Origin of the sequence: Enterobacter sp. N18-03635, assembly GCF_004006055.1 — a bacterium.
In the GTDB taxonomy this organism is placed as follows: Bacteria; Pseudomonadota; Gammaproteobacteria; order Enterobacterales; family Enterobacteriaceae; genus Enterobacter; species Enterobacter vonholyi.
Window position 1 is genome coordinate 1,889,685 of sequence record NZ_CP034769.1, and the last position, 55,208, is coordinate 1,944,892.

General features: G+C 55.4%; 60 protein-coding genes and 2 tRNA genes (2 of these 62 cut by a window edge). 21 read left to right on the forward strand and 41 right to left on the reverse strand.

Annotation, left to right across the window (positions count from 1 at the left end; genetic code table 11):
* Window positions 1-140, forward strand: partial view of a fumarate hydratase FumD gene (gene fumD / locus ELK40_RS09765; protein ID WP_023343959.1) — the 3' portion only. Its footprint begins 70 nt before the window's first position; only the last 140 of its 210 coding nucleotides appear in the window; its start codon lies off the left edge, out of view; its stop codon occupies window positions 138-140.
* On the opposite strand, the gene ELK40_RS09770 is transcribed toward fumD, so the two are convergent.
* From ELK40_RS09770 to ELK40_RS09785, 4 genes are read right to left on the reverse strand one after another with little or no spacing between them, the layout of a single operon-like run.
* On the reverse strand, window positions 121-807 hold the full coding sequence (locus ELK40_RS09770) for an amino acid ABC transporter permease (protein ID WP_127730515.1): 687 nt from the start codon (window positions 805-807) through the stop codon (window positions 121-123). The two genes, fumD and ELK40_RS09770, sit on opposite strands and share 20 nt — an antisense overlap.
* Entirely contained in the window at window positions 791-1,567 is a 777-nt protein-coding gene (locus tag ELK40_RS09775; protein ID WP_127730517.1) for an amino acid ABC transporter permease, read from the reverse strand. The genes ELK40_RS09770 and ELK40_RS09775 overlap by 17 nt, the downstream gene beginning before the upstream one ends.
* A complete protein-coding gene (locus ELK40_RS09780) occupies window positions 1,567-2,382 on the reverse strand; it encodes an amino acid ABC transporter ATP-binding protein (protein ID WP_127730519.1) in 816 nt (271 codons plus the stop codon). The genes ELK40_RS09775 and ELK40_RS09780 overlap by 1 nt, the downstream gene beginning before the upstream one ends.
* A gap of 2 nt (window positions 2,383-2,384) precedes the next feature.
* The gene (locus ELK40_RS09785) at window positions 2,385-3,215 is read right to left on the reverse strand and encodes an ABC transporter substrate-binding protein (RefSeq protein WP_164850653.1); all 831 of its coding nucleotides are present in this window, start codon (window positions 3,213-3,215) and stop codon (window positions 2,385-2,387) included.
* A 245-nt stretch (window positions 3,216-3,460) separates the two neighbouring features.
* Here ELK40_RS09785 and ELK40_RS22685 point away from each other — a divergent pair, with 245 nt between their 5' ends.
* Window positions 3,461-3,628, forward strand: coding sequence for a hypothetical protein (locus ELK40_RS22685; RefSeq protein ID WP_038419198.1), 168 nt, complete (start codon window positions 3,461-3,463; stop codon window positions 3,626-3,628).
* 94 nt (window positions 3,629-3,722) lie between these two features.
* On the opposite strand, the gene ELK40_RS09790 is transcribed toward ELK40_RS22685, so the two are convergent.
* Window positions 3,723-3,863: a hypothetical protein gene (locus ELK40_RS09790; protein WP_003857665.1), complete on the reverse strand. Its 141-nt coding sequence runs from the start codon at window positions 3,861-3,863 to the stop codon at window positions 3,723-3,725.
* Between the two features lie 125 nt (window positions 3,864-3,988).
* Here ELK40_RS09790 and ELK40_RS09795 point away from each other — a divergent pair, with 125 nt between their 5' ends.
* Both ELK40_RS09795 and ELK40_RS09800 read left to right on the forward strand, forming a co-directional pair.
* Complete coding sequence (locus ELK40_RS09795; RefSeq protein ID WP_127730521.1) at window positions 3,989-4,771, forward strand: MBL fold metallo-hydrolase; 783 nt, start codon at window positions 3,989-3,991, stop codon at window positions 4,769-4,771.
* A 72-nt stretch (window positions 4,772-4,843) separates the two neighbouring features.
* On the forward strand, window positions 4,844-5,479 hold the full coding sequence (locus ELK40_RS09800) for a carbonic anhydrase (protein ID WP_109844381.1): 636 nt from the start codon (window positions 4,844-4,846) through the stop codon (window positions 5,477-5,479).
* Window positions 5,480-5,507: 28 nt separating this feature from the next.
* Here ELK40_RS09800 and ELK40_RS09805 read toward each other — a convergent pair whose 3' ends face one another.
* The 4 genes from ELK40_RS09805 to mdtK all read right to left on the reverse strand — a co-directional run bounded on the left by ELK40_RS09805 (window position 5,508) and on the right by mdtK (window position 8,907).
* Window positions 5,508-7,103 carry an FAD-NAD(P)-binding protein gene (locus ELK40_RS09805; RefSeq protein ID WP_127730523.1) on the reverse strand — a complete coding sequence of 532 codons (1,596 nt, stop codon included), beginning with the start codon at window positions 7,101-7,103 and terminating at the stop codon, window positions 5,508-5,510.
* A gap of 119 nt (window positions 7,104-7,222) precedes the next feature.
* Window positions 7,223-7,299: transfer RNA gene (locus ELK40_RS09810), tRNA-Val, on the reverse strand.
* A 4-nt stretch (window positions 7,300-7,303) separates the two neighbouring features.
* Window positions 7,304-7,380 (reverse strand) — tRNA-Val (locus ELK40_RS09815).
* 153 nt (window positions 7,381-7,533) lie between these two features.
* A complete protein-coding gene (mdtK, locus tag ELK40_RS09820; protein WP_127730525.1) occupies window positions 7,534-8,907 on the reverse strand; it encodes an MdtK family multidrug efflux MATE transporter in 1,374 nt (457 codons plus the stop codon).
* A gap of 225 nt (window positions 8,908-9,132) precedes the next feature.
* Between mdtK and ELK40_RS09825 the strand changes: the two genes are divergently transcribed.
* On the forward strand, window positions 9,133-9,774 hold the full coding sequence (locus tag ELK40_RS09825; protein WP_095442481.1) for a riboflavin synthase subunit alpha: 642 nt from the start codon (window positions 9,133-9,135) through the stop codon (window positions 9,772-9,774).
* A 31-nt stretch (window positions 9,775-9,805) separates the two neighbouring features.
* On the opposite strand, the gene cfa is transcribed toward ELK40_RS09825, so the two are convergent.
* Both cfa and punC read right to left on the reverse strand, forming a co-directional pair.
* Complete coding sequence (gene cfa, locus ELK40_RS09830; protein ID WP_111965647.1) at window positions 9,806-10,954, reverse strand: cyclopropane fatty acyl phospholipid synthase; 1,149 nt, start codon at window positions 10,952-10,954, stop codon at window positions 9,806-9,808.
* A 298-nt stretch (window positions 10,955-11,252) separates the two neighbouring features.
* Complete coding sequence (gene punC, locus ELK40_RS09835; RefSeq protein ID WP_127730527.1) at window positions 11,253-12,452, reverse strand: purine nucleoside transporter PunC; 1,200 nt, start codon at window positions 12,450-12,452, stop codon at window positions 11,253-11,255.
* Window positions 12,453-12,566: 114 nt separating this feature from the next.
* On the opposite strand from punC, the gene punR reads away from it, so the two are divergent.
* Window positions 12,567-13,478, forward strand: coding sequence for a DNA-binding transcriptional activator PunR (gene punR, locus ELK40_RS09840; protein WP_048222755.1), 912 nt, complete (start codon window positions 12,567-12,569; stop codon window positions 13,476-13,478).
* A 17-nt stretch (window positions 13,479-13,495) separates the two neighbouring features.
* Here the strand turns inward: punR and purR are convergent, their stop codons facing one another.
* The gene (gene purR, locus ELK40_RS09845) at window positions 13,496-14,521 is read right to left on the reverse strand and encodes an HTH-type transcriptional repressor PurR (protein WP_008500597.1); all 1,026 of its coding nucleotides are present in this window, start codon (window positions 14,519-14,521) and stop codon (window positions 13,496-13,498) included.
* A gap of 297 nt (window positions 14,522-14,818) precedes the next feature.
* On the opposite strand from purR, the gene ELK40_RS09850 reads away from it, so the two are divergent.
* A complete protein-coding gene (locus ELK40_RS09850; RefSeq protein WP_008500596.1) occupies window positions 14,819-14,908 on the forward strand; it encodes a YnhF family membrane protein in 90 nt (29 codons plus the stop codon).
* Between the two features lie 163 nt (window positions 14,909-15,071).
* Window positions 15,072-16,238 (forward strand): MFS transporter, encoded by a 1,167-nt coding sequence (locus tag ELK40_RS09855; RefSeq protein WP_115874859.1) that lies wholly within the window; start codon window positions 15,072-15,074, stop codon window positions 16,236-16,238.
* Window positions 16,239-16,276: 38 nt separating this feature from the next.
* Here the strand turns inward: ELK40_RS09855 and sodB are convergent, their stop codons facing one another.
* Complete coding sequence (gene sodB / locus ELK40_RS09860) at window positions 16,277-16,858, reverse strand: superoxide dismutase [Fe] (RefSeq protein ID WP_023311353.1); 582 nt, start codon at window positions 16,856-16,858, stop codon at window positions 16,277-16,279.
* 122 nt (window positions 16,859-16,980) lie between these two features.
* A complete protein-coding gene (locus ELK40_RS09865) occupies window positions 16,981-17,754 on the reverse strand; it encodes a C40 family peptidase (RefSeq protein ID WP_127730529.1) in 774 nt (257 codons plus the stop codon).
* Between the two features lie 338 nt (window positions 17,755-18,092).
* Here ELK40_RS09865 and grxD point away from each other — a divergent pair, with 338 nt between their 5' ends.
* Complete coding sequence (gene grxD, locus ELK40_RS09870; protein ID WP_003832760.1) at window positions 18,093-18,440, forward strand: monothiol glutaredoxin 4; 348 nt, start codon at window positions 18,093-18,095, stop codon at window positions 18,438-18,440.
* A gap of 45 nt (window positions 18,441-18,485) precedes the next feature.
* Here grxD and rnt read toward each other — a convergent pair whose 3' ends face one another.
* From rnt to eptA, 5 genes are all read right to left on the reverse strand, one after another.
* Window positions 18,486-19,136, reverse strand: a complete 651-nt coding sequence (rnt, locus tag ELK40_RS09875) for a ribonuclease T (protein ID WP_061098432.1) — start codon at window positions 19,134-19,136, stop codon at window positions 18,486-18,488.
* Between the two features lie 95 nt (window positions 19,137-19,231).
* Window positions 19,232-19,639, reverse strand: coding sequence for a lactoylglutathione lyase (gene gloA / locus ELK40_RS09880; protein ID WP_008500591.1), 408 nt, complete (start codon window positions 19,637-19,639; stop codon window positions 19,232-19,234).
* 100 nt (window positions 19,640-19,739) lie between these two features.
* Window positions 19,740-20,837, reverse strand: a complete 1,098-nt coding sequence (locus tag ELK40_RS09885; protein WP_115874861.1) for an alkene reductase — start codon at window positions 20,835-20,837, stop codon at window positions 19,740-19,742.
* Window positions 20,838-20,891: 54 nt separating this feature from the next.
* Window positions 20,892-21,491, reverse strand: a complete 600-nt coding sequence (locus tag ELK40_RS09890) for a TetR/AcrR family transcriptional regulator (protein ID WP_115874862.1) — start codon at window positions 21,489-21,491, stop codon at window positions 20,892-20,894.
* A gap of 41 nt (window positions 21,492-21,532) precedes the next feature.
* Window positions 21,533-23,158, reverse strand: a complete 1,626-nt coding sequence (gene eptA / locus ELK40_RS09895; RefSeq protein ID WP_127730531.1) for a phosphoethanolamine transferase EptA — start codon at window positions 23,156-23,158, stop codon at window positions 21,533-21,535.
* A 149-nt stretch (window positions 23,159-23,307) separates the two neighbouring features.
* On the opposite strand from eptA, the gene ELK40_RS09900 reads away from it, so the two are divergent.
* The 3 genes from ELK40_RS09900 (at window position 23,308) to sodC (ending at window position 25,091) form a co-directional block, all read left to right on the forward strand.
* Window positions 23,308-23,547: a DUF1289 domain-containing protein gene (locus ELK40_RS09900; RefSeq protein WP_008500587.1), complete on the forward strand. Its 240-nt coding sequence runs from the start codon at window positions 23,308-23,310 to the stop codon at window positions 23,545-23,547.
* Window positions 23,548-23,595: 48 nt separating this feature from the next.
* Window positions 23,596-24,492 carry an aldo/keto reductase family oxidoreductase gene (locus ELK40_RS09905; protein WP_032638255.1) on the forward strand — a complete coding sequence of 299 codons (897 nt, stop codon included), beginning with the start codon at window positions 23,596-23,598 and terminating at the stop codon, window positions 24,490-24,492.
* Window positions 24,493-24,572: 80 nt separating this feature from the next.
* The gene (gene sodC, locus ELK40_RS09910; protein ID WP_115874864.1) at window positions 24,573-25,091 is read left to right on the forward strand and encodes a superoxide dismutase [Cu-Zn] SodC; all 519 of its coding nucleotides are present in this window, start codon (window positions 24,573-24,575) and stop codon (window positions 25,089-25,091) included.
* Here the strand turns inward: sodC and ELK40_RS09915 are convergent.
* The 3 genes from ELK40_RS09915 to ELK40_RS09925 are packed head-to-tail and all read right to left on the reverse strand — an operon-like array spanning window position 25,070 to window position 28,202.
* Window positions 25,070-27,103, reverse strand: coding sequence for an FUSC family protein (locus tag ELK40_RS09915; RefSeq protein ID WP_127730533.1), 2,034 nt, complete (start codon window positions 27,101-27,103; stop codon window positions 25,070-25,072). The genes sodC and ELK40_RS09915 overlap by 22 nt on opposite strands.
* Window positions 27,103-27,963: an HlyD family secretion protein gene (locus ELK40_RS09920; protein WP_115874865.1), complete on the reverse strand. Its 861-nt coding sequence runs from the start codon at window positions 27,961-27,963 to the stop codon at window positions 27,103-27,105. The genes ELK40_RS09915 and ELK40_RS09920 overlap by 1 nt, the downstream gene beginning before the upstream one ends.
* Window positions 27,964-27,965: 2 nt before the next feature.
* The gene (locus ELK40_RS09925; RefSeq protein ID WP_127730535.1) at window positions 27,966-28,202 is read right to left on the reverse strand and encodes a DUF1656 domain-containing protein; all 237 of its coding nucleotides are present in this window, start codon (window positions 28,200-28,202) and stop codon (window positions 27,966-27,968) included.
* 186 nt (window positions 28,203-28,388) lie between these two features.
* Between ELK40_RS09925 and slyA the strand changes: the two genes are divergently transcribed.
* Window positions 28,389-28,829, forward strand: a complete 441-nt coding sequence (gene slyA, locus ELK40_RS09930) for a transcriptional regulator SlyA (RefSeq protein WP_111965661.1) — start codon at window positions 28,389-28,391, stop codon at window positions 28,827-28,829.
* A 35-nt stretch (window positions 28,830-28,864) separates the two neighbouring features.
* Here slyA and ELK40_RS09935 read toward each other — a convergent pair whose 3' ends face one another.
* Together ELK40_RS09935 and slyB are read right to left on the reverse strand one after the other, a co-directional pair.
* Window positions 28,865-30,226, reverse strand: coding sequence for a GGDEF domain-containing protein (locus ELK40_RS09935; protein ID WP_127730537.1), 1,362 nt, complete (start codon window positions 30,224-30,226; stop codon window positions 28,865-28,867).
* 198 nt (window positions 30,227-30,424) lie between these two features.
* On the reverse strand, window positions 30,425-30,892 hold the full coding sequence (gene slyB, locus ELK40_RS09940) for an outer membrane lipoprotein SlyB (protein WP_047348789.1): 468 nt from the start codon (window positions 30,890-30,892) through the stop codon (window positions 30,425-30,427).
* A gap of 254 nt (window positions 30,893-31,146) precedes the next feature.
* Here slyB and anmK point away from each other — a divergent pair, with 254 nt between their 5' ends.
* The 5 genes from anmK to pdxY all read left to right on the forward strand — a co-directional run bounded on the left by anmK (window position 31,147) and on the right by pdxY (window position 35,729).
* On the forward strand, window positions 31,147-32,271 hold the full coding sequence (anmK, locus tag ELK40_RS09945) for an anhydro-N-acetylmuramic acid kinase (protein WP_111965663.1): 1,125 nt from the start codon (window positions 31,147-31,149) through the stop codon (window positions 32,269-32,271).
* 93 nt (window positions 32,272-32,364) lie between these two features.
* A complete protein-coding gene (mliC, locus tag ELK40_RS09950; protein ID WP_023335447.1) occupies window positions 32,365-32,688 on the forward strand; it encodes a C-type lysozyme inhibitor in 324 nt (107 codons plus the stop codon).
* A gap of 57 nt (window positions 32,689-32,745) precedes the next feature.
* Window positions 32,746-33,402, forward strand: a complete 657-nt coding sequence (gene pdxH, locus ELK40_RS09955; RefSeq protein ID WP_111965664.1) for a pyridoxamine 5'-phosphate oxidase — start codon at window positions 32,746-32,748, stop codon at window positions 33,400-33,402.
* Window positions 33,403-33,528: 126 nt separating this feature from the next.
* Window positions 33,529-34,803 (forward strand): tyrosine--tRNA ligase, encoded by a 1,275-nt coding sequence (gene tyrS / locus ELK40_RS09960; RefSeq protein WP_080327312.1) that lies wholly within the window; start codon window positions 33,529-33,531, stop codon window positions 34,801-34,803.
* 65 nt (window positions 34,804-34,868) lie between these two features.
* The gene (gene pdxY / locus ELK40_RS09965) at window positions 34,869-35,729 is read left to right on the forward strand and encodes a pyridoxal kinase PdxY (protein ID WP_115874868.1); all 861 of its coding nucleotides are present in this window, start codon (window positions 34,869-34,871) and stop codon (window positions 35,727-35,729) included.
* A gap of 87 nt (window positions 35,730-35,816) precedes the next feature.
* Here pdxY and gstA read toward each other — a convergent pair whose 3' ends face one another.
* The 12 genes from gstA to blr all read right to left on the reverse strand — a co-directional run bounded on the left by gstA (window position 35,817) and on the right by blr (window position 45,982).
* The gene (gstA, locus tag ELK40_RS09970) at window positions 35,817-36,422 is read right to left on the reverse strand and encodes a glutathione transferase GstA (protein WP_127730539.1); all 606 of its coding nucleotides are present in this window, start codon (window positions 36,420-36,422) and stop codon (window positions 35,817-35,819) included.
* Between the two features lie 105 nt (window positions 36,423-36,527).
* Entirely contained in the window at window positions 36,528-38,036 is a 1,509-nt protein-coding gene (gene dtpA, locus ELK40_RS09975; RefSeq protein ID WP_063409046.1) for a dipeptide/tripeptide permease DtpA, read from the reverse strand.
* Between the two features lie 591 nt (window positions 38,037-38,627).
* Window positions 38,628-39,263 (reverse strand): endonuclease III, encoded by a 636-nt coding sequence (gene nth / locus ELK40_RS09985; protein ID WP_008500570.1) that lies wholly within the window; start codon window positions 39,261-39,263, stop codon window positions 38,628-38,630.
* Window positions 39,260-39,946: an electron transport complex subunit E gene (locus ELK40_RS09990; RefSeq protein WP_023617347.1), complete on the reverse strand. Its 687-nt coding sequence runs from the start codon at window positions 39,944-39,946 to the stop codon at window positions 39,260-39,262. Before ELK40_RS09990 ends, nth begins: the two co-directional genes overlap by 4 nt.
* Window positions 39,947-39,948: 2 nt before the next feature.
* Window positions 39,949-40,569 (reverse strand): electron transport complex subunit RsxG, encoded by a 621-nt coding sequence (gene rsxG, locus ELK40_RS09995; protein ID WP_111965668.1) that lies wholly within the window; start codon window positions 40,567-40,569, stop codon window positions 39,949-39,951.
* 10 nt (window positions 40,570-40,579) lie between these two features.
* The gene (gene rsxD, locus ELK40_RS10000; RefSeq protein WP_111965669.1) at window positions 40,580-41,632 is read right to left on the reverse strand and encodes an electron transport complex subunit RsxD; all 1,053 of its coding nucleotides are present in this window, start codon (window positions 41,630-41,632) and stop codon (window positions 40,580-40,582) included.
* Window positions 41,633-43,654, reverse strand: coding sequence for an electron transport complex subunit RsxC (gene rsxC, locus ELK40_RS10005; RefSeq protein ID WP_115874870.1), 2,022 nt, complete (start codon window positions 43,652-43,654; stop codon window positions 41,633-41,635).
* Window positions 43,647-44,225, reverse strand: a complete 579-nt coding sequence (gene rsxB, locus ELK40_RS10010) for an electron transport complex subunit RsxB (RefSeq protein WP_115874871.1) — start codon at window positions 44,223-44,225, stop codon at window positions 43,647-43,649. The genes rsxC and rsxB overlap by 8 nt, the downstream gene beginning before the upstream one ends.
* Window positions 44,225-44,806, reverse strand: a complete 582-nt coding sequence (gene rsxA, locus ELK40_RS10015) for an electron transport complex subunit RsxA (protein WP_063438368.1) — start codon at window positions 44,804-44,806, stop codon at window positions 44,225-44,227. Before rsxA ends, rsxB begins: the two co-directional genes overlap by 1 nt.
* 76 nt (window positions 44,807-44,882) lie before the next feature.
* Window positions 44,883-45,323 (reverse strand): DUF2569 domain-containing protein, encoded by a 441-nt coding sequence (locus ELK40_RS10020; RefSeq protein WP_115874872.1) that lies wholly within the window; start codon window positions 45,321-45,323, stop codon window positions 44,883-44,885.
* Between the two features lie 86 nt (window positions 45,324-45,409).
* Window positions 45,410-45,625: a transcription modulator YdgT gene (ydgT, locus tag ELK40_RS10025; protein ID WP_013096896.1), complete on the reverse strand. Its 216-nt coding sequence runs from the start codon at window positions 45,623-45,625 to the stop codon at window positions 45,410-45,412.
* 231 nt (window positions 45,626-45,856) lie between these two features.
* Complete coding sequence (gene blr / locus ELK40_RS10030) at window positions 45,857-45,982, reverse strand: division septum protein Blr (protein WP_168112406.1); 126 nt, start codon at window positions 45,980-45,982, stop codon at window positions 45,857-45,859.
* Window positions 45,983-46,225: 243 nt separating this feature from the next.
* On the opposite strand from blr, the gene ELK40_RS10035 reads away from it, so the two are divergent.
* Window positions 46,226-47,266, forward strand: a complete 1,041-nt coding sequence (locus tag ELK40_RS10035; RefSeq protein WP_111965672.1) for an oxidoreductase — start codon at window positions 46,226-46,228, stop codon at window positions 47,264-47,266.
* Window positions 47,267-47,318: 52 nt separating this feature from the next.
* Here the strand turns inward: ELK40_RS10035 and add are convergent, their stop codons facing one another.
* From add to malX, 3 genes are all read right to left on the reverse strand, one after another.
* Window positions 47,319-48,320, reverse strand: a complete 1,002-nt coding sequence (add, locus tag ELK40_RS10040) for an adenosine deaminase (protein WP_127730541.1) — start codon at window positions 48,318-48,320, stop codon at window positions 47,319-47,321.
* A gap of 96 nt (window positions 48,321-48,416) precedes the next feature.
* Window positions 48,417-49,589: a MalY/PatB family protein gene (locus ELK40_RS10045; RefSeq protein WP_127730543.1), complete on the reverse strand. Its 1,173-nt coding sequence runs from the start codon at window positions 49,587-49,589 to the stop codon at window positions 48,417-48,419.
* Between the two features lie 48 nt (window positions 49,590-49,637).
* The gene (malX, locus tag ELK40_RS10050; protein WP_115874876.1) at window positions 49,638-51,230 is read right to left on the reverse strand and encodes a maltose/glucose-specific PTS transporter subunit IIBC; all 1,593 of its coding nucleotides are present in this window, start codon (window positions 51,228-51,230) and stop codon (window positions 49,638-49,640) included.
* A gap of 178 nt (window positions 51,231-51,408) precedes the next feature.
* Here malX and ELK40_RS10055 point away from each other — a divergent pair, with 178 nt between their 5' ends.
* Window positions 51,409-52,437: a Mal regulon transcriptional regulator MalI gene (locus tag ELK40_RS10055; protein ID WP_115874877.1), complete on the forward strand. Its 1,029-nt coding sequence runs from the start codon at window positions 51,409-51,411 to the stop codon at window positions 52,435-52,437.
* Window positions 52,438-52,597: 160 nt separating this feature from the next.
* Here ELK40_RS10055 and ELK40_RS10060 read toward each other — a convergent pair whose 3' ends face one another.
* Window positions 52,598-53,371 carry an abortive infection family protein gene (locus tag ELK40_RS10060; protein WP_115874878.1) on the reverse strand — a complete coding sequence of 258 codons (774 nt, stop codon included), beginning with the start codon at window positions 53,369-53,371 and terminating at the stop codon, window positions 52,598-52,600.
* A 410-nt stretch (window positions 53,372-53,781) separates the two neighbouring features.
* Between ELK40_RS10060 and ELK40_RS10065 the strand changes: the two genes are divergently transcribed.
* Window positions 53,782-54,234: a hypothetical protein gene (locus ELK40_RS10065; RefSeq protein ID WP_115874879.1), complete on the forward strand. Its 453-nt coding sequence runs from the start codon at window positions 53,782-53,784 to the stop codon at window positions 54,232-54,234.
* Between the two features lie 116 nt (window positions 54,235-54,350).
* Here ELK40_RS10065 and ELK40_RS10070 read toward each other — a convergent pair whose 3' ends face one another.
* Window positions 54,351-55,208 carry the 3' portion of a YdgA family protein gene (locus tag ELK40_RS10070; RefSeq protein ID WP_127730545.1) on the reverse strand. It continues 675 nt past the right edge of the window, so the window shows 858 of its 1,533 coding nt (coding positions 676-1,533); its start codon lies off the right edge, out of view; its stop codon occupies window positions 54,351-54,353.

The following is a 55,208-nucleotide window of genomic DNA, read 5'->3' on the forward strand; positions in this document are numbered from 1 at the left end:
AGATGCGTGATTTAGGGCAGGAGCCAAAGCATATTGTCATTGCCGGGGTACTGCGTACCGCGCTGGCGAACCAGCGCGTGAAACGCAGTGCATTGACAACCGAGGCAATGGAAACGGTGGTTAAAGCGCTGGCCGGGTAAGGCGCCAGCGTTTCGCAAGCTGCTCGAGCGAGCAGCAGAGCAGGTAGTAAACCACGCCCGTAAAGATAAAAATGGCCGCCGGGTAGATTTGCACCCGGTTGTTGACCTGTCCCGCCACCGTGGTCAGTTCAGGGACGTTCACGATAAACGCCAGCGACGTATCCTTCAGCAGGCTGATAAAAATCCCCACCAGCGACGGCAGAATATTCCTCAGCGCCTGCGGAAGCAGCACGTGCAACAGGGTTTGTTGGGTGCTGAAGCCCTGAGACAGCGCGGCCTCGTACTGCCCGGTCGGCAGTGCGCTCAGCCCGGCCAGCACCGAGTGCATCACGGTGGCCGCCGTAAACCAGGCCAGTGCCAGCGTGACGGTCAGCGCCCCGGGCAGATCGCCCCCGGTGATGAGCGGCAGGAGATACCACATCCAGAAAATTACGAAGATGAGCGGGATACCGCGAATCAGCTCTGCCCATAAAAAGAGGACTTTTCGCACGAGCCCGGTAAAGCGCCAGGCCAGGCACGCGAGCAGTATCCCTCCGGGCAGAGCGATAACCGCAGCGCCTGCTGCCATCATTAACGAAAGCAGTACGCCTCCCGGTTCACCCGTTGCCGCGCGTCCCCACAGCAGATAATCGAGGTTATCGGTGATGACATTAAGTCCGGCAATCATGTTTTTCACTCCCTGCGATGACGACGTTCGGGCGTTTACGTTTCGCCTGTGGCCCAAGGCGTACCAGTACCATCCCCATGACCAGGCCGGTCAGCAGATAGAGCACGGTACCGAGGGTAAACGCCTCCAGCGCGTGCGCGTTATAGCTTTCGATCTGCCTGACCTGATAGGTGAGCTCGGCGAAGCCAATCCCGCTGGCGAGCGAGGAGAGCTTCATCAGATTGAGATACTGGCCCACAACGGGCTGCCAGGCGTTGGCCAGGCCCTGCGGCAGAAGGATGAAGCGAAACAAGCGCCACGCGGAGAATCCCTGGGCGAGCGCCGCCTCCCGCTGCCCGGCGGGCACGGAACGCAATCCTGCTTCCACCTCTTCGATTAAAAACGCCGAGGTAAAAACGCCCAGCCCCCAGGCAGAGCATAAAAATTCGGGCGTAAACCACCAGACGTCGCCGGGCAGAATCGACCAGCTGTGATCGGCGTTGACCGCTTCGCGAAACGCCTGCGGCAGCCCGTTCCAGGCGGCAAAATACCAGAACAGTAGCTGCACCAGCAGCGGGGTATTGCGAAAGAGTGATACCCAGCCGCTGACGATCGCTTTCCCGACGCGTCCCCCGGAAAGGCGCAGGAGCATAAAGAGCAGTGCGAGCAGGCTGGCCAGCACGATCCCCGCCAGCGTCACCCACAGGGTGGTGAGGAATCCGGAGAGTATCCACTGCAGAGGCTGTCCGGTCAGTACCCCCTGCCAGTCGAGCGCGGGCATTACAGATGCTCCTGATGCAGCGGGTTGAGCACCTTTTGCAGGAAGCGCTGCGCGCGCGGATGCGCTGGCTGGCTGAAAAACTGCGCCGGCGGCGCGGTTTCCAGAATTTGCCCGCCGTCGATAAAGACAATCCGGTCGGCAATTTCACGGGCAAACTGCATCTCATGGGTCACCACGATCATCGTGATCCCGCTGTGGGCGAGGGCTTTCATCACGTACAGCACTTCACCAATCATCTCCGGATCCAGCGCGGAGGTGGGTTCATCAAACAGAATGATTTGCGGTGAAGAGGCGAGGGCGCGGGCTATCGCCACGCGCTGCTGCTGCCCGCCGGAAAGCTCTGCCGGGTAATGGTGGGCCTTTTCCAGCATCCCGACTTTCTCCAGCAGGGCCAGCGCACGCTCCTGAGCAGGATGCGGTTTCCAGCCGTGAACGTGCTCCAGTGCCAGGGTGATGTTCTGGCTGGCGGTGAGATGGGCGTAAAGATTGAACTGCTGGAACACAAACCCCACGCGGCTTCGCAGCTGACGCAGCCCGGTACCGGAGAGCTTTCCGGTAGGCTTGTTGTCGACCAGAATCTCCCCGCCGCTCAGGGTTTCAAGCTGGTTGATAAGACGGATCAGGGTGGATTTACCGGAGCCTGAAGGGCCGAGGATGGCAACCACTTCACCGGGCGTGATGGTGAGGTTAATGTCGTTTAAAACCTGATGGTCACCGTAGCGTTTGTCCACATGACGAAACTCGACGCTGGCCTGTTCCAGATGTGAAAAATCCGCGGCACCGGCCGCGGAGTGTGAAAATAAACCTGAGAGCATAATTACCTGGCTTCTATTTTAAAGGCGCGCGGCTGTGGAGCAGGGGTGCCTGGACCAAACCAGACATCATAGATTTTTGCCGCCTGACCGGTCTTCTCGAGATTAACCAGTTCGTCGTTAACGGCCTTCAGCAGCGCCGTTTCACCTTTCTTCACCCCCACGCCAATCTCTTCTTTACTGAGCAGGTCGGGCAGGATTTTGAAATTGGCTTTGTCCGGCGCCTGCGCCAGCAGGCCGGCCAGAATGGTGCTGTCCTGGGTAATGGCCTGGACGTTGCCATTGCGCAGTGCGGTCAACGCCAGCGGGATGTCGTCATAAGAGAGGACGCGGGACTGCGGGAAACGCTGGTGCAGCGCCTGCTCGCCCGTCGTTCCTTTGACTGCGCCAATGCGCGCCCGGCTATAGTCATCAAGCTTGTCCGGTGATTTTGCCGGAACGAGGAACTGCTGGCCGGTAACGAAGTAAGGGGTAGAAAAATCAATGACCTGTGCACGTTCCGGGGTGATGGTGATATCCGCCACGATCAGGTCGGCTTTGCCGGACTGCAGCAGCGGAATGCGGTTGGCCGGATTGGTGGCAACCAGTTCAAGCTTCACGCCGAGCGATTTTGCCAGCGCTTTGGCAAAGTCCACGTCATAACCCACGATCTCATGCGTTTTGGCATCAATCGAGCCAAACGGCGGGTTGGCGTCAAACGTGGCCACTTTCACCACCCCTGCTGCCTTAATATCCGCCAAATGATCGGCCTGTGCCTGAGCTGAAAGCAGGCTCCCCGCCGCCAGTAATCCCAGAACCAGTGTCCGTTTGGTAAACCCTTTCATATTTGCTGCCATAGTCATTCGCCATCCCGTTGTTTTTGTTTTACCCCGTTACGCTCCCATAAGGGAAAGCTATCGCCAAATAAGAAATCGTTCTTTGCTATGAGCAAAAAAGCATTAGTGAACAAGGTGTTAATGAAGCGTGAAAAGGACGGGGTGCTATTTGCAGATCCTGCACATAGACAGTGGATTTTGGTATTTCCCCTGCACGGGATTTGGGTGCTTAACTGAGGTCAGACACGGCGAGAGAGGGTAAGACGATGAAAAAGTGGATCAGCACGTTACGGCGGTTTTTTGCGGCCCGGCCAGCGAATGCGGAGAACAGCGCGCAACGTGTTCTTGAGTCGATACTGCCTGTCGCCAGCCTGTATGGCGTAGACGTTGCCAACATTGACCCGGAGTGGTTCCATGATAAAACGTCACGCTGAACTGCGCCGCACGCGCGAAACCTACTGGAACGAGGTGTGCGTGACGTTTAACGAGTGAAATAAAAAAAGCACCGGTTTCCCGGTGCTTTTTTTATTAGATCTTGCAGGCGTCGCCGCAGTCGTCGTCGGCGACAATCGCCTGCGCTTTTTTGTCTGCATCGTCCAGACGTTCCGCATTACGCTCTTCTGCTTCATCCAGACCGTTAAAGACTAAGTTATCGAGATCAATTTCCATGTTGCACCTGCTCTGTTCAGTTTTCGATACTGGCACAGTATAGGGTAAAAAAAGCCAGCAATGTACCTCGCAGCACATAAGGATAATCCCTGCCATACTCAGTGCTTTATCGCTGAGGAGAGCACATGATTACACTCTGTAAAACCTGCGGGACCGCCTACGATACGCAGCCTAACAGATGCCCGATTTGTGAGGATGAACGCCAGTATGTGCCCATCACGGGGCAGGCGTGGACCGATCTCGATACCGTCACCGCCACGCACAGCAACAAATGGCAGCAGCTGGAGCCGCGATTATTCGGTATCAAAACGGTTCCTGCGTTTGCGATTAACCAGCGGGCGCTGCTCCTGCAAACGCCGCACGGCAACATTCTCTGGGACTGTATCGCCAACCTCGATCCCGCAACCCAAACCCTCATCGCCGCGCTCGGCGGCATCAGCGCAATTGCGATTTCACATCCGCACTATTACACCACGATGCAGGCGTGGGCTGCGGCGTTTGGTGCGCCGGTGTACCTGCACGCCAGCGACAGAGAGTGGGTGATGCGCGACAGCCCGGCCATTCATTTCTGGGAAGGCGATGCGCTGGAGATTTTCCCGTCTGTCACTTTGCTGCGTCTGGGCGGGCATTTTGCCGGGGGAACGGTGCTGCACTGGCAGGAGGGGGACGGGGTATTGCTGGTTGGCGATATTCTGCAGGTCACGCCGGGTAAAGACGCCGTCTCGTTTATGTGGAGCTACCCGAACTATCTTCCGCTGCCGGCCCGAACGGTGGCGTCGGTGGTGAGTCATCTCGAAGGCAAAACCTTTGAACGTCTTTACGGCGCGTTCGAAGGGCAGAACATCCTGGCCAGTGCGGACGAGATCGTGCAGCGGTCGGGCCAGAAATATATTGCTTGTCTGAAGTAAACCACGATGGGTAAACTTTACGAGTGTGATCTCGATCATACCTAAACTAAAACAGATAAAAGAGACATTGCTATGCAACATATCATTGAAGGTTTTCTCAGCTTTCAAAAAGAGATTTTCCCGCAACGTAAAGAACTCTTCCGCAGTTTAGCGTCCAGCCAGAATCCCAAAGCGCTGTTCATCTCATGCTCCGACAGCCGTCTGGTCCCGGAACTGGTCACCCAGCAAGAGCCAGGACAACTCTTTGTCATTCGTAATGCTGGCAACATCGTGCCGCCGTTCGGACCGGAGCCTGGCGGCGTGTCCGCAACCATCGAATACGCCGTGGTGGCGCTGGGCGTCACGGATATCGTGATTTGTGGTCACTCCAACTGTGGCGCAATGAAGGCGATTGCCGATAACGCGAACCTGGAGCCGATGCCTGCGGTGTCACACTGGCTGCGCTATTCCGACGCGGCGAAAGCCGTGGTTGAGAAGAAAACCTGGGATAAGCCGATCGATAAGGTCAATGCGATGGTGCAGGAAAACGTCTTTGCGCAGCTGAGCAACATCAAGACCCATCCGTCCGTTGCGGTGGGCCTGCGTAATAACTCCATCCGACTGCACGGCTGGGTGTACGACATTGAAAGCGGCGAAATCCTCGCGCTGGATAAAGCGACGAAAAGTTTCGTTTCGCTGTCGGAAAACCCGGAAGTCTTCTTCGAGTAATTACCGACAGCAGGGCATGGAAGCCCTGTCAGATCTCAATATACGGTAACCTTCTCCGCGATCCCGACGCGGGTTTTTCAGCCGCCTTCGCCATCGCTTCTGCAATCTCAGCACATTCCGCCAGCCCCTGAACGAAGGGACGGTCGTGCATCAGCCACGGTATCGCGCCGAAGGCGATGCGTCCGCGCACGATGTCAGGCGCTTTTAAGGTGTAATCCTCGCCGATATCGGGTATCCGATCTCCCGTTGCTTCCAGCTGTTTTCGCAGCGTCGGGAAGGGCAGATCTTTCGTTTTGAGCGGCTTTTGTCCGCGTGCGTCAATAAATACGTCGAAACGATAGACGGTCTCTTTTGTGGTTATCACCGTTCGATCGCTGCCAACGTCGAGCGTGTAGTCGTCACCGAGCGCGGCCACGCTGATGATGCCGGCTTCGCGAAGTGCGAGCAGCCTGCGGATAGACTGCGGAGGAATGGCGGCATAATTGTCGATAAATACCCGAGCCAGCCCCTGACTGAAGCGTTCACCGTCTTGCTCATCGAGATGGGGGACGATCTCCTGAACCACTTCATGCAGCCGAAGCACGGTATAGCGCCAGGCCACGGTACGGCGTTCCCGTTTGTTGCGTTCAACCTCGTTGAGATTCTCTTCCGCCCAGGTAAAGGGGCCGTGGCGTTTACGATCCTCAAACCAGGCCTTACGAATAGTGTCCGCATTCAGCGTATGCAGAGACATTTTCTCGCACCACGCCGGATCGGCAAGCTGAAGCTCTTTGACCATCAGGGCAAAAATGCGGTCAAGCAGGCCATCCGGTCCTTTGGCTATCTCGCTTTCCACCACGAATTCGGTCAAAACCGACAGCGGTTCGTAAGGAATAGGGCAGTAAAAATCGGCTTCCGGCAGAATGCCCGTCCGGGACATCAGCGTAATGTGTAACCCTTCGCTGCCGTTGTCGAGGATGAATTTACCGTCACGAAACTCACCGTGCTGCATCACCACCGCCATAGCCGCGTCGAGACCGCTCAACGAGGTGCCCATAATGCCCACGCGGCAAGGGGGAATGCTGGCATCCATCAGGCCGGACCACGGGCTTGGGAAGAACGAGCGCGTGGCTTCATCCTCGTCTGGCCAGACGTGGCCGGTGGCGATAACCGCCAGGTCGAATTTATCCGGTAGGGCGCGGTCGTTGACCGAAATCGTCACGCCGGTTGTCGAAGGGGTGATGTCGGTGACCTTCGCTGATTCATGGATCTCAACCTGGAACCCCAGCTTTTTCGCCTCTTTTACGATTGAACGAAAGCTGTCGCGAAAATACTCCCCCAGCAGGATCCTCGGCAGGAACTGTCGATCGTGCAGGCGGGCTTTATCAACCTTAAAACGCGACAGATGGGCGTCGCTCTGTTCCTTGAGCCATTCGAGGTAGGTCATAAAAATGGGCGGGATTTCAATGCTCGCAATGTTCGCCAGCATCAGCCGGGAATTATCGTCGTCGTTATAGGGCATTCCCACGCCGGCTTCATCGGCCTGTTCGAAAACGGAAACGGAGAGCGGCGTGCTGTTCTTAAGCAGGTGATAAAAGGTGTAAATCCCTGTGGGGCCGGAGCCGATAATCGCGATCTTCTTCATCAACACGTTTCCTGTGTTTTTTTCCATAGGAAAAGCGTAGCAGGAGAACAATGAAGAAAATAAGGGATTAGGAAAATTCAGGATATCAGAAGAGGAGTTGCACCATTTCAGGACTGAAATGGTGCGTCCGAGTGGACTCGAACCACCGACCCCCACCATGTCAAGGTGGTGCTCTAACCAACTGAGCTACGGACGCAGAATGGTGCGTTCAATTGGACTCGAACCAACGACCCCCACCATGTCAAGGTGGTGCTCTAACCAACTGAGCTATGAACGCAACGTGTTGTCGGTGACAACGGGGACGAATATTAGCGGCACAGCATCGAGGTGGCAAGAGGGAAAATGCAATTTTCTCTCTGATTTCACGCGATTGCTGTATTACCGCGCAAAGTGAAGAGAAAGTAGCCGCCAGGCGGCGGCTACTGCGTCGTTAACGTGCAGCGCGTTGCAAAATGACCGTTGATGGCTGGCGCTGCAGGAAGCGCATGCGCATCATCATCATAATCGCCGCCGAGGTCAGGCCGATGATAAAGCCCATCCAGAACCCTGCCGGCCCCATGCGCTCAACCACCAGGTCGGTCAGGGCCAGAATATAGCCACACGGCAGACCCAGCACCCAGTAGGCGATGAAAGTGATAAAGAAGATGGAACGCGTGTCTTTATAGCCGCGCAGCACGCCGCTGCCAATCACCTGAATGGAGTCAGAAATCTGGTAAATCGCGGCCAGCAGCATCAGGTGCGATGCCAGCGTGACGACTTCCGGATTGTCGTTATAGAGCAGGGCGATCTGCTCGCGTAATGCAACGGTAAAGAGCGCAGTACAGATCGCCATGCAGACGCCGACGCCCAGTCCTGTTCGGGCGGCCGTTTGCGCATCGAGCGTTGAGCCCTGGCCCAGGCGGAAGCCTACGCGAATCGTCACCGCCGCCGCCAGCGACATCGGCAGGACGAACATCAGGGAGCTAAAGTTCAGCGCGATCTGGTGCCCGGCGACGTTCACAATGCCCAGCGGGGAGACCAGCAGGGCGACCACGGCAAACAGGGTCACCTCAAAGAACAGCGCGAGGGCAATCGGCAGCCCTAACTGCACCAGACGCGTCATGATGTTCCAGTCCGGCGTGCTGAATCTGTGCCCGTTACGAATATCGCGCATGGAGCGGGCGCGCTTCACGAAGGTAAGCATCGAGAAGAACATTACCCAGTAAACGGCGGCCGTCGCCACGCCGCAGCCGACGCCGCCCAACTCCGGCATCCCGAAATGACCGTAAATAAAGACATAGTTAACGGGAATGTTGACCAGCAGCCCGATAAAGCCCATCACCATGCCGGGCTTAGTTTTCGCCAGGCCTTCACACTGGTTACGCGCCACCTGGAAGAAGAGGTAGCCAGGCGCACCCCAGAGCAGCGCGCGCAAATAACCCACGGCTTTGTCCGCCAGTGCCGGGTCAATGTTATGCATAGCGCGAATGATATGGCCCGCGTTCCAGAGCACGACCATAATCAGCACCGAGACAAATCCTGCCAGCCAGAAGCCCTGGCGGACCTGATGGGCAATGCGCTCGCGGCGCCCCGAACCATTGAGCTGAGCGATAACAGGGGTGAGCGCGAGCAGCAGACCGTGGCCGAACAGGATGGCCGGAAGCCAGATTGACGTACCGATAGCTACGGCCGCCATGTCGGTGGCGCTGTAGCCACCCGCCATTACCGTATCCACAAATCCCATTGCGGTCTGGGCCACCTGCGCGACGATCACTGGTATAGCCAGTGCCAATAGCTGGCGCGCTTCATTCATGTACTTCTGCACGTGAACACCTTTATTTTGTAGTTATATGAGAGACTAAAAAAGCCGCCGAAACTGGCAGCAAGAAGAAAATGCAGGGGGGTGCCAGCTATTGTAGCGGGCTTTAGCTATTTATCTAGTGAAAAAATCGCCAGAAAATGCGCTCTGCTGGCAACCTGTTTTTCCAACTGTTATTGTGGAGGGATTAAACGGTGTTATCACCGTTCGGAAAAAACAGGAGTTGTAAGCATGTTTACTGGTATTGTGCAGGGCACTGCCAAAGTGGTGTCCATTGATGAAAAACCTAATTTCCGTACTCATGTTGTTGAGTTGCCGGAATATATGCTTGAGGGCATTGAAACCGGCGCGTCGATTGCCCATAACGGCTGCTGCCTGACCGTGACCGAAATTAACGGCAACCAGATTAGCTTCGATTTAATGAAAGAGACGCTGCGCATCACTAACCTGGGCGAGCTGGTGGTAGGCGATACCATCAACGTTGAGCGCGCGGCGAAGTTCAGCGATGAGATTGGCGGTCATCTTATGTCGGGGCACATCATGACCACCGCCGAAGTGGCTAAAATCGTGACCTCGGAAAATAACCGTCAAATCTGGTTTAAAATGCAGGACCCGTCATTAATGAAATACATCCTCTATAAAGGATTTATTGGCATTGACGGGATTAGCCTGACGGTAGGGGAAGTGACGCCAACGCGTTTTTGCGTGCATTTAATTCCTGAAACGCTGCAGCGCACCACGCTGGGCGCGAAAAAACTGGGGCATCGCGTGAATATCGAAATCGATCCGCAGACCCAGGCTGTGGTGGATACGGTTGAGCGCGTGCTGGCAGCAAAAGAAGCCGCAATAATAAAGACCGCCGAAGAAGAATAAAAAATAACCCCGGATATCCGGGGTTATTTTTTTAGCGTGCGACACGCAGTCCGTGTTCTATCCCACGGCTGAATACTACCTGCCAGAGCTGAATATCCCGTGCGCGAAACGCCCCCGCGCAGGCATTCAGATAATAGCTAAACATTCGTTTGAATCGTTCAGAATAGTTGTCCGCAATCTCTGGCCAGGCTTTCTGAAAACGTTCATGCCATGCCATTAAGGTGGTGTCGTAGTCCGCGCCAAAGTTATGCCAGTCTTCCATCACGAAATGGGGTTCACTGGCGTTGGCAATCTGGCGAACGGACGGTAAACAGCCATTCGGAAAGATGTATTTGTTGATCCACGGGTCAACGTTGTTGTCGGTCCGCTTAGAGCCAATGGTGTGCAGCAGGAAGATGCCGTCCGGTTTCAGATTCCGGTCCACCACCTCAAAATAGGTATCGTAGTTTTTTGGCCCCACGTGCTCGAACATGCCGACGGAAACAATCCGGTCAAACTGTTCATTCAGGTCACGGTAGTCCTGCAGCCTGATATCCACATCGAGATCCTGGCAGCGCTCCCGCGCCATTTTTTGCTGTTCCGCTGAGATCGTCACGCCGACCACGCTGACGCCATAATGCTTCGCCATAAAATATGCCAGCCCACCCCAGCCGCAGCCGATATCCAGCACGCGCATGCCGGGCTGTAGCTGCAGCTTCTCGCTAATCAGACGCAGCTTCGCCTGCTGAGCCTCTTCAAGCGTAGAGGCCTCTTTCCAGTAGGCGCAGGAGTATTGCATGAAAGGGTCCAGCATACGGCTGAACAAATCATTGCCAAGATCGTAATGTTCTTTGCCAACGATCCACGCGCGTTTTTTACTCTGGAGATTGAAAAGTCGGGCAGAGGCGACGCGCAGGGTATCTTTCAGGTTGCGAGGGAGTTGATTTTCAAGACCGGCACGCAACACGCTGGCGAAAAAGGTATCCAGACGTTCACACTCCCACCAGCCGTCCATGTAGCTTTCTCCCAGGCCTAACGACCCTTCCCGCAACACGCGTTTAAAAAAGTCGGGATGTTTAACCTGAGGATCGGATGGCGATGATCCATTGATAGTGATGCCTGCTCGACCTAACAGTTCACTGACGATCCGGGACCAGTTATCGTCCGGAACGCTGACTTCTTCTATACACGATGAACTCATAGCTTCTCCATCACCCTACTGTGATCAGAACCTTAAAACAGCGTAGACGCTTTTTTTGGTTTGTGAGAAATCTCACGGTAAATACCGCGAGGCTAGTATCCGACGTAGAACAGAGGAAGGGAGATAACCCTTGCCGAAATGCCTTCCATGGTAAAACGGGAGCACTCCGGCTCCCGTTAACACTTAATATTTATCGTATTTAATCGAACCAAATTTAGTATAGGCTTCAAAATTTGGTGATTCAATAGAAAATTGTTAGCAACCTAATCACTGAAATATAACATGATTTCTGGCGCAATCAGGCATGCGAGGTTTCCACCTGCGCACCGTTATCCTGCTCACGCTGCGCGGAGGCCTGCATGCGATAGCCCAATACCGCCAGCGCTACGGTGAACAGCATCACGCTGGTGGTGGTCAAAAGCGGCGTAGCAATCAGCGCCGAGACCACCAGGCTTGCCAGGAAGCACAAACCCAGCTGCAGGGTGTTCTGCAGCGCGGCGGCGCGGCCTGTTGCCTGCGGGAATGGACGCAGCGCCTGCGCCACAACGATAGGGTAAATCGCCCCGTTCGCAATGGCCATCACGCAGAACGGGATCAAAATTTCGGCCAGACCGGCACCCGTAATAAAGCCAACGGCCCAGGTCCCGATGACGCTCAGCGCATACAGCACCAGCAGCCACGGCAGCATCTGCTGACCCTCCCATCTTTGCAGCGCCGCGCGACAGCCGTACCCGCCCACAAGGAACGCGATTGTCTGCGGAACATAGCTCAGGCCGATGGCTGCCGGACTGTAGCCCATATCGTGCAGAATGAACGGCGAGCCGGTGAGCCATGCGAAGAAGCTTGCCGAGCAGGCGGCATAGATCAGGACATTCCCGCGATACGCTTTGGCGCTCAGCAGGGAGGTAAAGGTAATCGGCTTCGCGTCGGCATGCGCCTCTTTTTTATGCGCAGGCTTGAGGGCAAACGCCGGCAGCATCAGCACCAGCGTGATGACAAACAGCGTGGCAAAAATGGCCTGCCAGTCAAAGTGCGCGAGGATCCAGCTGCCCAGCAGCGGAGCCAGGGCAGGGGAGAGGCCCACCAGCGGCATAATGGTGGCGAAAATACGGTTTGTGCGGTTAGCCGGGTAGTAGTCGGTCACCAGCGCCTGCCAGGTCACGGCCGCGGCACAGACGCCCACGGCCTGAACGAAGCGCAGCACCAGCAGCCAGGTGGCGTCGCGTACCCATAGCATCCCCAGGCAGCCCACGGCAAAAATGGCCAGACCCAGCAGCAGTACCGGTTTACGACCAAAGCGATCCGAGAGCGGTCCCCAGAGCAGCTGTGCAAAAGCAAAACCGGCGAGGAACAAACTCAGGCTGGCACTGATGGCGGCAGCGGGGGTTTGCAAATCTTCCTGCATCGCGGCAAAAGCCGGCAGGTACATATCGGTGGCCAAAAAGCCCAGCACGCTTAAGCCGCCGAGCCAGACTAAAAAACCGTTCCTGGGTTGCATTATTTTATTCTCCTGAGGAGGCAGGTATACATTGGCGCTGAGTGTAGGGAGTGCAAAGCCGCTTGTGAAACGCTAATATTTGGCGGGTGCATTCAAATTTTTTGCAGGCAGAAAATGTGGTCAGATTATTCTCTTGAAGTGGTCGATGCTGTCGCGCGTAACGGCAGCTTCAGCGGTGCGGCGCAGGAGCTGCACCGCGTCCCTTCGGCCATCAGCTACACGGTGCGTCAACTGGAGGAGTGGCTGGCGGTTCCGCTGTTTGAGCGGCGGCATCGTGACGTGGAATTGACGCCCGCCGGGGCGTGGTTTCTGAAGGAAGGGCGTTCTGTTATCAAAAAAATGCAGATCACGCGCGAACAGTGCCAGCAGATCGCCAACGGCTGGCGGGGACATCTTTCCATCGCGGTGGATAACATCGTGAAGCCGGAACGCACCCGACAGATGATTGTCGATTTCTATCGTCATTTCTCTGACGTTGAGCTGCGGGTCTCGCAGGAGGTGTTCAACGGGGTGTGGGATGCGCTGGCGGACGGCAGGGCGGAGATGGCGATTGGCGCGACGCAGGCGATCCCGGTCGGGGGACGTTACGCCTTTCGCGACATGGGGATGCTGAGCTGGAAATGCGTGGTGGCCAGCGATCATCCTCTGGCAGCGATGGACGGGCCGCTTAGCGACGATACGCTGCGCAACTGGCCCTCGCTGGTGCTGGAGGATACGTCCCGTTCATTGCCCAAGCGTATCACCTGGCTTCTGGACAACCAGCGGCGGGTGGTGGCTCCGGACTGGGAATCGTCGGCGACGTGCCTAAGTGCCGGACTGTGCGTCGCGATGGTGCCCGTTCATTTTGCGCGTCCGCGCATCGATACCGGCGAATGGGTTGAACTGACGCTGGAAAATCCGTTCCCGGACGCGGCCTGCTGCCTGACCTGGCAACAAAATGATGTCTCGCCCGCCATGGCCTGGCTGCTGGATTATCTGGGGGACAGCGAAACGCTGAACCGGGAATGGTTACGGGAGCCAGCGTAGCTGGCCCCGTAAAGGGATTAACGACGGTAGTCGCGGAACGGACCGTCCGCAACGGAACGGCGTTCAATCAGGCGCGGGTGAACTTCAATGGACTGCGACTCTTCGCGCTTGTTGACGATCCTGTCGAGCAGCATATTGAAGGCCGTTTCGCCCAGCGAATCTTTCGGCTGGTGAATGGTGGTCAGCGCTGGGGTGAAGAAGCGCGCGTTACGCACGTTGTCATACCCGATCACGGAAATATCCTGCGGTACGCGCAGACCCAGCTCATCGGCGGCGCAGAGTGCGCCCATGGCCATGATGTCACCCCCGCAGAAAACGGCGGTCGGACGGTGCGGCTGGGAAACGATCTGCTGCATCGCGCGGTAGCCTGATTCCGGCTCAAAGTCGCCCTGCACGATCCAGTTTTCCGGCACGGTGATCAGCGCTTCTTCCATCGCTTTCATAAAACCGGCAAGACGGCCCGCCCCGGTGTTGCGCTCCAGCGGACCCGGGATCACGCCAATCTCGCGGTGACCGCGTTCGATCAGGTAACGGCCAGCCATATAACCGCCTTCAAAGGCATTGTCGATAACAGAGTCGGTGAAATCTGCACGCGCTTCGCCCCAGTCCATAACGACCATGGGGATGTGGCGATACTCTTCGAGCATCGACAGCACGGATTCCGGATACTCGGAACACATTACCAGCAGGCCGTCAACGCGCTTCTGCGCCATCATCGACAGGTAGGCGCGCTGTTTTTCAATGCTGTTCCACGCGTTGCCCAGAATCAGGGTATAGCCTTTCTGGAAGCAGTTTTTTTCAACCGCTTCAATGATCTCGGCAAAATAGGCCGCTTCACTGCTGGTCGCCAGCAATCCAATGGACTTGGTGTGATTAACCTTGAGGCTACGCGCAACCGCGCTTGGCGAATAGTGCAGCTCCTTGATCGCTGCCCAGACGGCGTTGCGCGTCTCTTCCGCCACAAAGCGGGTTTTGTTAATTACATGTGATACGGTTGTAGTGGAAACGTTTGCGCGTTTTGCTACGTCTTTAATTGTTGCCATTAAATGTCACTCCAGACCATATCCTAAACTCCTGAAAAACTTGAAGGTAAACGTTTGCCTTCTCTCACCCTTATCACGCAATCTTGAACTGCGGCACGCCGGGAAAACGACACGGGACGTCAGGAGGGGGTCAATGGCCGGTACGCTAATAAATTTAGCGTGGAATTTTGTCCTATCTTGATGAAAAGGGGAAGAGGTAAAGTGGTTATCAGTATAAATCCAGGAAGATTTTTGACGTAATCTGTGCAAAAATGAGCAAGCTCACTTTTCGTGTGGGGATTAAAAGGAGAAAAATTGATGAGTTCCGATCTTAAGTTTTCGCTGTTCACCACCGTTGTTGTGCTGGCTCTGATTGTTGCGGCCGGTCTGACGGCTGCGCTGCACTGATTTACGCGGAGGGAGAGCCTTCTCCCTCCCGACTCCCCGGATTGTTACTTCTCTGGCAAAAAACTTTTGCCGTTTTGTTAACTTCTCATTTTTTGTGATTGATGTCATGCTTTCCGCTTCTTTGTTCTGTGTCACCACATGACACGGCATCCGGAGTTGACGCATGAAAATCAATTTTCCCCTGCTGGCCCTGGCGATTGGCGCTTTTGGGATTGGCACCACTGAATTCTCCCCGATGGGGTTACTGCCCGTCATCGCCCGCGGCGTGGACGTCTCGATCCCTGCGGCAGGCATGTTGATCAGCGCCTACGCTATCGGCGTGATGGTCGGGGCGCCGCTGATGACGCTTCTGCTTTCTCATCGCGCGCGCCGCAATGCGTTGATTTTCCTGATGGCGATTTTCACCCTCGGCAATGTGCTTTCGGCCATTTCGCCGGACTACACCACGCTGATGCTGTCGCGTATTCTGACAAGCCTCAACCACGGCGCGTTCTTTGGGCTGGGGTCGGTCGTGGCGGCAAGCGTGGTGCCAAAACATAAGCAGGCGAGCGCCGTGGCCACCATGTTTATGGGGCTGACCATCGCTAACATCGGCGGTGTTCCTGCTGCAACCTGGCTGGGAGAAGCGATCGGCTGGCGTATGTCTTTCCTGGCGACGGCCGGGCTGGGCGTGGTCGCGATGGTGGCATTGTTCTTCTCCCTGCCGAAAGGCAGCGCCGGAGAACGTCCGGAAGTGCGTAAGGAGCTGGCGGTGCTGATGCGCCCGCAGGTGCTTTCCGCGCTGCTTACCACCGTTCTCGGGGCAGGGGCGATGTTTACCCTCTATACCTATATTTCACCGGTACTGCACGATATCACCCACGCAACGCCTCTCTTTGTGACCGCGATGCTGGTGCTGATTGGCGTGGGCTTCTCGATCGGTAACTATCTCGGCGGGAAATTTGCCGACCGTTCCGTGAGCGGGACGCTGAAGGGCTTCTTAACCCTGCTGATTGTCATCATGATTGCCATTCCGTGGCTGGCGCGTAACGAGTTTGGCGCCGCGATGGCGATGGTCGTCTGGGGTGCAGCAACGTTCGCCGTGGTGCCACCGCTGCAGATGCGCGTGATGCGTGTTGCGCATGAAGCGCCGGGCCTCTCATCCTCGGTCAATATCGGTGCCTTTAACCTGGGCAATGCGCTCGGTGCGGCGGCCGGTGGGGCCGTGATTTCAGGTGGTCTGGGATACAGCTTTGTGCCGGTGATGGGGGCAATCATTGCCGCGCTCGGCCTGCTGTTGGTAATGATGTCGGGTCGTAAACAGCCAGAAGCAGCCTGCGCTGCGGAATAAACCAAAAACGCAGAAGGGTGAACCCTTCTGCGTGTCTTTTACGCGGCGAAGTTCTTCGCCACAAAGTCCCAGTTAACCAGTGCCCAGAAGTGTTCCAGGTAGTTCGGGCGCGCGTTACGGTAATCGATGTAGTAAGCGTGTTCCCATACGTCCACGGTCATCAGCGGCTTCGCGCTGGTGGTCAGCGGGGTGCCCGCGTTAGAGGTGGATACGATAGCCAGTTTGCCATCCGCCTCTTTAACCAGCCATGTCCAGCCTGAACCGAAGTTCTTGATGGCGGCATCGGTGAATTTCGCCTTGAAGTCCGCGAAGCTGCCAAAGGCGGCGTTGATGGCGGTAGCCAGTTCACCGGCAGGTTCACCGCCGGCATTCGGCGCCAGGCAGTGCCAGTAGAAGGTGTGGTTCCACACCTGAGCGGCGTTGTTGAATACGCCACCTTCTGAGCTGCGGACGATCTCTTCCAGCGTTTTGCCTTCAAAATCGGTGCCCTTGATCAGGTTGTTCAGGTTGGTGACGTAAGTCTGGTGATGTTTGCCGTAGTGATATTCCAGGGTTTCCGCAGAAATGTGCGGTGCCAGGGCGTCTTTTGCATACGGTAGTGCAGGTAATTCGAACGACATTGCTTCTCTCCTTATTGTATTTTGCGTTGCCAATAACCACACAGACAACAAGGACAGGATAGCAAATTGAAAGGGTATGCAAAAGAGGAACTTACCCTGCCACGGGTGTGGCAGGGCAGGGGTTAGCGAATGGTTTTCGGCGTCATCACGCGGCGTGCGCCGACGTAGTGGCGTACCCAGTAGTCTTCACTGAGAGAGGTGATCTGAATATCCTGACCGCTACGTGGAGACTGGATGAATTTTCCGTTGCCGACATAGACGCCAACGTGGTCAGCCGTCCCGCGGCCCTGGGTGCGGAAGAACACCAGATCGCCATTTTCCAGCTCACCGCGGTCAACCGGTGAGGCATCACGCAGGTGGTACATTTCGTTGGCGGTGCGCGGAATGCGGAACTTGACCAGATCTTTATAGGCGTAATAGACGAGGCCGCTGCAGTCAAAACCGGTACGCGGCGAAGTCCCACCCCAGTGATAAGGTTTGCCAATCTGCCCCATCAGCTTATTCATTGCGGTTTTTTGCGCTTTCTGTACGCGCACTTTATGCACTTCCGCAATTTTCGTGACCTTCGTGCATTTCGCCTTACGGCCTTTACGCGTGATGCATTTTTCAGTAACGAGGTTAGCGGCGGTTTGCGAAGCTTTACTTTTGGCAGAGTGGGCAGTGCGGGAAGGTTTTGTTTTCGTTTTGCTGGAAGCGGTCTGTTTCGTCTGAGCCGGTGTTTTTTTCTTGTCGTTCTTAGCGGTGGTTTTGTTCTTACGTTCTGTGGCTTTCACCAGATGGTTTTTTTGTACAGCAGAATGCCGCGCCTGCTGAGAGGCGTTTGCCACTGGCGTGAAAGTGAGTGAAGTAAACAGTAAAGCACAGAGCGTGATCGAGATTTTATTTATCCGCGCCACTGGGCAGTCCCCTGATAAATGCAGGTCATCAATAATACCCGCGTGTGATTTACAAAGCCCGTCGATTCTAATCTATAAAAAGCCAGAAAGTTAATAGCATTTTTCAATCTACAATCGTGTTTCGTTAGCAAGTGCAAAAAAATTCATCGTTCTGTCGCACATTTGCCCGCTCCCTAAGCAAAACCCTGAATGCGGCAGGGGTAAACACCATTTGCAATGCAACTTTTCGTGACTCGGGGTAGAATGTATAAACGTGACAAAAATGTTATTTTCCGATGCCAGTCTGAACCGCTACAATGTCAGACGAATGCCGTAACAGAAGTTAAAGGAAGCAAGACATGAGCACCACTATTGAAAAAATCCAGCGCCAGATCGCTGAAAACCCGATTCTGCTGTATATGAAAGGTTCTCCGAAGCTGCCAAGCTGCGGCTTCTCCGCACAAGCGGTTCAGGCGCTGTCAGCCTGTGGTGAGCGTTTTGCTTACGTTGATATCCTGCAGAATCCGGACATCCGCGCTGAGCTGCCTAAGTACGCTAACTGGCCGACTTTCCCACAGCTGTGGGTTGACGGCGAACTGGTTGGCGGCTGCGATATCCTGATTGAAATGTATCAGCGCGGCGAACTGCAGCAGCTGATCAAAGAGACGGCGGCGAAGTACAAAACGGAAGAGCCGGACGCAGAGTAATTTTCTGCGCAAATAAAAAAGCGACCAGATAAGGTCGCTTTTTTTTTATTCTTCGCTGTCACCCATCGGCAGCGGCCAGCCGCCAAGACGCTTCCAGCGGTTGACGATCTCACAGAACAGCTCTGCGGTGCGCTCCGTATCGTATAGAGCGGAGTGCGCCTGCGTTCCGTCGAACGGAATGCCAGCCGTAATGCAGGCTTTAGATAACACCGTTTGTCCCAGCGCCAGGCCGCTCAATGCGGCGGTGTCGAAGGTGACAAAAGGGTGGAAGGGGTTGCGTTTGAGCGACGCGCGCTCCGCGGCAGCCATGGTAAAGCTGTGATCGAAGGTGGCGTTATGGGCCACCATAATGGCGCGGCTGCAGTTGCTCTCTTTCATGCCTTTACGCACCATTTTAAAAATGGCGTGCAGCGCATCATATTCACTGACGGCACCGCGCAGCGGGTTATGCGGATCGATACCGTTAAACGCCAGCGCTTCCGGCTGTAAGTTTGCCCCTTCGAAAGGTTCAACGTGGAAATGCAGCGTGGTGTCCGGTGTAAGCCAGCCCTGTTCATCCATCTTCAGCGTGATGGCGGCAATTTCGAGCAGCGCATCGGTTTTAGCGTTAAATCCGGCTGTTTCTACATCAATGACAACGGGATAAAAACCACGAAAACGGTCGCACAGACCGCTAAATTGAGCGTTATCGGACATCAGGGTCTCTTACATGGGGAAAAAGCAGAGCGCATTATGGCAAATTTTGCGGGGTGATGCAGTAAAACTACGGGCGCACGTTGCGCCCTGAGGGATCAGTTGCCCAGACCGCGACCGGCGTCTTTGGCTTCAATCAGCTCGATTTTGTAACCGTCCGGATCTTCCACAAACGCAATCACGGTGGTGCCGCCTTTTACCGGGCCCGCTTCGCGCGTGACGTTACCGCCATTTTTGCGAATGCGTTCGCACGCATCGGCCGCGTTATCCACTTCCAGCGCGATATGGCCGTAGGCCGTGCCCAGCTCATAGCTGTCAACGCCCCAGTTGTAGGTCAGCTCTATCACTGCTTCATCCGTTTCCGGGCCGTAACCCACGAACGCCAGCGAGTATTTGTATTCCGGGTTTTCGCTGGTGCGCAGCAGCTTCATGCCCAGGACGTTAGTGTAGAAATCGATAGAACGTTGCAGGTCGCCAACGCGCAGCATGGTGTGAAGTAGGCGCATAATTTCCTCATTAACCAATGGAATAAAAAAGCTTTTTGATCAGAAACGATGTTTTAGTATAGCGGCGAACTGTCGCCGCTATCAATGAACAATGGCGAGATTACAGTGAAGGGTAGTCGGTGTAGCCTTCCGCGCCGCCGCCGTAGAAGCTTTCCGGACGCTGCGGGTTGAGCGCTGCTTTTTTCTGCAGACGAGCAACCAGATCCGGGTTGGCGATGTAGTCACGGCCAAACGCGACGGCATCAATCAGCCCTTTATTAATCAGATCTTCGGCTTTCTCCGGCGTATACGCCCCTGCACCGATGATCACCCCGTGGAAACGTTCGCGCACTTTCTGACGGAAAGCCTCAGTGTATGGCTTGCCGCCGGCCCAGTCCGGCTCGGACATGTGCAGATAAGCGATGCCACGTTTAGCCAGTTCTTCGATCAGGTACAGTGCATCGGCTTCTTCGTTCGGACCGTTGTCGACGTTCTGGAAAGAACCGATTGGAGAAACGCGGATCCCGATACGATCCGGGCTCCACTCCTGACATACGGCATCAACCACTTCCAGTACCAGGCGAGCGCGATTTTCGACGCTGCCGCCGTACTGGTCGGTGCGATGGTTAGACGACGGTGACAGGAACTGGTGCAGCAGGTAGCCGTGCGCGGAGTGCAGCTCAATCAGGTCAAAACCGGCTTCACGAGCGTTGGCCACGGCCTGGCGGAAGTCGTTAACGATACCCGGGATTTCATCCAGCTCCAGGGCACGTGGCATAGAGGTATCCACGCGGATCGCATTACCGTTTTCATCACGCAGGGAAGTGCGTGTATTTGCACTCAGGGCTGAAGCGGAGACCGGAGCCTGGCCGCCAGGCTGAATGCTGCTGTGAGAGATACGACCGGTATGCCACAGCTGGACCGCAATGCGACCTTCTTCAGCGTGAACGCCTGCGGTAATTTTCTGCCATGCGGCGATCTGTTCCGGGCTGTGAAGGCCCGGCGCACCCGCATAACCCTTCGCCTGAGCAGAAATCTGTGTGGCTTCCGTAATGATCAGGCCAGAGCTTGCGCGCTGACGATAGTATTCGCCCATCAGGGGGGTGGGGATGTCACCCGGCTCAATGCTGCGCAGACGGGTCAGCGGAGCCATAAACACGCGGTTTGGCGCCGTGACGGCACCCACTTTCAATGGGGTAAACAGTTTTTCAGCTGACATAAAGACTCCTGAGTAGACCAGTCGACTAGTAATAAGGTAAATAAAAAGCGCCCGTTATACGCCTGGCGCAGTAATACTGTTTTTCACATGTGCCAGCGCGCTTTCCAGCGGCAGGGCACTGCGCGAAATTTTTGCCTGCAGGTTGGCTCCTAACCAGAGGGAGTAGAGCACCTGAGACTGCATTAAGGGGTCGCCGGAAAAGGCCAGCGTTTTTTCTTCGCGACCTTTTTCCAGGGCCTGGGCCAGCAGGGCGATTACGCCGCGGGCACCCTTATCCATCGCCGAGCGCATATCTTCGGAAAGATCGCACACTTCGGCAGACAGTTTGACCGTCAGGCATCCGCTGATAATGCCCTGCTGACAGAACTGGTTAAGCGTTTCCTGATAGTAATTCAGAACACGATCCCGGTAGTTCCCCTGACCCGACGCAAAGTGGGTCGCCAGACGCTGGTGGTAGCCAGCATAATGACGCTCCAGCATCGCCACGCCAAAGGCCTCTTTGGACCGGAAGTAGTGATAAAACGACCCCTTCGGTACCTCAGCGGTTTTTAATAACTCGCTCAACCCCATACCGGTAAACCCGCGATGCATGCAAAGCTGCTCGCCGGTTGCCAGTAGATGTTCGCGGGTATCGTGTTCAGTATTTCTGCTCATGGCCGCACTCTAATAGACCGTTCGGTCTAATGCAAGCGAGTTTACTGACGACATGCACTCAGTATATCCAGCTGCGGTTGATAAACCGTTGATTTCACGTCCATCATACCCAATACGGTTGAGAACAAATTGTCCTGGGAAACCGCATTTTTTGCTGCCTGGTCACGCAAACACTGTCCGTTGATGCCAAAGTTTTTTGCATAATCCGGTGACAGCCAGAACATAAACGGAATATGAGTTTGCTGCTCCGGCGCCAGCATGTACGGCGTGCCGTGCAGATAAATACCGCTTTCACCCAGTGATTCACCGTGATCCGAAAGGTAAATCAGCGCGGTGTTCATGCTTGCCTGTCGCGCTTTCAGCGCATCAATGGTTTTGCTGACCATGCTGTCGGTATAGAGGATAGTGTTGTCATAGGTGTTTACCAGCGCCTGATGGTCGCAATCCTGAATTTCATTGGTGTCGCAGGTTGGGGTGAATTTCCGGAAATTGTCCGGGTAACGGCGATAGTACGCCGGTCCATGACTCCCCATCAGGTGGATAACCAGCACCGTATCTTGCTTCACGCCATCCAGCACGTTGTCCAGACGGTAGAAGTTCACGTCGTCAATACAGGATTTATCTTTGCAGAACTGATCCAGATTCCACTGCGTCATATCGGTATGGGGGATGCGATCGCAGGCACCTTTACACCCGCCGTCGTTGTCGCGCCACAGCAGATTGATTCCCGCATGCTTCAGCACATCGAGCAGACCTTCCTGATGGTGTGCAAGGTCGGCATCGTACTTGCTGCGCGTCATGCCGGAGAACATGCACGGAACGGAAACCGCGGTTTCAGTGCCGCATGAGGAGGCCTGCGGGAAGTTAATCACATCCTGCTTTTTTAGCTCCGGGTTGGTTTCACGATCGTAACCGTTCAGGGAGTAGTTTGCCGCGCGAGACGCTTCGCCGACGACAAGCACCAGAACGGTTTTCTTTTGTTGACCGGAAATCAGTGGCCCTTTATGGGCATCTTCACCAATCCGCACCAGCGTCTGATCGCCGGCAAACCAGCGCATCTTGCTGTACTTCACCACGGCGCTGACATAGTTCGCCGGAGTGACCATTTTGACGATGCTTTTGTTATTGCGGAATAGCGACGCGTAATCTTTATAAAACAGCGCGGCAACCAGAATAATCACCAGCAGAGCGCCGAGCATCGCGGCAACCCGCGTCAGCAGGGCATACCACCATTTCCCGGTACGAATGCGGGTAAGAGCCAGCACCACCGAGGGAACGAGGCCTGCGATAACAATCCACAGAATCATCTGCGGGGTCACCAGGGCGGTCGCTTCCTGAGAGTTGGTTTCGAAGACGTTCACAATCATATTCTGATCGATCACCGCGCCGTAGGTGTACATAAAATACGTCGCAGCGGCGCAACCGATGGTTAAAACAATCAGCAGCGGTTTACGGATATACGGGATATTAAGCAGGCTAAAGACAATCACCCAGCCGCAAAACAGCACCAGCGGTACGGAGGCGGCAAAGAGGAAGTCGTGCAGATGAATTGGGCCGATAATGGCCCAGCTGCGCTGGATAAACAGCCCGTTGATTAACGTAAAGAAGAGAGCACAACCCAGAGTAAATTTAATGTCGTTACAGTGTAACTTTTTGATTGACCACATCGATCGGTAAACCTGTTATTGTCATGATGGGCCGAGTATAGAGAGGGAAGATTAGTGAAACCTTAATGCCACAAATCTGTGCTATAGGCCTTGCACGTGGCGCGTTTAGCGTCTTCACTGTAGGTGAGAGTGGCTATCTGGAGGTGAGTGTGGCAGAGCAGCTGGAGTTTTTCCCCATCCAGAGCCCGTGCCGGGGTATTTGTCAGGTGGATGAACGCGGATATTGCCGTGGATGCATGCGTACCCGTGACGAGCGTTTCAACTGGCAAAACTTTAGCGACACGCAAAAGCAGGAGGTACTACGCCTCTGTCGACAGCGCCTTCTGCGCAAAATACGCGCAAACAAAGCGGGTGAGACCGAAGAACCCCAGCAACCTTCACTTTTTTAACACGGTAATTGCGTATACTCATGACATCACGTCCTTGAGGAAAATGTTATGGTTCAGCGAATTACCCTTGCCCCCCAGGGGCCAGAATTCTCCCGTTTTGTGATGGGCTACTGGCGCCTGATGGACTGGAATATGTCTCCGCTCCAGCTGGCGAGCTTTATTGAAGAGCACCTCGATTTAGGCATCACCACGGTCGATCATGCTGATATTTACGGTGGCTACCAGTGCGAGGCCGCGTTCGGCGAGGCGCTTAAGCTGGTTCCGGCACTGCGCGATCGCATGGAAATTGTCACGAAGTGTGGGATTGCCACCACGGCAAAACCTGAACACGCCCTCGGTCATTACATCACCGACAGCGCGCATATCATCAAGAGCGCCGAGCAGTCGCTGGTCAATCTGGCGACCGATCGTATCGACCTGCTGTTAATCCACCGCCCCGACCCGCTGATGGATGCTGACGAGGTGGCCGAAGCTTTCCTGAACCTCCATCAGAGTGGGAAAGTGCGTCATTTCGGCGTTTCTAACTTTACCCCGGCGCAGTTTGCGCTTCTTCAGTCTCGTCTGCCGTTTACCCTGGCCACAAACCAGGTTGAGATCTCCCCGGTTCACCAGCCGCTGCTGCTGGATGGTACCCTCGATCAGCTACAACAGCTGCGCATTCGCCCGATGGCCTGGTCCTGCCTGGGGGGCGGACGCCTGTTTAATGATGATGAATTCCAGCCGCTGCGCAACGAGCTTGAGACGATCGCCCGCGAACTGAACGCGGAAAGCATCGAACAGGTGGTTTACGCGTGGATCCTGCGCCTGCCGTCAAAACCGCTGCCCATTATCGGTTCCGGCAAAATAGAACGCGTGCGTTCTGCACTGGCCGCTGAAGAGCTGCAGATGACCCGCCAGCAGTGGTTCCGCATCCGCAAAGCCGCTCTGGGTTACGACGTGCCATAAACCGCCAGAAGGTGACTTTCCGGTGAAATCTTTGCCCCTGGTATACACTTAAGGGGCAAAAAATAACCCGCGGAGGTCATATGAAGCGTTTTGCTCTGGCACTGATCACGCTGGTTGTTTGCGCAGGGGCGCAGGCAGCCAGCGACGAAGTGGAAATGAATCTCGTCACCCCACAAGGAGTGGGTCAGTCCATCGGGACGGTGAAAATCACGGAAACCGATAAAGGACTGGAGTTTGCCCCCAGCCTCAAAGCACTCCCGCCCGGTGAGCATGGTTTCCATGTTCATGCCAAAGGCAGCTGTCAGCCCGCTTTAAAAGAAGGTAAACCGTCGGCGGCGGAAGCGGCAGGAGGGCACCTCGATCCCCAGCATTCCGGTAAGCATGAAGGCCCGGATGGAATGGGGCATTTAGGCGATCTGCCCGTGCTGGTGGTCAATAACGACGGTAAAGCCACCGAACCCGTCGTCGCGCCGCGTCTGAAAAAGCTGGATGAGGTGAAAGGCAAAGCGCTGATGATCCATGTCGGCGGCGACAATATGTCCGATCGGCCTAAACCGCTTGGCGGCGGAGGGGCACGCTATGCGTGCGGCGTGATCTGATCCCCAATCGTTCCCGGCGGTGGTGCCTGCTCCAGCTGCGACAGCGAGCAGTGCAGCCGCCAGATTATCGAGGCCAAATCACGGGCTGCGGGCAGATGATGCTGTGCAAGCGTATCGCAGATCCGCTGCAGTTCATTAAGAGTGGTTGCCAGCGGGCGCTGCTGAACACCGCGTTCGCTCATCACATCGCGCAGCAGGGATATGCAAACATCACGAACCTGCGACAGCGGGTCGGAACGCGTTTCCCACTCGCGAAGCTGCCAGACCACGTGCGAGCAGTTCAACAGCACCACGCCCCAGCGCAGTAGCCAGCGCCGGGAAAGTGCGTCCTGGCTGCTGTTCAGCTGGCTGACGTGATGATAAACCAGCGATTCATATTCGTTTTCACTCATGTGTGGTTTACGGCTGAGCTGGTCGACAAACCCTCTGCGTAACTCTCGGATATGCCTGCGGCTCTTGCGTGCATCGGAGCCGGGACGCAACACCGCGAATGCCAGCCACGCCAGCCCCACGCCAAGGATCTTTGCCAGGTTGTCATTGAGAAAGTCGGCGTAATCATAAACCGGCGGATTCGTTACGGAGATAAACGAGCCCATAAAGACAATCAGCTGTCCCCAGAGGCCCGCCAGCTTCGGCATCTGCAGCTTCAGAAGCTGCATGGTGGTCAACAGGGGAAACAGGAACAGCAGGAACTGCCAAAGATCGCTTATCTGCACCATCAGGCCAAATTTCACCACGAAGCTGAACAGCGATAGCAGCACCAGCGTGCGCAACAGGAGAGTAAGAGAGTTGAACGGCGATGCCGCGACGGAGTATAGCACGCAGCTGATGGCGGCAAGCGTCAGGGCTGCCGTACCGGACTCCCACTGCGTGGTAATGCTCCATGCTCCCACCAGCATCAGCGCACAGAAGGTGCGAAAACCGCTCCACAACGCTTCAAGATAGTCGGTATGGCGTGCAAGTGCCGGGCTGCCGGGGACGTTGAACTCCGTCAATGGGGTCGCATTTTCGACGGCCATAATCCAGCGGCTGCTGCGCAGGTACAGACGGCAGAAGTAATTCAGGCGCTGCCAGAAGGCGCGATGGCGGTAGTCGTACTCATCAACAGGGGCGAGCGGGGCGATGATCTTCGCAACGGTGTAGATGTCCGCATCCGGGCGCGCAAGTGCCGCGAGCAGCGTTTCGATAACGGCACGGGTGTTATCCGGAGGCGTCGGCCAGTTGAGCAGCATCCGGCGCAGGCTGGATATGGCGCTGGTCATGCGCAGCTGCTGATGCAGCAAATAGTTAAGTAGGGTGTTCTGGCGGCGAAAGCGGTAGTGACTCCAGAACGCCTGAATACGCAACAGATTCATCGTCAGAATCTGTCCGATAACCTTTTCATGCGCGAGGCGGATATCGTCGCTGTTATCCGGTTGCCACAGCAGGCTCGCGTGTTCCAGTAGCCGGGTGTGCATGGTTTTTAGCGCAGTGATAAGCGTTGTGCCGTCGGATGTGCTGGGGAGGATCATCATCATGAAGCCGCCGCTGAGGATCCCGACAATCACTTCACAGACGCGCGCCTGGGCGATATTCCACAGCTCGGTGGTGTCGAGCACGTTAACTACCGGAAAGGCGATAATGGCGGCGGTATAGCCCGCCAGCTGAAAAGCGTAGGCGACGTTATTAGTAAAATGGGCGCAGGCCCAGGTACAGCCCCCCAGCCATGCCGCCATACTGAGCAGGAACAGCCACGGATCGTTCAGCGTATGCCCGGCGATAATTAACGCTGCGGTGGCGCCCAGCAGGCTGCCTGCGATACGGCCAAGGCTTTTACTGATCACCCCGCCCACCGTTGGGAAACTAACCACCGCCGCAGACGTCATCGCCCAGTAGGGCTCATCCAGGTTCAGGTAATAGGCGACGGTCAGCGCCAGACACATGGCAATGCCGTTACGCAGGGCGTAGCGCCACTGTGGGCGCGTCGCTTTCATCCACGGCGTGTTTTGCCAGGCGATCCCCTGCAGCTTCATTAACGGGTTCCGATGGAGACTGTGCAGGTGGTGCCGGACACCAGCGTAATGTCCTGCGGTAAACGGTCAAACTCCACGCGAACCGGAACGCGCTGGGCCAGACGCACCCAGGGTACGTTCGGCTTAATATCCGGCACAAGACCTGAATCCGTTTCAACGCTTTGATCGTAAATGGCACGGCCAACGCTGGATACGTGACCCTGTAACCTCTGAGAGCCGCTGTAAAGCGTTATCGTGGCTGGCGAGCCCTCGCGAATATGCCGAAGCTTGGTCTCTTCGAAATAGCCCACGACGTAGAAGGAGTGACTGTCGACGAGGGCGAATATCGGTTGTCCCGTGGTGGCATAATTCCCTACGCGGGCGGAGAGGTTGGTCACCCATCCATCGACAGGTGCTGTAATCACGGTTTGGGTCAGCTGCCACTGCGCCTGCTTTAGCGTCGCCTCCGCCACGTTGACGTTAGCCTGCATTGCCTTCACGTTGATATTGGCGGTATCTAAGTCTTCCGCTGAGATGTAGTTTTGCGACAGGTGACGGCGGCGATTGGCCTCGTTGTTGGCCTTTGCCAGATCCGACTGGGCTTTTGCCAGCTGGGCCTGGGCGTTCAGAATCGCAATGTGGTACGGGGTATCGTCGATACGGAATAAAACGTCCCCCTTTTTGACAAACTGGTTATCCTTAACTAAAAGCGTTGTGATACTTCCCGACACCTGAGGAGTAATGCTGACCTGTTCAGCGCGAACTTTGCCGTCACGCGTCCAGGGCGACTGCATATAAAAATTCCACATCCACCACCCCGCAACCAGCGCGAGGGCAAGGACAAACAGGGTGGAAAAGTACTTTAGCGTTTTCAGGGACATATTCACCACACAGTCAAAACGGCAAGGCCCAGGCATACGGAAAGGGCAAACAGGGAAAGATCCATCAGCATGGGATGCCAGATTTCACCGGAGTACATCCAGTCGCGAAGCAGACGATGCGCGATGAACCAGAGCAGAAAACCCACCAGAACGGCCTTAAACAGCGGAGGAAAATAGACTGACGCACCGAAGATCAGGTCCTGAAGGGGCAACCCCTCTGAGCGATGAAAAAACGTCACGGGCAGAAATCCTTTGCAGTGAACAGAATGCCGCGTTGGCTTGTCTTAGTATGATGAAGCATCACAATTCAGTGTAAGTCATACTTTTAAGTTCGATGAATGCAGTATTGCATTTGTTTTGGCAATACAAATGCTGCACACTATTCTAAAATCAGTATAATAACTTAGCAAGCTAATTATAAGGAGATGAAATTGGAATCGCCATTAGGTTCTGATCTGGCAAGGTTGGTACGCGTCTGGCGTGCTCTGATTGACCATCGCCTGAAACCTCTGGAACTCACACAGACGCATTGGGTCACGCTGCACAACATCCATCAGCTGCCGCCCGATCAGTCGCAAATTCAGCTGGCAAAAGCGATAGGGATTGAGCAACCGTCGCTGGTGCGCACGCTTGACCAGCTGGAAGAGAAGGGGTTGATCTCGCGGCAAACCTGCGCCAGCGATCGTCGCGCCAAGCGGATTAAACTCACCGAGAAAGCGGCGCCAATCATCACGGAAATGGAAGCCGTGATCACCAGGACGCGCGGTGAAATCCTGTCAGGCGTTTCACCCGCGGAGCTGGAAATGCTCATCAGCCTTATTGCTCGCCTTGAGCAAAACATCCATGAGCTGCATTCTCGCGACTAATAAACACGAAGGCCTTGCAGCAGCAAGGCCTTTTTTTATTTAAAGACGACCACACGATTACGTCCCGTCTCCTTCGCTTCATACATCGCTTTGTCGGCGTTTTCCACGCACGTTTCTGCGGCTATCGCGGGTGACGTCGCCGTATACACCCCCATGCTGATGGTGACTGGCTCCGGTAGTTGACCGCCGCTGCTGGTGTTATCGAAGCTGCTCAGATTTACCCGTATGCGCTCCGCCACCTGGTGCGCTGCTTCTGATGAGGTGTTGGCCAGCATCAGAACAAACTCCTCACCACCGATACGGGCCGCGATGTCCTGCGGGCGTACGGAATCCATCAGCAGGTTAGCGACAAACTGCAGGACTTTGTCGCCCTGAAGATGCCCGTAGGTGTCGTTGATACGCTTGAAGCGATCGAGATCGCTGACGATGACGGAAACAGGACGGCTGGGTTTGGCGATATCCAGCGCCTGCTTTAATGTTTCATAAAAATAGCTGCGGTTATAAAGGCGCGTCAGCGGGTCGCGAATTGAGTTCTGGTACGACTGCTGATACTTGACGTGCGAGTCGCGATACAGCCTGAAAACATCGTAGAGCAGAACAAAAATGAGCAGCAGCGTGGCGACAGTCTCAAATAAGCGGGCGCGATACCAGGAGATATCTTCGACATTTCCACCCGCTAACAGCATTGTGAGCGTGACGATATAACAGACGCACAGAAAATTACCGCCTACCCAGAATAAGTTGCGTATGCGCGTAATAAACATCAGCGTTCCTAATGTCACCACCCAGAGTGCAATTAATGCAATATTAATGAAGTGGCTCCAGAGAACCATAAACTCACGGGTTTCATTATCCACCAGATCAATGGATAAAAATGAAGAGTGACTGGAATACATCCAGGCCAACCCTACTGCAAAGACGGTAAAGAGAAACTCGCCACCCACAATAAGGATATGCGCCAGTCGTGAAAGAGGACAATTGCGCGTGGTATAGAGTATTGCCGAAACGATTATTAGCACCGCCATTAAAAGATGGCGGAACATATAGAAGATCATCGCATCGTTGTAGTTTACAGCGTTGAACTGATAGAGGTCCAGCCAGGCGGGAAAGCAGGACAACGTTCCGACCATCAGCGATGCCGCCCCGGCAAAGGCAAAAGCGATCGCTACCAGATACAACCGTTTTCGGTCACACCAGTATTTCATTGCCATAAAGAAGGCAATAAACAGGTTAAACACCAGCAAAAAAATGGTGAGCGTAGGGAACAAATGAGACGAGAAGCTAGGTACCCATTCGGCAATTTTCGAAAACAGGGCGTGTAATATGCCAATGACAACAATACAACCCAGACAGAACGAGGTATAACGACCCTTTACGGAACGATGATTAGAAAACATATACGTTTTTAATGGCTTTATAATGAATTAAGGTGAGGTAATTGCGAGAGTTTAATCTATTAGCCTGCTAAATACTTTGCGCAAAAACAATATATGATGTGGTTAAAAATTGGTGGGGTGAATTTATTTTGTAAATATATTTGTGGGAGTGATATATATTGTAAATGGATGTGGTCCGATGACCACATCCATTTTTAATTAACGTGGAGAAACGGTCACCTGGCTTCCGTTGCTTGCCAGAACGACCCGCTGGCCTGCAGAGAAGCGAGTGTTGCCTTGTTTCTGGACAACCATGATAGTGCTGCCATCGTCTTTACGAATTTCCAGCTCTACGCCCTGAGTTTTGTTCATTGCGCCCTGAACGCCCTGGCCAGCTACACCACCTGCAACGGCGCCTGCGGCCGTCGCCAGCGAGCGGCCAGTGCCACCGCCGACGGTATTACCCAGGAAACCACCCAGGACGGCACCGCCGATTGCGCCCATCACGTTGTTTTCATCGCCACCCTGGATCTGCACAGGGCGTGCGTTAACAACGGTACCGTAAGTTACGTTCTGAACCTGTTTCGCTTCAGAAGCGCTGTAAACGTCGCCAGAGAGTGAACTGTCATTCACACAGCCAGCCAGAGTTAAACCAATCAGCGAAACGCCCAGTACACGTAAAATCATTTGAATCTCCTGTTCACCAAAAACGCCCGGTTGGGGCATCCGTTATGGCTAAATTATATGGCATAAGGAGCCATAGTTCATATCTTTGCACTAACAATAAGAAAATTGTACTTGAATTTGACTTAACGAGAGATAAACAGGAACCGCCCGCGTTACGCGTCTGACATTGTTAAAAAATATTATCGCCGGATGGCAAAGCTGCGCCGTTTATGGTTGAGTGGGTATCCTTAGCCCACGCAACGTAAGGAAAGCGCATGAAATCGGGTCGCTACATTGGTGTGATGTCAGGCACCAGTCTGGATGGGGTAGATGTCGTTCTGGCCGCCATTGACGAAAACATGGTGGCACAGCAGGCGAGCCTGACCTGGCCAATCCCCATTTCACTGAAAGAGGATATTCTGAGCATTTGTCAGGGGCAGCAGCTGACCCTCTCCCAGCTTGGACAGCTTGATGTTCGCCTGGGGGCGCTGTTTGCGGATGCGGTGTTGGCTTTAATGCAGAAAGAACATCTTCGCCCGCAGGATGTGGTGGCCATCGGGTGTCATGGACAAACGGTCTGGCATGAACCAGGAGGAGATGCCCCGCATACGCTGCAAATCGGTGATAACAACCAGATTGTGGCGAAGACGGGCGTGACGGTGGTTGGCGATTTCCGTCGTCGCGATATCGCCCTTGGCGGACAGGGCGCGCCGCTGGTGCCTGCGTTCCATCAGGCGCTACTGGCGCACCCTTCAGAACGTCGTATGGTGCTCAACATTGGTGGGATCGCCAATCTGTCGATGCTGATCCCGGGGCAGCCGGTGCGCGGCTACGATACCGGCCCGGGCAATATGCTGATGGATGCCTGGATCTGGCGTCAGTGCGGTCAACCTTATGATAAAAACGCGGAGTGGGCGAGCGAGGGTAAGGTGATTATCCCGCTGCTGCAGTCCATGCTGAGCGACCCTTATTTTGCCTTACCGGCACCGAAAAGTACGGGGCGTGAATACTTCAACTTTGGCTGGCTTGAGCGCCAGCTGGCGTCATTCCCGGCGCTTGCACCGCAGGATGTCCAGGCGACGCTTGCCGAGCTCACGGCCGTGTCGATTTCCGAACAGGTGCTCCTCAGCGGCGGATGCGAACGCCTGCTGGTGTGCGGCGGGGGAAGCCGTAACCCGCTGGTGATGGCGCGTCTTGCGGGGCTACTGCCGGGTACCGAAGTGTCTACGACCGATGAGGCTGGCATCAGCGGGGATGACATGGAGGCGCTGGCTTTCGCCTGGCTTGCCTGGCGCACCATTGCCGGGCTGCCGGGCAATTTGCCGTCGGTAACCGGTGCTCGCGAGGCGAGCGTTCTTGGGGCGATTTTCCCGGCGAATCCGCGTCATAATCAGAGTTAACTGAAATTCAGCGCGGTGCGTCGCCGTTAGAATGGAACGAAACAGGAGGGCGGACATGCCCTCCAGGACCAGGAAAGTCTTCGGAATACGCCCATGAAAAAACTTCTTCTTATTGCCGCTCCTTTGTTGCTGTCAGGATGCAGCGTCTACAACCAGCTCCTTGAGCGCATGCAGACCGATACGCTGGAGTATCGCTGCGACGAAAAACCGCTGACCGTGAAGCTGAACAATCCACGCCAGGAAGCCAGTTTTGTTTACGACAATAAATTGCTTACGCTGAAGCAGGGCATGTCAGCCTCAGGCGCCCGCTACACCGACGGTATCTATGTCTTCTGGTCGAAAGGCGACAGCGCCACGGTCTACAAACGCGACCGCATTGTGCTGAACAATTGCCAGCTTGAAAATCCGAAGCGTTGAGATTTTTACAGGGGCGGCGCACAATAGCGCCACCCACTCTCAATGTCAGCTAACGCCATGTCAGATAACGACGAACTGCAGCAAATTGCGCATCTGCGCCGTGAATACACCAAAGGCGGCCTGCGTCGCCAGGATCTTCCCGCTGAACCCCTCGTGCTTTTTGAACGCTGGCTGAAACAGGCCTGCGAAGCGAAGCTCGCCGACCCCACGGCCATGGTTGTCGCGACGGTGGATGAAAACGGTCAACCCTATCAGCGCATCGTATTGCTCAAGCATTATGACGAGAAAGGACTGGTGTTCTACACCAACCTTGGCAGCCGCAAAGCGCACCATCTGGAAAACAATCCGCGTATCAGCCTGCTGTTCCCGTGGCACATGCTGGAACGTCAGGTCATGGTGACCGGCAAAGCGGAACGTCTTTCGACGCTGGAAGTGGTGAAGTATTTCCACAGCCGCCCGCGTGACAGCCAGATTGGCGCCTGGGTATCAAAACAGTCGAGCCGCATTTCTGCCCGCGGCGTGCTGGAAAGTAAATTCCTGGAGCTGAAGCAGAAGTTCCAGCAGGGTGAAATCCCGCTGCCGAGCTTCTGGGGTGGTTTCCGCATCCCGATAGATCAGATTGAGTTCTGGCAGGGGGGCGAACATCGCCTGCACGACCGCTTTTTATACCAGCGCGAGAATGGCGGCTGGAAAATCGACAGACTGGCACCGTAATCCCCGAAATTTGTTGATTTAAGCGCTAGCGCACGCCGCGCTTGCGCTTTATTCTATGGGTCCTTTCGCATCAGGCGAAAAGTCGTGTACCGGCAAAGGTGCAGTCGTTTATACATGGAGAATTTGATGGCAAGCAGTAACTTGATTAAACAATTGCAAGAGCGGGGCCTCGTGGCCCAGGTGACGGACGAGGAAGCGTTAGCAGAGCGACTGGCGCAAGGCCCGATCGCGCTCTATTGCGGCTTCGATCCCACCGCTGACAGCTTGCATTTGGGGCATCTTGTTCCATTGTTATGCCTGAAACGCTTCCAGATGGCGGGCCATAAGCCTGTTGCCCTGGTGGGCGGCGCGACCGGTCTGATTGGTGACCCAAGCTTTAAAGCCGCTGAGCGTAAACTGAACACCGAAGATACCGTGCAGGAGTGGGTGGATAAGATCCGCAAACAGGTTGCGCCGTTCCTCGACTTCAACTGTGGTGATAACGCCGCGATTGCCGCCAACAACTACGACTGGTTTGGCAGCATGAACGTGCTGACCTTCCTGCGTGACATCGGCAAACACTTCTCTGTTAACCAGATGATTAACAAAGAGGCCGTGAAGCAGCGTCTGAACCGTGACGACCAGGGTATCTCCTTTACCGAGTTCTCCTACAACCTGCTGCAGGGGTATGACTTTGCCTGCCTGAACAAACTGCACGGCGTTTCCCTGCAGATTGGCGGTTCTGACCAGTGGGGCAACATCACCTCCGGTATCGATCTGACCCGTCGTCTGCACCAGAACCAGGTGTTTGGTCTGACCGTTCCGCTGATTACCAAAGCAGACGGCACCAAATTTGGTAAGACTGAGGGCGGCGCGGTATGGCTCGATCCGAAGAAAACCAGTCCGTACAAATTCTACCAGTTCTGGATCAACACGGCGGATGCCGATGTTTATCGCTTCCTGAAGTTCTTCACCTTCATGGATATCGCAGAGATCAACGCGCTGGAAGAAGAAGATAAGAACAGCGGTAAAGCGCCACGCGCGCAGTACGTGCTGGCGGATGAAGTGACCAAACTGGTTCACGGTGAAGAAGGTCTGGCCGCGGCAAAACGCATTACCGCTAGCCTGTTTAACGGCACCCTGAGCGATCTGAGCGAAGCGGACTTTGAACAGCTGGCGCAGGACGGCGTGCCAATGGTTGAGATGGAGAAAGGGGCTGACCTGATGCAGGCGCTGGTGGACTCTGAACTTCAGCCTTCCCGCGGTCAGGCGCGTAAAACCATCGCGTCTAACGCGATCACCATCAACGGTGAGAAACAGGCCGACCCGGAATACACCTTCGTTGACGGCGATCGTCTGTATGGCCGTTACACCCTGCTGCGTCGCGGCAAGAAAAACTACTGCCTTGTCTGCTGGAAGTAATTAACAGTCTCCAGGGGCGTGGGAAACCACGCCCTTTTGTTTTTTCAGGGTTTGGTAAGAAAATAATGAAGAACATCCTCGCCATTCAGTCCCACGTCGTTTTTGGACATGCTGGCAATAGCGCAGCGGAATTCCCGATGCGTCGCCTCGGCGCCAACGTCTGGCCCCTCAATACCGTCCAGTTTTCCAATCACACGCAGTACGGCAAATGGACCGGCTGCGTGATGCCGCCTTCGCACCTTACCGAGGTTGTGCAGGGCATTGCCGATATCGACCAGCTCAAGCGCTGTGATGCCGTACTGAGCGGTTATCTTGGTTCAGCGGAGCAGGGGGAGCATATCCTCGGCATCGTACGCCAGGTGAAAGCCGCAAATCCGTCGGCAAAATACTTCTGCGACCCGGTTATGGGTCATCCGGAAAAAGGCTGCATCGTGGCGCCAGGCGTTGCGGAGTTCCACGTCCGCCACGCTTTGCCCGCCAGCGATATCATTGCGCCAAACCTGGTAGAACTGGAGATCCTCTGCGAGCATCCGGTTAACAGCGTAGAAGAGGCAGTAACTGCATCTCGCGAGCTGATCGCGCAGGGGCCTGAGGTTGTGCTGGTAAAACATCTCGCACGCGCAGGGCTAAGTCAGGATCGCTTTGAGATGCTGCTGGTGACGAAAGACGATGCCTGGCACATCAGCCGTCCGCTGGTGGATTTTGGTAAACGCCAGCCGGTGGGCGTGGGGGATGTGACCAGCGGCCTGCTGCTGGTGAAATTACTTCAGGGGGCAACGCTGCGCGATGCGCTGGAGCATGTGACTGCGGCAGTATACGAAATTATGATGGCGACGAAAGAAATGCAGGAATATGAACTGCAGGTGGTCGCAGCACAGGATCGAATCGCGAAGCCGGAGCACTATTTCAGCGCAACCCAGCTTTAAACGATACCGGGTGGCGCTGCGCGTGAGGGGCTGTGAATTTTGTAGGCCGGGTAAGCGCAGCGCCACCCGGCAACAGAGGCCGCTCGGTTAGTTCAACCCTTCCGCTTTCAGCGCCGCAGCCACCGCAGGACGCTCTGCCACACGCTTCATATACGATGCAATGTGGTCTAACCCTTCCAGATTCAACTTAACCGCGCGCGCCCAGCGCAGCACGGTGAACAGATACGCATCGGCAATCGTGAAGCGCGACCCGCCAATCCACTGTTCGTCTTTCAGCGATTCGTTAACGTACTGCAGCTTTTTCTCCAGCAGGGCACGCAGGGTACGCTTAAACTCTTCCGGCGTATCCGGGCGGAACAGGGGGGTAAAGCCTTTGTGCAGCTCGGTGGCAATGTAGTTAAGCCACTCCAGCGTTTTATAGCGCGAAATGGTGCTGACCGGGGCCAGCAGCTGGCGATCGGGCACGCTATCGGCCAGGAACTGCATAATCGCCACGCCCTCGGTCAGCAGAGTACCGTCATCCAGCAGGAGCGCCGGAACTTGTCCTTTCGGGTTAATGGCAAGAAAGTCATCGCCATTTTCCAGGCGCTTTTTCATCAGATCAACGCCATCCAGCGTGAAATCTTTGCCGCTCTCGCGCAGGGTGATATGGGAAGCAAGAGAGCACGCGCCCGGTTTGTAGAACAGTTTCATCGGTAACTCCTTTTTGCTGAGGTTTCAGCTATGTTAGTGCGCGAACGGGCAAAAAAAAAGCCGCTAATGCATTAGCGGCTTCTGTTCAGTCGTTTCTCAATAATCTTACGCAGTAGCGGTTTTGGTCGCTTCAGCCGTCTTGTCGTCGTCCTGAGTCATACGATTCAGTTTCGGCGCGGTCAGCAGCATCAGCGCAGCGATCACCGCTGTCGCGATACCAATCTGCATGAACACGGTACCGTAGACGTTCAGGGAGACCAGTGGGTCAGTGACGTTTTCAGGCACAGCCATCAGGTTCGCAATTTTACCCGCAATGATTGCCGCACCGGCAGTGGTCAGGAACCAGCTACCCATAATGAAGCCCATCAGACGCTGCGGCACCAGCTGTGCAACCATCGCCAGACCCAGACCGGAGATCATCAGTTCGCCGATAGACTGCAGCGCGTAGCTCAGGATCAGCCAGTTAACGGAGACGATGCCTGCGTCAGTGGCAAACTTGGTACCCAGCGGCAGCACCAGGAACGCGCCTGAGCACAGTACCATACCGATTGCGAACTTGTGCGGCATTGGCAGACGGTCACCCATCTTGTTATAGATAGCGGCCAGAATCGGGCTACCAATCATGATCCAGAACGGGTTCAGCGCCTGATATTGCTCCGGCTCGAACGCGATGCCCAGAATAGAGTGCTCAACGTTACGAATGGCGAAGAAGTTCAGAGAGGTTGGCATCTGGCTGTACAGCACGAAGAAGATAATCGCTTCCAGCATCAGAATGAACGCCACAATCATCTTGCGGCGGGCAGCACCCTGCATGGCGAACGCTTCTTTTGCAAAGATAACCACGATACCCAGTGCAACCACGCCCAGAACGGCACGAGCGATACCCTGGTTGTGCAGTAGCCAGGTGGCGATTGCCGCGAGGACAACAACGCCCACGATAGTCGCCAGCAGTTTGCCCATGTGTACAGGCTCGAAGTCAGGTTTTGAACCGTAGTCTTTCACCCAGCTGCGGCAGAACAGGAAGTTCACAACGGTGATCAGCATACCCACGAAGCTCAGCGCAAACGCCACGCTCCAGCCGAATTTCGCGGCGAGCCATGGGGTTGCCAGCATCGAGAAGAATGAACCGATGTTGATGGACATGTAGTACATGGTAAATGCACCGTCCAGACGCGGGTCATCTTTGCTGTAGCAGGTAGAGAGCAGGGAAGACGGGTTCGCTTTGAACAGACCGTTACCCACGGCGATCGTCGCCATGCCCATATACACGACAGCGGCATCGTGCCCTGACCATGCCACCAGACCATAGCCAATTGCCAGTACAATAGCGCCCAGCATAATGACGCGCTTAGTACCCAGAACTTTATCACCCAGCCAGCCGCCGATAGCAACCAGACCATAGACAAGGGCACTGAAGGAGGAGAACAGCGTGATGGAATCAGCTTCAGACATACCCAGCTGTTTGACCAGGTAAACCGCCATGATCCCTTGCAGGCCGTAATAACCAAAACGCTCCCATAACTCGATAGAGAAGATGAGATAAAACGCTTTAGGCTGTTTAAAAGCGTTAAGACTCACGCTTTCATCTGTTGGTTTATTGTTTGCAGTAGACACATATACCTCTTTTTTTACATCCCATATTAACGGGGGTGTTCATAGCGTGATGGCCGTAGTCCATACGCCTTATAGTTATATTGGGAGGAGAAACGGCGGGTAATGTTCACTATCCTGCCCCATCTGGCAATACGTTTGTAATAATCTGTTACATATATCTGAAGTGGTATAATCGTCGGTTCATGCAAATGTTATTCAGCGTTAAATTTTATACGATGTGTAAAGGTAGTTTTTTCGACTGGCAGAGAGCCATCAGGACCGGTGTTTGGCGATATGTTCTGCTATTTGCAGCTTCTGGCAGTGATATAGCCCATATTCTGAAAAATAGATGGTCTTATCGTCGGCAAAAAAAGAAGAGTGTCTTGTCAGATAAAGGGTTTAGGTTGATTTTGACAACAAAAATACAACATGAAGTTATCAGGGTGATCGCGATCACAGATGTATAGAAATTTTTGGCTATGAAAAAACTATTAACCTGTTTGAGCGTTAAACAACCGAAGAAGTGACAGGTGAGGGTAAACGAAAGGCGGACAAATAGCGGGCAAAAGAAGGGCTTCTGGTAGCCCTTCTTTTGGTAAGGGATTGTGACATTCAGGGATACACTTTTTCTTTGTATTCGCAGAGATCTTCAATAATACAGGAGCCGCAGCGAGGCTTACGGGCAATACACGTGTAACGACCGTGCAGAATCAGCCAGTGATGGCAATCAACCTTAAACTCAGCCGGAACCACTTTAAGCAGCTTCTCTTCGACCTGCTCGACATTTTTCCCCGGCGCGAAGTTGGTCCGGTTAGAGACGCGAAATATATGCGTATCTACGGCAATCGTGGGCCAGCCAAACGCGGTGTTGAGCACCACGTTGGCAGTCTTACGCCCCACGCCCGGTAAGGCTTCCAGCGCGGCGCGATCTTCCGGCACTTCGCCTCCATGCTGTTCCAGCAGGATCCGGCAGGTCTTAATGACGTTCTCGGCTTTGCTGTTAAACAGGCCGATGGTTTTGATATACGACTTCACGCCTTCCACGCCCAGCTCCAGCATGGCCTTCGGCGTATTGGCGACCGGATAGAGCAGGGCGGTGGCTTTATTGACGCTCACGTCGGTAGCCTGTGCAGAGAGCAACACGGCGATCAGCAGCTCAAACGGGGAGGTAAAATTCAGCTCCGTCGTCGGGTGCGGGTTCTCGTCCCGCAGACGGGTCAGGATCGCAATCCGCTTTTCTTTATTCATGAAGCCTTCTCGGGTGTCCCTTCCAGAACGCTGCGCTCAGCCGCGCGGCGCTTACGTTTCTCATCAATCAGGTATTTTATCGCCAGCATCATGCCAAGGCCAATAAACGCGCCGGGCGGCAGCATCGCCAGCAGGAACGGCGTATCGGTGTGGAACACTTCAACGCGCAGGGCTTTGGCCCAGCCGCCCAGCAGGGCATCTGCGCCGTCGAACAGCGTACCGTTGCCGAGGATTTCACGCAGGGAGCCCAGCACGAACATGGCGCAGGTGGCGCCCATGCCTATGGAAAAACCGTCCAGCGCCGACATGGCGGGGCTATTTTTCACCGCGAACGCTTCCGCACGCCCAACGACGATACAGTTGGTGACGATAAGAGGAATAAAGATCCCGAGCGACTGGTACAGGCCGAACGCGTAGGCGTTAATCAGCATCTGAACAATACTGACCACCGACGCAATGATCATGACGTAAATCGGAATACGAATTTCCGACGGCGTCCAGCGTCGCAGGGCAGAGATGGAGAGGTTGGTCAGGGTCAATACCAGGGTGGTTGCCAGACCCAGACCGAGCGCGTTGGTGGCGGTGGACGTTACCGCCAGCAGTGGGCACATCCCCAGAAGCTGCACCAGCGCGGAGTTGTTCTTCCACAATCCCTGGACAATAACCTCTTTAACCTGGCTCATGATTACTCCTCACAGACCGGAAGATTGTTGATCTGCGCGGGCAGCGTTTCAGCGTACAGCCCGGCTCGTTTTACGGCGTTTACCACGGCGCGCGGCGTGATGGTCGCGCCGGTGAACTGGTCGAACTCGCCGCCGTCTTTCTTCACCGCAAACGCGGTGTCACCTTCGCCATGGATAACTTTCCCGGCGAAGTGCAAAATCCAGTCGCTCAGACGGGTTTCAATTTTGTCGCCAAGACCCGGCGTTTCATGATGTTCCGTCACGCGGGTGCCCAGGATGGTACCGGAGAAATCGCTGCCCACGAGCAGCTGAATGGCGCCGGAATAGCCGTCAGGCGCGGTCGCTTCCATCACCGCGCCGACCGGTTTATCCCCTTTGCGGGCGATAAAGAGGCGGTGCGGGCCTTTCCCAAGCTGCGGCGCGTCTACCACAAAGCAGCTTTTTTGCAGGTCATTATCGTAGAAATCGGACGGGATCACCTGATCGAACAGCGCCTTTTGCTGCTTCGAGGCCTGTTCTTCGATGGTCGTTTTGGTCAGCGCATTAACCAGTGCCGTTAGCCCCGTCAGGACCGCGGCGAAGACAGCCAGCGTGACGCCGTGTTTTTGCATCGTTTTTAACATGGCGAAACCCCTAGCGATGGCCATACACGCGAGGGCGCGTGTAGTAGTCGATGAGCGGAACGGTAATGTTGGCAAGCAGGACGGCAAAGGCCACACCGTCCGGATACCCGCCAAAGCTGCGGATGAGCCAGACCAGCAGGCCCGCCAGCGCGCCGAAGATCAGGCGGCCGCGGTTAGTCGTTGACGCCGTCACCGGATCCGTCAGGATAAAGAAGGCTCCTAACATGGTGGCACCGGAGAGCAAATGCATCTGCGGGCTGGCCAGTGATTCAGGAGAAAAGACCCATCCCAGCGTGGCGCACACCGCCAGCGTCACGAGGAAGCTGACCGGAATATGCCAGCGGATGGCTTTCTGCTGCAGCAGGAACAGGCCGCCCAGCAGATACGCCAGGTTGACCCACTGCCAGCCCGCGCCCGCCAGCATGCCGCTGTAGATCGCGGATTTCATGATCTGCTCAACGCTGTGCCCGGCATGCAGGGATGTTTTAAAGGTATCGAGAGGCGTCGCCTGGCTGATACCGTCTACGCCCATGCGCAGCGCGTTCATATCCGCACCGAGTGCCGTATGGCCGGTAAAGATGACGTGCAGGGCATCCATAAAGCCCGGAACCGTGGCCGCAATCTCGTGCGGTGGCAGCCAGCTGGTCATCTGCACCGGGAAGGAGATCAGCAGCACCACGTAGCCAATCATCGCCGGGTTAAACGGGTTATGACCGAGCCCGCCGTACAGCTGTTTGGCAATGATCACCGCAAACACGGTGCCGAGCACTACCATCCACCACGGGGCAAACGGCGGAATACTGATGGCGAGAAGCAGGCCGGTCAGCAGCGCGGAGTTGTCGGCAAGAATGCGGGAGACAGCCGCCTTGCGCAGCTTAAGGACAAGCGCTTCCGCCGCTAAGGCGCTGGCACAGCCCAGGATTATCTGGAACAGGGTTCCCCAGCCGAAAAACCAGCACTGAGCGGCAATGCCCGGCAGCGCCGCCAGGCAGACCAGCATCATAATGCGCGACGTCTGGCGCTGATTGTGGGTGTAAGGGGAGCTTGCGATTCTGAAAACCATTTAATCCTCGTTAACTGCTTGCTGTGCGGCTTTCTTCGCCTGAACGCGCGCGATGGCGGCGGCCACGGCGGCTTTGCGCGGGTCATCGTTGGCGGCCTGCGGTTGTTCATCCTGCTGCGCCGCTTTGCGCGCTTTAGCGCGGGCAATCGCTGCTTCGACTGCGGCTTTACGCGGGTCGACCGGTGCTTCTGTTTCTGCAGCTGGCGTCTGCTGCGCCGCCTTGCGCGCTTTGGCCCGGGCAATCGCCGCTTCGACGGCCGCTTTGCGAGGGTCGACCGCTTCCTGCTCAACCACCACGTTCTGCTCGCCGGCTTTGCGCGCTTTGGCGCGGGCTATTGCTGCTTCAACTGCGGCTTTGCGCGGGTCAACCTCGGCATCCGTCTGGACCGTTTGCGCTTTTTCAGCCTGACGAGCGCGAGCCTGGGCTTTGCGAGCTTCACGCGCCGCGATGGCTTCACTGTTGTCAGGCTTCTCGCCAGCCGGGATCACCACAGGTTGCGCCGCTGTCGCTTTTTTCTCACGAACGCGCGCCAGTGCGGCGTTAATGGCATCCTGATCTTTCTCGCCGGGCTGAACCGCGGCCTGCTTATGGCGCTCCTGACGGGCGATTTTTTCGCGCTCCAGTCGCGCCTGGCGCGCTTCGAAACGTGCCTTAGCTTCCGCGGCGCGTTTTTCTTCCATGGAGATAGCATAAATCTCAGCCTTCTCCTGGCGGAAATACTGCACCAGCGGGATGTTGCTTGGGCAGACCCAGGCGCAGGCGCCGCATTCGATGCAGTCGGCCAGGTTATGGGCTTTTGCCTTGTCGTGCAGCTGCCCTTTGCTGTACCAGTACAGCTGCTGCGGCAGCAGATCCGCCGGGCAGGCATCGGCGCAGGCGCTGCAGCGGATGCAGCCTTTCTCTTCCTGCTCTTCGCCCATCTCGGTCGGGGAAGGGGCGAGCAGACAGTTGGTAATTTTCACTACAGGCACATCGAGCCACGGCAGGGTAAAGCCCATCAGCGGGCCTCCCATGATCACCATCTGGTCGCTGCCCGGGCAAAACTCAGCCTGCTCCAGCAGGTGACGCACCGGCGTACCCAGACGTGCCCAGACGTTGCCCGGACGAGAGACCGATTCCCCGGTCAGCGTTACCACGCGCTCGGTCAGCGGCTCGCCGTCGATCACCGCGCGCTTCACGGCGTACGCGGTGCCGACGTTCTGCATCAGCACGCCGATATCCGAAGAGCGTCCGCCGTGCGGCACCTGCTTACCGGTAAGGATTTGCGTCAGCTGTTTAGCACCGCCAGAGGGGTACTTGGTCGGGATGACGCGCAGGCTGATATCGTGGCTACCGGCCAGCACGGCGCGCAGCATCGAGATAGCCTGAGGTTTATTGTCTTCGATACCGATCAGCACTTCCCGCGGCTGCAGAATGTGCGCCAGGATGCGGATGCCTTCCACCACCTGGGCGGCGCAGTCCTGCATCAGACGATCGTCAGCGGTAATGTACGGTTCGCATTCGGCGGCGTTGATAATCAGCGTCTGAATATTATCGCCACCGCCGCGCAGCTTGACGCCTGTCGGGAAGCCTGCGCCGCCGAGGCCGGCAACGCCGAACTGATGAATACGTTCGATGAGTGCTTCGCGGCTCTGGCTGCGGTAATCGCTCCAGCCATCACGGTCGATCCAGCGGTCTTCACCGTCGGCTTCAATAAACACGCTCAGCTCTGAAAGCGCTGACGGATGGGCCACCGTATGGGGTGCGATGGCGACCACCTTACCGGAGGTGGGAGCGTGCACCGGCAGCATACGTCCGCGACCAAAGGTCAGCGGCTGACCGCGAAGGACCGTATCGCCTTCTTTGACGCACAGCTCACCTTCAGCACCGATGTGCTGCTTGAGCGGTATAACGAAACGGGTCGCCAGCGGAATTTGGCGCAGCGGCGTGCCGTTAGACTGGGTTTTCATCTCCGGTGGGTGAATACCCCCGTCAAAATCCCAAATCTTCTCTTTTCTGAAAGCAGAAAATAACTTAAGCATGTTGTTCCACAGGAATATTGCGAACCGGAATGGTTTGAAGATCCCACTTCCAGCTTTCGGTAGTCGTTTCAACCGGGCGCAGCTCGATACATTGCGTCGGGCAGGGTGCTACGCAGAGGTTACAGCCGGTGCACAGGTCCGCCACCACGGTGTGCATGGCGCGCGTTGCGCCAACAATGGCGTCGACCGGGCAGGCCTGAATACATTTGGTGCAGCCGATGCAGTTCGCTTCGTCGATCAGGGCCAGCGCGCGGACCGGCTCCTGCACCTCCGCATCGCCGTCAACGGGCTGCGGATCAACGTTAAGCAGGGCCGCAATTTTCAACATCACCGCTTCGCCGCCGGGCGCACAGCGGTTAATTTTTTCACCCTGAATGCCTACCGCTTCCGCGTAGGGACGGCAGCCAGGGTAGCCGCACTGCCCGCACTGGCTTTGCGGCAGGAGTTCATCAATTTTCTCAACAACAGGATCGTCCTCTACCGCGAAGCGGCGGGAGGCGTAACCCAGGATAAGGCCAAACACCAACCCCAGAACGCTAATAGAGGCGATGGCAATCCAGATAGCACTCATTACAACTTCACCAGACCACTAAAGCCCATAAAGGCCAGAGACATTAAACCTGCGGTCACCAGCGCAATCGCGTTACCGCGGAAGGGGGCGGGGATATCCGCTGCCGCCAGACGCTCGCGAATCGACGCGAACAGAACCATAACAAATGAGAAACCGACTGCAGCGGAAAAACCGTACAGCGCCGACTGCATAAAGTTATGGCCAAGGTTGATATTCAGCAGCGCCACGCCGAGAACGGCGCAGTTGGTAGTGATCAGCGGCAGGAAGATACCCAGCAGGCGATAGAGCGCCGGGCTGGTTTTGCGCACCACCATTTCGGTAAATTGCACTACCACCGCGATAACCAGAATAAAGGCCAGCGTCCGGAGATAGGTTAACCCCAGCGGAATGAGGATCCAGGTATCAATCCACCACGCGCAGATGGACGCCAGCGTCATGACGAAGGTCGTCGCCAGCCCCATGCCCATTGCCGTTTCCAGCTTTTTGGAAACGCCCATAAACGGACACAGGCCAAGGAACTTCACCAGAACGAAGTTGTTAACCAGCACGGTGCCGACAAAGAGCAGTAAGTAATCGGTCATTATTTAGCCTGAAATAAAAAAGCCGCCTATTATCGGACAAACACACGCAGGCGACAACAGGTTATCTGTAGGGTTATTACGGGTTCACGAAGGTGTTTTTCACCCGTGTCGAACGCTTGAAGTAGGGTACCAGCAGCGCCGCGGCCAGCAACGGGAAAAGCAGCTGACGAACGGCCAGCGCGTCTGAAACGGGCGAAAAAGCAAATGCCTTCACCGCCAGCAGGACCGAAACCAGCAGCCAGATAATGTAGTGCTTAGGCACATTCTTACGGCGCTTAAAGAAGGCGATGGTCAGCCACAGCGTGTAGTACCACATCCCGATCGCGAAAACGAATGACACAAACCACAAAGCAATATTCAGCACGTTTTGCGACATCAGGGTCTGGATGGCGTGAGGGGTAATCAGTGCGGTTGTATAAAGCAGCAGCGCAAGTGATGCGCTTAATAAGGCAACCAGCAGCCATGCCAGTGGGGCGATTAACCAGCCTCCAATGCGTTCTCCAGGCGTTGCGGTCATGAACTCTCCCATAATCTGCGCGAAATGTTTTACAGCCAGTTGGCAGGGCGGAGAGTATATAACATTTCGCGCGGATGGCTACTTTCTTATAAAACGTAGCGCCATACGGACTTAGGCACTTCACCCACGTTGAACAAACGACCGCCGGAAACCAGCTCCGCACGGCGATGGTCAGCGGCACGATACATATTAATGATGTCCTGATTATCAGACAGGGTGTAGTTCAGATGGTCAAACAGTTTTTCCAGGCTCTCAAGCGAATTGATCTTGCGAAATTTTAATAAATAGTCCTGAACTGTCATATTAATAAGTTTCCATATAAAAGTGAGTAATACCAGTTAAGGTAATTCGTTCGAATAATAAACGGATTAATAAAGACGTAAACAGCCCACTCAGGTAACGCGACGAAATTAGGAGTTTTCTTTGCTGAAATTCAGGCATCAGACGATGCCTGGAAGAGAAGGTTAACCGTGTTCACCAGGGCTGGCAATAAGTAACTGACATATTATGTCACTCTTTATTGCGGTAACCGGTTACTTGGGTTGGGCGACTGTGACAGGCTCCGGCGGCTGGTAGTTATCGATATGGCTGGCAACACCCAGCAAAATGACCGAAACCCCAAGGACAATCCATCCCGCTAATTCAATGATTCGATTAATAATTGACGTCATGATTCGTAGTTGTACTTTATCCTTAAATACAGAGTGCAAATGTTACAGCGACGTTTCCCCGGCCGCAAGCGCTTTGGGAACGGTTCCCTTAAACAAAATCAGTAGGTTAATACTATGTAACAAAAACAACCCGTACGACCTGCTATTTTAAGTCATATGGCACATTATTAATCTGTGGTAATGCCAGGCTAGCCAGTGTGAAATAAGAACGTCATAAAAGAGGATGGCACTATGAGTGATAATATCCGCGTTGGGCTTATCGGCTACGGGTATGCAAGCAAAACGTTTCATGCGCCTCTGATAGCCGGGACGCCGGGAATGGCGCTGGCAGCGGTATCCAGCAGCGATGCCGCTAAAGTCCATACAGACTGGCCTTCCGTGCCGGTTGTCTCTGAGCCAAAACACCTTTTCAACGATCCGAATATTGATTTAATCGTTATCCCCACGCCGAACGACACCCACTTTCCACTGGCAAAGGCCGCGCTGGAAGCCGGCAAGCACGTGGTTGTCGATAAGCCCTTTACCGTTACGTTGTCTCAGGCGCGCGAGCTGGATGCGCTGGCAAAGAGTCTGGGCAGGTTGCTGTCGGTGTTCCATAACCGCCGCTGGGACAGCGACTTTTTAACGGTAAAAAGGCTTCTCAGTGAGGGCACATTAGGGGAGATCCTCTTTTTTGAATCGCACTTTGACCGCTTCCGTCCGCAGGTACGAAACCGCTGGCGCGAGCAGGCCGGTCCGGGCAGCGGCATCTGGTACGATTTAGCCCCGCATCTGCTGGATCAGGCCGTCAATCTTTTTGGTCTGCCGGTGAGCATGACGGTCGATCTGGCCCAGCTCAGGCCCGGAGCACAGACGACCGATTACTTCCACGCGGTGCTGAGTTACCCGCAGCGGCGGATTGTGCTCCACGGTACGATGGTCGCGGCCGCGGAATCGGCCCGCTATATTATGCACGGCACGCGCGGGAGCTACGTGAAGTTTGGTCTCGATCCGCAGGAAGACCGGCTGAAAAGCGGTGAACGTTTACCGCAGGAAGACTGGGGCTATGATATGCGCGACGGCGTAGTGACGCGGGTGGAAGGCGAGGAGCTGGTCGAGGAGACCTTTCTGACGATACCGGGTAACTATCCGGCCTATTATGCGGGCATCCGCGATGCGCTGAACGGTACGGGCGAAAATCCGGTTCCGGCCAGCCAGGCGATACAGATTATGGAGCTGATTGAGCTGGGTATTGAATCTGCCAAACATCGCGCGACGCTCTGTCTGGCATAATTTTAAATATTTTAGTAGGCCGGGTAAGCGTTAGCGCCACCCGGCAGCGGAGTTAACCGCGAGCCACTTTATCTTTCAGCGCCTGCTTCTCTGCAGGCGTCAGGAAGGCACTCTCCAGCCCGTTGATCTGCGCCTGACGGATCTGCTCGCGGCTCAGACCCGCCTGCGGTGCGGCGATGTTGTACTCATGGATGATATCCACGCCCTGTACCGCCGGATCGTCAGTGTTCAGAGAGGCCAGCACGCCGTGCTCAAGGAACGTTTTCAGCGGGTGCTGCGCCAGCGTTGCCACGGTGCTGGTCTGAATGTTAGACGTCAGGCACGACTCAATCCCGATACGCTGCTCCGCCAGGAAATCCATCAGCGCGCGATCTTCGACCGCCTTCACGCCGTGACCGATACGCTCGGCGCCCAGCTCGCGGATGGCCTGCCAGATGCTTTCCGGGCCAGCCGCTTCGCCCGCATGCACGGTAATGTGCCAGCCGGCATCGCGCGCGCGGTTGAAGTGGGAGAGGAACAGGCTGCCCGGGAAGCCCAGTTCGTCACCGGCGAGATCTACGGCGGTGATGGCATCGCGATGGGCCAGCAGCGCCTCCAGCTCCTGCAGGCAGGCGGCTTCACCGAACGTACGGCTCATGATGCCGATCAGACGGGCCTGAACGTCGAAGGTTTTACACCCTTCGCGCACGCCTTCAATGACGGCTTCCACGACGCCTGCAACGGGCAGGCTGTGGGTCATTGCCATATAGCCCGGCGAGAAGCGCAGCTCGACGTAGTGCAGGCCGTTGCGGGCGGCATCTTCGATGTTCTCAAACGCCACGCGGCGGCAGGCCTCCAGCGACGCCAGCATCTTCACACCCCAGTCGAGTTTGCTCAGGAAGCTGACCAGGTCCGGTTCATTAGAGGTCACCTGTACGTGAGGGATCAGGGACTCAAGGGTCTGAGCAGGAAGCGTTAAATTGAACTGGCGGCCAAGATCGAGGATGGTTTGGGCACGAATGTTACCGTCAAGGTGACGATGAATATCAGTTAAAGGCAGGCGTGTATCAATCATGGTCGCACTCTTTTCTGGTTAAAGTGCGCCATATTATAAAAACAAAACGGGGTAAAAAGCTATTTGCGCAAGGGAATATTCCGTTGCGCAAATTGATTACAGGAGCGTATTAATCCCGGCAATCAGGCGTTGAACCCCTTGCTCAAGCTTGCTTCGCGGGCAGCCCGCATTCAGGCGTACGAAGCCATTTCCCTCTATTCCATAGGTATATCCCGGCATGATGGCGACCTTTTGCTGCTCGATCAGCACTTTTTGCAGCGCCCGATCGTCAATGTTCAGCGGGCGCAGATCGATCCAGGCCAGATAGGTCGCTTCCGGCGGCTGCCAGTTCAGTTTCGGAAAAGCGTGGTTTACTTCCTGCGCGATATACGACAAATTTGCTTCGAGATAACCCCGCAGGGCATCCAGCCACGGCTCCCCCTGCTGATAGGCGGCGATATGCGCCGTCAGCGCCAGCACGGAAGGGGAAGAGAGTCCGTCCCGTCCTTTTAGCGCGCTGAGATAACCGTTACGGCTCTCTTCATCGCCAATCAAGCCGTAAGCGCCCGTAAGAGCTGGAATATTAAAGCTTTTCGAGCCGGAAGTGAGAAGCGCCCATTTCCAGCGCGCCACCGCGATCCACGGCGTGTGACGATGCTCTCCCCACACCATATCCATATGAATTTCATCGCTGATCACCGCCACGTCATAGCGTGCGCACAGTTCCGCCATGTGCGTCAGCTCATCCCGCGTCCAGACCTTGCCGGTCGGATTCTGCGGACTGCACAGCAGCAAAATTTTGTTTTCCGGTTTCGCAAGCGCCGCTTCGAGGGCCGCCATATTGCCCTGCCAGCCTGCTGCCTGCTTTTCCATCTCAACCGCCACAACACGACGCGCGTTACCCTCTATGGCCTTATAAAACGCATCGTATGCCGGGGTGTGTATCACCACGCCGTCGCCGGGGTTTGACCAGAGACGTATCAGTTCAGAGACCATGTAGATGACGGAGGGGCCATAAACCACGGTTTCGGTATCAATCCGGCTGTTAAAACGCTGCTGGAACCAGTGCGCGACGGCGGCGAGAAATTCGTCGTTTTTCCAGCGGCTGTAACCGAACACGCCGTGTTGAATGCGCTGATGCAGCGCGTCGGTAATGCAGGGGGCGGTGGCGAAATCCATATCCGAGATGGTGAAGGGCAGCAGATCCGCCGCCCCAAAGCGGTCGGCGACGTAGTCCCACTGCGTACACCAGGTGCCGTGTCGATCCACGACGGTGGAGAAATCAAACATGCTTTAATCCTTAACGTAAAACCCCCTCATGGAGAGGGGGCCGAGGCATCAGGCTTCTACTGTTCGCATCAGGGTAGCCAGCTCATCTTTGACTGACTGTACCTGCGGGCCGATAACCACCTGCAAATTGTGCTGATTTAACTGTACCACGCCGATGGCCCGGTTGGCTTTCAGGGCGTTGGTGTCCACTTTTGACATATCCGCCACCGACAAACGCAGGCGGGTAATGCAGTTATCCAGCGAGGTAATGTTATCCGCACCGCCCAGCGCTGCCAGAATTGCCGGGGTGTTATAGCCGGATTTGCCCACGGTACCGGCTACCGCCTGCTCAACGCTGGTGGCCGTATCGGTATCGCGGCCTGGCGTTTTCAGGTTAAAGCGGGTGATGGCGAAGCGGAAGATGCCGTAGTACACCACGAACCAGATCGCCGCCACGACCGGCACCAGATACCACTTGGTGGAGAGGCCGTGCAGGATCCCGAACACTACGAAGTCAATCACGTTGCCGTCGGTGTTGCCGATGGTAACGCCCAGCACCGCCATCACGGTAAAGCCCAGACCGGTCAGCACAGCGTGAATCAGATACAGCACCGGCGCAACGAAGAGGAACAGGAACTCGATTGGCTCGGTGGTACCGCCCACGACGCAGGCGATCACGCCGGAAATCAGCAGGCCTTTAATTTTATGACGGTTTTCCGGGCGCGCGCAGTGGTACATCGCCAGCGCGGCACCCGGCAGGCCGCCGAGGAAGGCTGGCATTTTACCCTGAGACAGGAAGCGGGTTGCGCTTTCGGAGAAGCCGTGGGTGGTCGGGCAGCTCAGCTGCGCCTGGAAGATGGTCAGCGCGCCGCTTACATCGTGACCGCACACCTCCATGGTGCCGCCCGCTTCGGTGAAGCGAATCAGAGCCACCAGGATATGCTGCAGGCCAAACGGCAGGAGCAGACGCTCGCCGGTGCCGAAGATCATCGGACCAAACTCTCCCGCGCCGTTGATGATGCGGCCAATACCGTTAATGCCCATCGCAAAGACCGGCCAGATCAGCGGAATGATCAAACCAAACAGACCCATGACCACCAGGGTCACAATCGGCACAAAGCGGGTACCGCCGAAGAAGGCCAGGGCATCCGGCAGACGAATATTGTGGAAGCGCTCGTGCAGCATCCAGATAATCACGCCCGCGATCACTGCACCGAGGATCCCGGTATCAATAGACTGGATACCGATCACGCTCTGAATGTTGTTAGCTTTCAGCACGGCAGCGTCGGTGGTCGGCAGAATGCCTTTCGCGGTCAGCCAGAAGTTAACCGCCAGGTTCATCACCGCGTAACCCACAAAACCGGCAAACGCCGCGACGCCTTTGTTCTCGCGGGCCAGGCCCAGCGGGATAGCGATACAGAACATCACGGGAAGGAAACTAAATGCAAAGGAGCCGACTTTACTCATCCAGATAAAGATCGCCTGCAGCACGGGGGTGCCGAGGAACGGGATCAGCGTAATGACGTCTTTACTGCTGAGTGAACTGCCGATCCCCAGCATAATCCCGCAGAACGAGAGAAGTGCCACGGGCAGCATAAAGGTTTTACCCAGTTGCTGGAAAAATTCCCACAGCGATATTTTTTGTGCTGCTTTCGCCGTCATAAAACGACTCCTTTATTGTTAAAATCAGTTTGTCTGCCTCAATGCTGCGAGAAGATAAAACGTTTTATCAAAGTTTAGTGCGCGCTAAATCACATTCTCAGGCTTTGACTGGTAGTATAAAGATAACGTATTGATAAAACGTTTTACCGATCTCATTTTCAGGGAGTCACGCCAACACATGGCCGTAGCGAAAAAAGTCACCATCAACGATGTCGCGCTGGCGGCGGGGGTTTCCGTCAGCACCGTTTCTCTGGTACTGAGCGGAAAAGGGCGCATCTCTCCCGCGACCGGTCAGCGGGTGAACGAGGCGGTTGAACAGTTGGGCTTTGTGCGTAACCGCCAGGCGTCGGCGCTGCGCGGGGGGCAAAGCGGGGTGATTGGCCTGATCGTTCGTGACCTGACGTCACCGTTCTATGCGGAGTTGACGGCCGGGTTAACCGAAGCGCTTGAAGCGCAGGGGCGGATGGTCTTTCTGCTTCACGGCGGCCGCGAAGCCGATCAGCTGCTTTCCCGGCTCGATATGCTGTTGAACCAGGGGGTGGACGGGGTGATCGTCGCAGGGGCGTCGGGCGTGGGCAGCGAGCTGTGCGAGCGTGCCGCCGAAAAAGGCGTGCCGCTGGTGTTTGCCTCGCGCGCCAGCTACCTCGACGAAGCCGATACGCTGCGTCCGGATAACATGCAGGCCGCGCAAATGCTGACCGAGCATCTTATTCGTCGCGGTCATCAGCGCATTGCCTGGCTGGGCGGGAAAAGCTCGTCCCTGACCCGCGCCGAGCGGGTCGGCGGCTACTGTGCGACGCTGATTAAATACGGCCTGCCGTTCCACAGCGAGTGGGTCGTGGAGTGTGAGTCCAGCCAGAAGATGGCGGCGGAAGCGATAGGCGCGCTGCTGCGAAGCAGCCCGACGATCAGCGCCGTGATTTGCTATAACGATGTGATCGCTATGGGGGCCTGGTTTGGCCTGATCCGCGCCGGGCGTCAGAGCGGCGAGGGCGGGGTGGAAACCTTCTTCGGCCACCAGGTGGCGCTGGGGGCGTTCGCCGACGTCGGTGAAAACGCGCTGGACGATCTGCCGATCGTCTGGGCCACTACCCCCGCGCGGGAGATGGGTTACACCCTGGCGGACAGAATCATGCAGCGTATCGAAAATACGGATGTGCAGGCCGGGCACCAGATTGTGGCGGCGCGCCTGGTGCCGGTGAAATAATGTCGCCCGGCGGCGCTGCGTTTGCACGGGCCTTCAAGGGCCCGGAATCGTAGGCCGGGTAAGGCGTAGCCGCCACCCGGCTAAAATATCACCGACACTAAACTTCCCGGGCATTTCAATACAGGAATATATAAATGCATGTTTTATATTCCATTAACCATCAACCTTGGTACTGGTCGTTCGATACTTTTTGCCACGTCTGAATCAAAAAAACAGCCATGCTTCCGGCCAGGTTAACAGCTAAAAGAGCGTGCCTATCTGCTGGTTTAGGTGGTTTTTTACCTATCCCATGCGCATCACCATATTTATTTCTCAGCGTGCCGAGACCATTAACAACTGATGAGCATCCTTTCAGTATTTGCTTAAAGATCTGCTCTCCATGCTGGTCAGGGGCTAAATTTAGCTCTTTGGAAGTTAGTTTATACAATTCACTCATGTCAAAATTACGGTCATAAGGAATTTTTAAGTCATCGAGTATATGTTTACATACAGTTTCAACTAAGGTTCTGGCGGAAGTGATAGCTCCTTCTGGGTCTGAGTTCCTGCGTTCTAAAGCCTTCGTCCAAGCCTCATTTACCCCCCGTTCGTCGTAACTCCTCAAACCATCAGTGATATGAATATCTATTGGTGTTGTATTGACCCCTTCGAAAAAATCAAAAAGAGGGGTGAATTCAGTTGAAATGAAATTTTCGCGTTCTCTATAGGATGAGTATGCTGGCTGTATGAATCCCCAAAACTGTTTAAGAGTTCTGCATTCTCTAACAAAAGCTGGGAGAAGGGATTTTAGTGCGGAATTTTGAACGAAGTGAGACCTGAGAGAGATGAAACATTCACTATTATCCCGAGGCCCACCGCGAGCAACATCAATTAGCAAATTTTCCAGGTGTCTGGCGCGTTCTTCATCAGACGTAAACTCATTCAGAAAATCATCCATCGATTTATTCCTTTTTACTTATGACTGAAATGTAATGCTGGAAATTAAAAATGCTCATCATTTTTCAAGTATGAAAAACGAAGTATTCCATATCTGGAAGCATCCTCGCAAACCTGTTAGAAACACCATGTAAACCCGAATTCATTATTTATTTCCACCTATAACGAGCTTACAGTTCCCCCACTGCGGCAAATTCCGCAGTCAGGCGTGGAAACCTGATCTATCACACGACGACACAGTTTTAGTGTCGGGGCAGCGCATAACCTTGTAAAATCAACGGTGGCGCTGATAGGGCAGTCGAAAGACTGGCTGAAGACCGTGTGATTCAGTTTCCACCCCTGTCAGCGCCGCCACCCTCTGAGCGTGGAAACTTAGACGGTGGCCTTAAAACATCACACGGAGGCTGCCATATGGCTACGATACCAACCCTTGCTCACCCCCATTCTACCGACAGTATTGCATGCCAACTACTTGAGCTGCCAATATTCTCAACGCTGGATCTCTTCGAACTGACGGATTGCTGCTGCGCTTTTGTTAACGTGCTGCTGGAAACCCAAAACAAAGCAGAGCGCTTAGCGCTGTGTGGCCGTCTGGCTTTTACTCTCGATGAGCTAAAAAACCGATGCGATGAAGATTTACCGCCTCATCTGGTAGAGCGACTGAGTACCGCGTTACCTGCGCAATCCTGTGTTCCGGATTGCTGGCAAGATACTGCGATGCTAGTGGGATATGCTCAGGCACTTAATCAGGCATTGTTGAGCCAGACTCTGGCAAGTGCTGTCTCGCAAGAACTTACTGGCTTATTACATGACCTGGTTTATCTCCTGGCTGACTTTGTCAGAGAACCTTACCTGCCGCGCTGAGGTCACGCCCGGCGGCGCTGCGCTTGCACGGGCCTACAACGGCTCGGGATCGTAGGCCGGGTAAGCGTCAGCGCCACCCGGCAATAAAAAACCCCTCATGCGAGGGGTTTTGCTGTTTACTGCTGCGGTGCCGCCGGTTCGGCTGGCGCTGCCGGTTCAGCCGGTTCCGGCATCCCCAGAGCAGGCATACCAAACATGCCGACGAAGTCTTCCAGCGGCATTTTGTCGCCGTTGAGCGTGACCTGGCCGTTGGCGTACTGCAGGCTGGTGGAAATCGCGTTGTTGTCCACCTTCGTGATGCGGAACATCTGGCCCATTGCCGCCAGACCTTTCACCTGCTGGTTCGCCAGCTTGCCGGCATCTTCATCGCCGTAGCCTTCCAGCTTCGCAATCTGGGTCATGAACTCGGTCGCCATATCCATCGGAATGGTCAGCTTGCTGTCGAGCGACTTCACGCTGCGATCCACTTCCTGCGCCAGCGTCTGCGGTTCACCCGTTGCGGTGGCCGGATCTTTCAGGAACAGCGACAGGTTGAAGCTGGTTTCGCCTTTGCTGTTTTTCCAGCTCAGCGGCGCAACGGTGACCACCGGCTCACCTTTCAGCAGGATCGGCAGGTTGTTGAACAGCACCGCCATCGCCTGCTGCTGGTAGACTTCCGGGTTTTGCTGCAGTGCGGCATCGGTCAGCAGCGCCTGGCTCTCTTTGCTGTATTTCTGGCTAAACTCGTGCCACGCCTGACCGTCGATATTGCCGATCTTCAGCGACAGTTTGCCGGTGCCCAGATCCTGATTCTGCACTTTCAGGCTCTTCAGCGTGTAATCCAGCTGGGTATTGATGCTCTTACCATCTTTAGAAACGTCGGATTTTCCGTTGACGTGCATGCCTTCCAGCACGGCCATCTCTTTTCCTTCAACAGCAATGGCGACTTTGTCGAGAGACAGTTTCTGATCGCCGATACGCTCCTGGAAATCGGT

Excerpts from the sequence above, each read along its gene's own strand:
- ELK40_RS09770 (WP_127730515.1), bottom strand. The coding sequence starts at position 807 with ATGATTGCCGGACTTAATGTCATCACCGATAACCTCGATTATCTGCTG.
- ELK40_RS09775 (WP_127730517.1), bottom strand. The coding sequence starts at position 1,567 with ATGCCCGCGCTCGACTGGCAGGGGGTACTGACCGGACAGCCTCTGCAG.
- ELK40_RS09780 (WP_127730519.1), bottom strand. The coding sequence starts at position 2,382 with ATGCTCTCAGGTTTATTTTCACACTCCGCGGCCGGTGCCGCGGATTTT.
- ELK40_RS09785 (WP_164850653.1), bottom strand. The coding sequence starts at position 3,215 with ATGGCAGCAAATATGAAAGGGTTTACCAAACGGACACTGGTTCTGGGA.
- ELK40_RS22685 (WP_038419198.1), top strand. The coding sequence starts at position 3,461 with ATGAAAAAGTGGATCAGCACGTTACGGCGGTTTTTTGCGGCCCGGCCA.
- ELK40_RS09790 (WP_003857665.1), bottom strand. The coding sequence starts at position 3,863 with ATGGAAATTGATCTCGATAACTTAGTCTTTAACGGTCTGGATGAAGCA.
- ELK40_RS09795 (WP_127730521.1), top strand. The coding sequence starts at position 3,989 with ATGATTACACTCTGTAAAACCTGCGGGACCGCCTACGATACGCAGCCT.
- ELK40_RS09800 (WP_109844381.1), top strand. The coding sequence starts at position 4,844 with ATGCAACATATCATTGAAGGTTTTCTCAGCTTTCAAAAAGAGATTTTC.
- ELK40_RS09805 (WP_127730523.1), bottom strand. The coding sequence starts at position 7,103 with ATGAAGAAGATCGCGATTATCGGCTCCGGCCCCACAGGGATTTACACC.
- ELK40_RS09825 (WP_095442481.1), top strand. The coding sequence starts at position 9,133 with ATGTTTACTGGTATTGTGCAGGGCACTGCCAAAGTGGTGTCCATTGAT.
- cfa (WP_111965647.1), bottom strand. The coding sequence starts at position 10,954 with ATGAGTTCATCGTGTATAGAAGAAGTCAGCGTTCCGGACGATAACTGG.
- punC (WP_127730527.1), bottom strand. The coding sequence starts at position 12,452 with ATGCAACCCAGGAACGGTTTTTTAGTCTGGCTCGGCGGCTTAAGCGTG.
- punR (WP_048222755.1), top strand. The coding sequence starts at position 12,567 with ATGTGGTCAGATTATTCTCTTGAAGTGGTCGATGCTGTCGCGCGTAAC.
- purR (WP_008500597.1), bottom strand. The coding sequence starts at position 14,521 with ATGGCAACAATTAAAGACGTAGCAAAACGCGCAAACGTTTCCACTACA.
- ELK40_RS09850 (WP_008500596.1), top strand. The coding sequence starts at position 14,819 with ATGAGTTCCGATCTTAAGTTTTCGCTGTTCACCACCGTTGTTGTGCTG.
- ELK40_RS09855 (WP_115874859.1), top strand. The coding sequence starts at position 15,072 with ATGAAAATCAATTTTCCCCTGCTGGCCCTGGCGATTGGCGCTTTTGGG.
- sodB (WP_023311353.1), bottom strand. The coding sequence starts at position 16,858 with ATGTCGTTCGAATTACCTGCACTACCGTATGCAAAAGACGCCCTGGCA.
- grxD (WP_003832760.1), top strand. The coding sequence starts at position 18,093 with ATGAGCACCACTATTGAAAAAATCCAGCGCCAGATCGCTGAAAACCCG.
- rnt (WP_061098432.1), bottom strand. The coding sequence starts at position 19,136 with ATGTCCGATAACGCTCAATTTAGCGGTCTGTGCGACCGTTTTCGTGGT.
- gloA (WP_008500591.1), bottom strand. The coding sequence starts at position 19,639 with ATGCGCCTACTTCACACCATGCTGCGCGTTGGCGACCTGCAACGTTCT.
- ELK40_RS09885 (WP_115874861.1), bottom strand. The coding sequence starts at position 20,837 with ATGTCAGCTGAAAAACTGTTTACCCCATTGAAAGTGGGTGCCGTCACG.
- ELK40_RS09890 (WP_115874862.1), bottom strand. The coding sequence starts at position 21,491 with ATGAGCAGAAATACTGAACACGATACCCGCGAACATCTACTGGCAACC.
- eptA (WP_127730531.1), bottom strand. The coding sequence starts at position 23,158 with ATGTGGTCAATCAAAAAGTTACACTGTAACGACATTAAATTTACTCTG.
- ELK40_RS09905 (WP_032638255.1), top strand. The coding sequence starts at position 23,596 with ATGGTTCAGCGAATTACCCTTGCCCCCCAGGGGCCAGAATTCTCCCGT.
- sodC (WP_115874864.1), top strand. The coding sequence starts at position 24,573 with ATGAAGCGTTTTGCTCTGGCACTGATCACGCTGGTTGTTTGCGCAGGG.
- ELK40_RS09915 (WP_127730533.1), bottom strand. The coding sequence starts at position 27,103 with ATGAAGCTGCAGGGGATCGCCTGGCAAAACACGCCGTGGATGAAAGCG.
- ELK40_RS09920 (WP_115874865.1), bottom strand. The coding sequence starts at position 27,963 with ATGTCCCTGAAAACGCTAAAGTACTTTTCCACCCTGTTTGTCCTTGCC.
- slyA (WP_111965661.1), top strand. The coding sequence starts at position 28,389 with ATGAAATTGGAATCGCCATTAGGTTCTGATCTGGCAAGGTTGGTACGC.
- ELK40_RS09935 (WP_127730537.1), bottom strand. The coding sequence starts at position 30,226 with ATGTTTTCTAATCATCGTTCCGTAAAGGGTCGTTATACCTCGTTCTGT.
- slyB (WP_047348789.1), bottom strand. The coding sequence starts at position 30,892 with ATGATTTTACGTGTACTGGGCGTTTCGCTGATTGGTTTAACTCTGGCT.
- anmK (WP_111965663.1), top strand. The coding sequence starts at position 31,147 with ATGAAATCGGGTCGCTACATTGGTGTGATGTCAGGCACCAGTCTGGAT.
- mliC (WP_023335447.1), top strand. The coding sequence starts at position 32,365 with ATGAAAAAACTTCTTCTTATTGCCGCTCCTTTGTTGCTGTCAGGATGC.
- pdxH (WP_111965664.1), top strand. The coding sequence starts at position 32,746 with ATGTCAGATAACGACGAACTGCAGCAAATTGCGCATCTGCGCCGTGAA.
- tyrS (WP_080327312.1), top strand. The coding sequence starts at position 33,529 with ATGGCAAGCAGTAACTTGATTAAACAATTGCAAGAGCGGGGCCTCGTG.
- pdxY (WP_115874868.1), top strand. The coding sequence starts at position 34,869 with ATGAAGAACATCCTCGCCATTCAGTCCCACGTCGTTTTTGGACATGCT.
- gstA (WP_127730539.1), bottom strand. The coding sequence starts at position 36,422 with ATGAAACTGTTCTACAAACCGGGCGCGTGCTCTCTTGCTTCCCATATC.
- nth (WP_008500570.1), bottom strand. The coding sequence starts at position 39,263 with ATGAATAAAGAAAAGCGGATTGCGATCCTGACCCGTCTGCGGGACGAG.
- ELK40_RS09990 (WP_023617347.1), bottom strand. The coding sequence starts at position 39,946 with ATGAGCCAGGTTAAAGAGGTTATTGTCCAGGGATTGTGGAAGAACAAC.
- rsxG (WP_111965668.1), bottom strand. The coding sequence starts at position 40,569 with ATGTTAAAAACGATGCAAAAACACGGCGTCACGCTGGCTGTCTTCGCC.
- rsxD (WP_111965669.1), bottom strand. The coding sequence starts at position 41,632 with ATGGTTTTCAGAATCGCAAGCTCCCCTTACACCCACAATCAGCGCCAG.
- rsxC (WP_115874870.1), bottom strand. The coding sequence starts at position 43,654 with ATGCTTAAGTTATTTTCTGCTTTCAGAAAAGAGAAGATTTGGGATTTT.
- rsxB (WP_115874871.1), bottom strand. The coding sequence starts at position 44,225 with ATGAGTGCTATCTGGATTGCCATCGCCTCTATTAGCGTTCTGGGGTTG.
- rsxA (WP_063438368.1), bottom strand. The coding sequence starts at position 44,806 with ATGACCGATTACTTACTGCTCTTTGTCGGCACCGTGCTGGTTAACAAC.
- ELK40_RS10020 (WP_115874872.1), bottom strand. The coding sequence starts at position 45,323 with ATGACCGCAACGCCTGGAGAACGCATTGGAGGCTGGTTAATCGCCCCA.
- ydgT (WP_013096896.1), bottom strand. The coding sequence starts at position 45,625 with ATGACAGTTCAGGACTATTTATTAAAATTTCGCAAGATCAATTCGCTT.
- ELK40_RS10035 (WP_111965672.1), top strand. The coding sequence starts at position 46,226 with ATGAGTGATAATATCCGCGTTGGGCTTATCGGCTACGGGTATGCAAGC.
- add (WP_127730541.1), bottom strand. The coding sequence starts at position 48,320 with ATGATTGATACACGCCTGCCTTTAACTGATATTCATCGTCACCTTGAC.
- ELK40_RS10045 (WP_127730543.1), bottom strand. The coding sequence starts at position 49,589 with ATGTTTGATTTCTCCACCGTCGTGGATCGACACGGCACCTGGTGTACG.
- malX (WP_115874876.1), bottom strand. The coding sequence starts at position 51,230 with ATGACGGCGAAAGCAGCACAAAAAATATCGCTGTGGGAATTTTTCCAG.
- ELK40_RS10055 (WP_115874877.1), top strand. The coding sequence starts at position 51,409 with ATGGCCGTAGCGAAAAAAGTCACCATCAACGATGTCGCGCTGGCGGCG.
- ELK40_RS10060 (WP_115874878.1), bottom strand. The coding sequence starts at position 53,371 with ATGGATGATTTTCTGAATGAGTTTACGTCTGATGAAGAACGCGCCAGA.
- ELK40_RS10065 (WP_115874879.1), top strand. The coding sequence starts at position 53,782 with ATGGCTACGATACCAACCCTTGCTCACCCCCATTCTACCGACAGTATT.